The organism is Nitrospira sp., from assembly GCA_037045225.1.
GTDB lineage: Bacteria > Nitrospirota > Nitrospiria > Nitrospirales > Nitrospiraceae > Nitrospira_A.
Genome location: JBAOHZ010000009.1, coordinates 2,010,596 through 2,066,628, shown reverse-complemented (window position 1 = coordinate 2,066,628; position 56,033 = coordinate 2,010,596). Strand labels below are relative to the sequence as shown.

Sequence of the window (56,033 nt, the reverse complement as noted above, 5' to 3'; positions counted from 1 at the left end):
TTTCCCTGACCCTCTCAGTCAGCGATCTGTTGCTCCTCCTGCCCGAGCTCTTTCTGACGGCCTGGCTCTGCGTCATCCTGATCGTCGACTTTTCATTCAAACGAATCGTACAAGAGCAGCTGGCCTATCTCAGCATTCTAGGATTGATGATTACACTGGGCTGCCTCGCCTGGTTTGACATGACCGGTATAACCGGCACCCTGTTCGGCAAGATGTTCGTGCTGGATCGGATGGCGATCTTCTTCAAGGTCATGATTCTCCTTGCGACAATCCTGGTCATTCTGCTCTCGATCGATTACGTACACCGGTTTTCTTTCTTCCGAGGCGAATACTACTTCCTCGTCGTCATGTCGGCATTGGGCATGATGTTCATGACCTCAGCCAACGATCTGCTGTCGCTATTCGTCACCCTCGAGTTCGCGACATTCGGGTTTTATGTCCTCGTGTCCTATCTGCGCGACGATATGGCGTCCAACGAGGCGGGCCTCAAGTTTTTCATCCTCGGGGTCTTTGCCGCCGGCTTGCTCGCCTACGGCATCAGCCTGGTCTACGGCGAAACAGGCAAACTGGTCTTTTCGGATATGACCGGCGCCACGCCGACCACCGGTCTCATCATTGGCTTCCTGCTCATTTTTGCCGCCTTAGGCTTCAAGATCGGCGCCGTGCCGTTTCATTCCTGGATCCCGGACACCTACCATGGGGCACCGACGCCCGTGACGGCCTTCCTGTCGATCGCACCAAAAGTTGCCGCTTTTGCTATTCTGCTGCGCCTGTTCCTCGTGGCATTGGCGACCTTCAAGCCGGCCTGGACATTGCTGATTGTAGCCGCCTCCATCCTCTCCATGACCTATGGCAACATCGTGGCCATCGCGCAACGCAATGTGAAACGCCTGTTGGCCTATTCCGGTATTGCGCAGGTCGGCAACGTCCTGATTGGCCTCGCGGCCGGAACCAAGATGGGGACCGATTCCATTTTGTTCTACCTCCTGACCTACCTCTTTGCGAACCTCGGCGCCTTCGCCGTGATCATGGCGATCAGCAACGCCGTGGGCAGCGATGAAATCGACGACTATCGCGGCCTTAATCGGCGCTCTCCCTTTCTGGCTTTTGCGATGTTGATTTTCTTGTTGTCCCTGGCCGGTGTACCTCCACTCGCCGGCTTCATCGGCAAACTGTATATCTTTGTCGCAGCGATCAAGGAAGGCCTCTACGTCCTGATTACGGTAGGCCTGATCAACATCGTCGTGTCGATGTACTACTACCTGATTGTCGTCAAGAAGATGTACATCAACGAACCCCTCGATTCGTCTCCCATCAAGACCACGGGCCCCCTGCGAGCCGTGATTTATGTCGGCCTCGCGGGAACGCTTGTGATCGGCATCTATCCACAGCCGTTCCTCGACTGGGCCGTGGCAGCCACCTTGATGTTTTCGAATCTCCTCGGCCCTGCTGCCTCCCTGACGCCCCCCGTGACTCCATTCGGTGGATAGGAGCAGCGCCGGACCGGCTCCACGATTTTGATCAAAACCCTTCTCGTATCAATACCTTCTGCTACAATGCAGCGTGCAGTTCTTTGAGCAGCTACTCAAGGCACCGATACCCTGAGCAGCCCCGCTTCATTCATCCGCGTGGATTTCCTATGGGCATGGACGAACCGAAACCCCAACAGGTCGTCGACGCAGACGTCGAGTGCGTCCTTCCCGCCCCTCCTTGGAGCCAGCGCATACTCACCCGCCTCTCGTTTCTTCTCCCGTGGGTGCTGGCATTTCAGAAACGGTCCATTGAACAGCGCGTCCTGGCTGGCTTCGGACTCGTGTTTGCGGGCATCCTGGTGATTTCCGCCATATCGTATCGCAACATGACGGTGTTGATCCGCAACGGTCACCACGATCAACTGAGTCATGAGTTCATCCAGTCCTTAGCCGCAACGGGAGAATCCATCGACGACGCCGAGAACGGCCACCGGCGGTTTCTCGTCACCGGTGACGAGAGCTACCTGGCCGCCTACAATACGTTGCGGGAACGTGCACCGGAGTACATCGGGTACCTAAGGGACCTCACGGAGGCGGGCAGTATCCAGCGTGGACGCGTCGCGCAGCTCGAGCAGTTGATTGCACAGCAATTGCGGGAAGAACGCGCCGCCATCGACTTGAGAAACGACACGGGATTTGAATCGGTACGGACGATGGCCTTGGCCGGTGTCGCCAGAACCGCGCTCGACTCTGCGCGTCGGCTCCAGGCTCAGATGGAACAGGACGAGACCAAGGCCCTCGCACAACGGGTGATCGAATCCACCACGACCACGCGCTCCAGCATCATCCTTCTGATCATCGGCGCCCTCCTGCTCTTTGTGCTCCTGGCAGCGGTGTATTACCTGATTCGTCATGACATTACCGCCCGACGTCGAATCGCGGAGGAACTTCATCGACGGGGAGAACTCCTGGAGGCAGCTAACAAGGAACTCGAAGCGTTCAGTTACTCTGTGTCACACGATTTGCGCGCACCGCTGCGGCATATCGACGGCTACGCGTCACTGCTCACGAAAGCGGCGTCCATCTCCCTCGACGACAAGGCCAAACGGTATCTCCTGACGATTTCTGAATCAGCCACCAAAATGGGACAACTCATCGACGATCTGTTAGTGTTTTCCCGCATGGGCCGACAGGAAATGTTGCACGGGACGGTCAACCTCAATCAATTGATCACGTCCGTGCTGCACGATCTGCGACATGACTTGCAAGATCGGACAATCTCATGGACAATCGATCAACTCCCTGAAGTCACGGGCGACGCAGCCATGTTACGGCAGGTGTTTACGAATCTCGTGGCCAATGCAATAAAGTTTACCGGCACGCGTCCACAGGCCACCATTGAGATCGGAAGCCGGGAAAGCGGGCAGGAAGAAGCGGTGTTATTCGTGCGCGATAATGGGGTAGGATTTGATATGCGCTACGCCAACAAATTGTTCGGCGTCTTTCAGCGACTCCATCGAGCGGATGAGTTCGAGGGAACGGGCATCGGGCTAGCCAATGTCCGACGCATCATTCACCGACATGGCGGGAAAGCCTGGGCAGAAGGTGCGCTCGGCGAAGGCGCAACCTTTTACGTCAGCCTCCCGATGGCAAGGACATCGGCATGACTCTCACCAAACCCATTTTACTGGCGGAAGATAATCCACGCGACGCGGAACTGGCACTGGCGGCAATGGAGGAACATCACCTTGCCGACAAAGTCATTCTCTGTCATGACGGCGCGGAGGTGTTGGACTACCTCTACTGCCGCGGCCATTTCAAGACTCGTCTTCAAGGCAATCCAGCCGTCGTCCTGCTCGATTTGAAAATGCCGAAAGTCGACGGACTGGAGGTCTTGCGCACGATCAAGAACGACGCGGCCCTAAAACCGATCCCAGTCGTCATGCTCACCTCCTCCCGCGAAGAGCGGGACCTGGTGGAAAGTTATGCCTTGGGCGCAAACGCCTATGTGGTGAAACCGGTCGAGTTTCACCAGTTCCTCAAGGCCGTGAAGGAACTCGGTGTGTTCTGGGGGATGATCAACGAGCCCCCTCCCGAAGCGGCAAGCCGCGCAACCAGCCGATCAACGTAACCCTGACAGGCACCCTGTTCTCGGTACACACGATGTCTCAGCCACTGCGCATCATCCATCTCGAGACCAACTCCGCCGATGCGGAGCTCATCGCCACGACCCTCAAAGATGCCGACATTCCGTGCCAGTTGAAGCGCGTGCAGACGCGGGAGGAGTTTCTGGCAGCCCTCCGCCAGGAGGGGTTCAGTCTCATTCTCGCCGACACCGCGGTCCCTGGTTTCGACGGCGCCGCCGCCCTCTCGCACACGCGAACCCTGCATCCGGACATGCCGTTCCTCTTTGTCTCCAGCACCCAAGGGGAAGAATTCGCCATCGACATGATGCAGCGGGGAGCCACCGACTACATCTCCAAGCAGCGCCTTGGACGTCTGGGCCCCTCCATCAAGCGAACCCTGCGTGAACTCGACGAACGGCTGGAACGCAGACGGGCGCAAGACGCGCTGAGTGTGAGCGAAAAGCAGTTTCGTCAGGCCCAGAAGATGGAAGCCGTCGGGCGGCTCGCGGGAGGACTCGCCCATGATTTCAACAATCTGTTGACGGTCATCATGGGGCATAGCCAGGTCCTCCTGGGAGAATTGCATCCCGACAATCCCATGCGCACCAAGATCGAAGAGATGCAGAAAGCCGGCGGACGCGCCGCAAGCCTCATTCGCCAACTCATGGCCTTCAGCCGGAAGCAGGAGGTGGAACCAAAAACCCTGTCGTTCAACTCAGTCGTCGGCAATGTAGACGGCATGCTCCAGCGACTCATCGGTGAAGATATCCAACTGGTCATCCGCCCAGACCCCTATGACGGCCACGTGAACGCCGACCTCGGCCAACTGGAACAGGTCCTCATAAATCTGGTCGTAAATGCGCGGGATGCCATGCCGAACGGAGGCCTACTGGCGATTGAAACGTCGCAAACGGAACTCACACGGACCCCGGTGCATCATCTTCATCCACTCCCATTGGGACAATATGTGAAATTGACCGTCACCGATACCGGGTGCGGCATGGATGCCGACGTCCTCTCCCATTTATTCGAACCATTTTTTACCACCAAGGAAGAGCCCAACGGCACCGGACTGGGCCTGTCCACCGTCTTCGGTATCGTCACGACCTGCGGAGGCGGCATTGATGTGTGGAGCCAGGTCGGACATGGCACCACCTTTGACCTGTATTTCCCACGCGTGAACCCGCAAGCGGCGGCGACGGACACCACGGCCCCTCAGGGCCACCTGCGCCAGGGATCGGAAACCATTCTTCTCGTCGAGGACGATACCGGGGTGCGCGACCTGGTCCGTCACGAACTGCTTAAAACCGGCTATCAGGTGCTGGAGGCCAAGAATGGAGTCGAAGCCTGTCTCACGGCCACACAACAGAGTTACCATGTGGACCTCCTGCTCACCGACGTGGCGATGCCGGGGATGAACGGTCGCGAACTCGCGCAACACCTGTGCGTGATTAAGCCGAATCTTCGAGTGCTGTTCATGTCGGGGTACCTGGACGATATCTCCGTGAATAGGGGCATGAACCCCCACCGTACGACATTTCTCCAAAAGCCCTTCACCCCGGATGTGCTCCTGCGCACAGTTCGCGCCTTGCTCGACTCCTCTGCGCCCGGCACGGTCAATGCGCAACACCCCTCCACACCAGACCAGGCTCCACGCAACGCGCGAGCATCCTGACACATCTCGCCATACCACACCGGCAGAGAGCTCGACGAATTTGACCCCCTGGGCCCATCCTTTTTATACTGAGGTCCCATGATATAGCGCCTGCACGGCCCGACGTCGAGAAGGTACCGCGTACGGGGATATGATGAATGACAGCCGCACACAGAGCCCGCGACCCGTTTACCGGCTGGCGCTCTTATTCTGGAGCCTGATAGCCCTTTCCATCGGCAACGGACCCCAGACCGCCACCGCTGCCACCACCGGGGTCCCATGGGAACGATTGGTCACGGGCATGCACGTGGCGTTCTGGAGCCCCATCGACGCCTGCCCTCAGGTTCCGTCCCTTCTCATGCTGCAGATCGATCCTGAACGGTTTCGATTTACCATCTATCAGTATCGCGATGAAGGCCTCCGCGCCCCGCTCTCCATTCACGACTGGCAGCAACGCACCGATGCCTACGTGCTGTTTAACGCAGGCCTGTTTCGCGAAGATTATTCGTACCTGGGTGTCTTGCTGAAAAACGGGCGTTCACTCGGCAGCAAGAAACATCATTCGTGGCAAGGGCTGTTCGCGGCTGAACCGATCGACGGGAAACTCCGGAAAGCCCGCGTGCTGGACCTGGCCTTCGACGGGTTTGCAGAAGAGGCTCCGCTCTACCGGGAAGCGGCGCAATCCCTGATGCTGTTCGACAGGACAGGAAAGCTCCGGGTTCGGGACAGTGGGAAACGGGCGTTTCAAACCGTGGTGGCCGAAGATGGGGAGGGCGCCATTCTCGTCATCAAGACAGCGGATGTCGTCTCACTGCATCACCTGGCCGACTGTCTGCATCGGCAACTGCCGTCGATTCAGCAGGCAATGGCCATGGACGGGGGCGCTTCGTCCGATGTCATTGCGAGCCCAGATCTGCTCCACGCCGCCCAGGAAACCACCACACAAGCCACATGGCGATCACTTCTGGCGGGCAACATTGGTGTGCATATTCCACTACCAACCGTCATCGGCATCAGCCCACGGGCACCGACGCGCAGCCTCCCGTCCCCAAACACCGCCAGCTCATCACGCGACCGATGACCAGACCTAGCGAGCAGGCGAGACGGGAAACCCAGCCTCCATCCAGGCATTCATGCTGCCTACGACATTGTAGACGTGCGTGTAGCCCAAATCGGCCAACGTTTCAGCGGCAATGTTGCTGCGATGGCCGGACTGGCAATACACGACAATATGGTCGCCCAGGGCCGCGCCAAGTTCCCGATGCCGCGCCTGGATCTCACGGAAGTCGATGTTTCGATCGGTCCCCGGAATCATGCCGGAGGCATGCTCCTCAGGCGAGCGCACATCGACCAACAGGAATCCCTTCGCCTCCGTCGAAGAGGCCTTCAGCAAACCGGCTCGCAGTTGCTGCACCGTCAACGTATAGGAATGATGCGCGAAGGTGGCCTGAGGCCCCTCCAAGAGAAGGCCACACAGCACTCCCAGGCAGAGAAGACCGCTCAGATATCTCATGGTTACCGCTCCTTTAGTCATGCCAAGCAGGTTATCTGACGTACGGTCTATGATAGGAGCCCTATGAAAAGCTGGTCAAGAGTGAGTGTTCTGTCCCTCGTCCTGACGGCCTCCGGCTGCGGGGAAGGGGCCATCCTGGTCAAAGAGGTCGACAACGGCGGCGTGGTCGTCTACCCCTATCGCGCCGAACAGGGAAACCTCCTATCGTCGTTCCGAAAGGAAGCCGTACACCTCATGGAAGAGAAATGCCCGGGCGGCTGGACGAGTGTACGCGAAGGAGAAACCAAAGGACGACTGCGTCAAGCGAGTCCCATCGCAGGCGCGAACGACATCGTCGAAGAGCGTCGTTGGGGCATTCAATTTCAGTGTAAATGAACTAGGACGAGCGACGCTGCCCCTTCGTCAGATCGTCGATCGTCAGGAGGCTCAGCACTCTCACGCCGGTGGCTTCGATGCGGGCACGGCCATCCTGTTCTTTCCGATCGACGATGACCAACGCGTCGGTCACCTTCAACCCCGCGTCACGCGCGGCCGTGATGGCCTTAAGGACAGATCCTCCGCTGGTCAACACATCATCGACGATGAGGGCCCGGTCTCCCACCTGCACGACACCCTCCACCAACCTGCCCAACCCATGGTCCTTGGGCTGCTTCCTCACAAAAAAAGTCCGCCACTCACGGCGAGGCGTCGCGAGATAGGCAAAGTCCGAGATCGTCGTCGCAATCGAGATCGCCCCGATCTCCAAGCCCCCAAGGCAATCCACTTCGAGTTCCTTGGTCACCTCCCAGGCCCGTTGTGCGACCAGATGCCTGGCGTGGGGGAACGCCATCAGAGTGCGACAATCCACGTAAAATGGACTCATCAGCCCGGATGCGAGTTTGAATCCGCCTGTCGGATCCCACTTAAACGACTGGGTCTTCTGAAACGCGGCGACAAGGTCATCATGCAACATGGCACATCCTCTACTCCCTTGGAGCCCCAGCATCGTCAAGCCACTGCGGCTGTGTGGGTTCCTCCAGAATGGGAGCTGATTTTACACGGGTCACCGCCCAGATGAAATCGGTCATTCACTGATGCCCCCAGAGTCCGACCCACACCTAACCCACATTCCCTCCGTCCTCCCGAACAATGAGCCGTTTGGTGCGAACTAGGAAAATCGCCGCACCTGCTCGGCCAGCGTGCCTGCAACCAGGGCCAAATCAAACGGCCAGGCATAACGGAGTTCGACTCCGGGATACTGCGGTCGAAGATGCTCAAGAATTTCCGGAATCTCGATTTCCGAATGCGAGCCGCCCGGAGTGAACATCGTAGTCGCCACCGTAATGCGGGTCGCTCCCTGTTTGACGAGCTGATCAACCGATGCTTCCAGCGTGGGCGCGCAAAACTCGTTATAGGCCACGGCGAACAACACCTCGCCCAGATTCGCGCGCAATTGCGCAGCGACCGCTTCCAGCCCGGCCTGATACGGATCCGTGTCGGCATTCCTCGGCCACTGGCGGATCTTGGCATCCAATTCAAGCTCTTCGGCCGAGGCCGGCTGTTTCGCCGCGCGCCGCTGTCCCTCCAGCCGCTTTAATTTCGTCACCAAATCCTGCGGGCACCCTTTTGGGATGCCGCCATGCCCGACGAGAATCACACCTTGTCGCACTGTTGCCATATCATCGCTCCTCTGATTGAAATTCACACCTCTATGCACTCACATCGACACCGTGGAATCCAGATACTCCTGACGGCCTAGTCGCTCCCTGTCTAGACATGGTTGCGGAGCATCAACTCCTTCGGATGCGGAGTCAGATACACCTGGTCGCGAATGTATGCGACATCAAAGATCTGGACATAGTGTTTGATCAAGGTCAGCGGAACAATCAGCGGCGTGAGTCCCTGGTGATAGTCCCCGATGACGCTCAACAGCTCGGCCTTCTCCTGCGTATCGAGCCGTTCCTTGAAATGGCCCAGGATGTGCTGGAGCACATTCACATGTTTTCGCACCGTCGCCTTGGCCGCGAGGGCCTGCATGAACAGTTCGCCATACCGCACGGCGAGCTCCTTCGGCCGATACTCCGTGACCTGTGCCACCAACCGTCCAAGCTGACGATAGTGCGGAGCGCTATGGGCCAGGAGCAGATATTTGTGGATCGTATGAAACCGCACCAATGCTTGCCTAGTGACACCGCGTTGCCTCAGATCCTGCCAACGACGATAACAGAACACCCGCTCAATGAAGTTTTCCCGCAGCAGCGGATCACACAGACGCCCTTCTTCCTCCACCGGAATCAGGGGGAACTTCGCCAGAAAGGCCCGCGCGAACAATCCCACACCCTTTCTGCCCGGCATTCCATGCTCGTTGTACGTACGAACCCGCTCCACCCCGCAACTCGGCGAGTCTTTCTTCAACACAAACCCGGAGAGATCCATCCCGTCGAGATTCTCCAGGCGTCTCGCCGCCATTGCCTCCAAAGCTCGCGTGTGGTCCTGCCCGGTCTTGATGGTCACCAGCCGCGGCTGTTGCGGACTGCCGATAAGTCGCATCGCTTCGCGCGGCGTCCCGAGTCCGGCTTCGACTTCCGGACAAACCGGCACCCACTCAACATAACGGCCCAGCACATCGGTCAGAAACAGGTCTCGCTTGTGCCCCCCGTCGAAGCGGACCTCTTCGCCAAGCAGACACCGACTGATGCCCAGGCGAAGCGGAGTGGTCATCATGCCTTCACCGGCGCCTTTCCGAGATCCAGATATTCCTGGCGCGCTTGTCGATGGTCCACGATCGGCTCCGGATAATCCGATCCGATGCGGCATCCGGCCTGCACCTGTTCCAACGGCGGCATGAGATGCGGCTCATGAATCCATTTCGTGGGCACGTGCTTCAGCTCAGGAACGTAGCGACGAAGATATTCCCCCTCGGCGTCGAACTTTTCGCTTTGGATTCTCGGATTAAAAATCCTGTAGCCCTGCATCGCGTCCGTCCCCGTGGAGGCGCACCATTGCCAATTGCCATTGTTGGCGGCCAAGTCACCGTCCACGAGCCGCTCCATGAAATAGCGCTCTCCGCTCTGCCAATCGATCCGCAGGTCCTTCACCAGAAACGAGGCCACCACCATTCGCACGCGATTGTGCATCCAGCCCGTCTGGTTCAATTGGCGCATACCGGCATCCACAATCGGGTAGCCTGTCAGTCCCTGAGACCAGGCGGCAAAGAACCGATCGCGCTCGGGCCCTGCAGGCCTAGGCTCGGGCAGTCCCGGTTTGACCTTGAACGGCCCGTGAGCCACGTGGGGAAACGAGCTGAGGACGTGCTGAAAAAATTCCCGCCAGACCAGTTCATCAATCCAGGTGAAGACATCCGCGCGCGACACCGCGCCGCCTTTCGCAAGTGCGTTGAGGGCGGCATGCACCAAGGTGCGAGCGGAGATCGTCCCGAAGCGCAGATGAGGAGACAACTTCGACGTGCCGTCGATCGCCGGAAGATTTCTGCCGGTCACATAGTGATGAACCGGGCCTCGCAAGAACCACTGCAGTCTGGCATGCGCAGCCTGCTCACCCGGTTCGATCCACATCGGCACCGACTCATACCCGAGATCCGCCAGCGAAGGCAATTCCCGCGACTCAGGAGCGGTCGCCTTGTCGGCCCGCGGGAACGACGGAATGGCCAGCAGCGGCGGGGCAGCGGCCCGCCACTTCACCCACCACCGGTCGCGATAGGCACTGTAGCGCTGAAACGGATCTCCGGTCAGCCCGCGCACCTCTTCTGTCTCGAATACGACATGATCCTTGAACGTTCTGACCGTCCGGCCCTGCTGCGCCAATCGCTGCTGAACCCTGCGATCCCGCTCCAGCGCCGCCGGTTCATAGTCCCGATTCCAATACACCGCATCGACCTTGAGCTCTGCCGCCGCCTGCATCACCGAGTCGACCGGATCGCCTGACCGCCAAGCGAGGGCGATACCGTGCGCGACGAGAGACCGTCTTAACTCCTCCAGACACCCCAACATGAACCCGACAGAGGCGGAGCCGAACGCGTGCGAATGCAACAAGGGTGCGTCGAATACGAACAACGGTACGATCTCCTGACATTCCTTGCACGCCGCCGACAGCGCGGGGTTGTCACGGAGTCGCAGATCTCGACGCAACCACACCAACCCCTTCATGAGGGAACCTCGGGAGAGGAAGGAGCCAGTCGCTGTGCCGGAGGAACAGCATCGACGAACAGAGTCCGCCGCCAGGCCACATACCAGAGAAACAGAGCCGTGGTCGCCATGAAGCCCGCACGCAACGGATGGAAGCCGAATTGAACCTGATTCATCAATTCGCTGGTGAGGCCGAAGCCTCCATAGGCCATGGCCAACCCCCAGGCCCACGGACGTAGAAAGAGAAACCCATAGCCGATCAGGAGATGCACGGCCGGGGAATGTAGCTTGACCAGGTAGGCCAGCGGACCGGCGATCGTGACGCCGAACAGTTTGAGCGCATAAGCGGGGAACCATTCGATGATCAACAGATCGATCAACCCCACCAGCAGAAACAGCGCTCCGAAGAGTTTGATGTCGAGGCCTCGTGAAGTCGCGCGTCCGATCATGTGCTGACACTCCTTCCTTGCGGACAGACTCCGTGGAGTTCGTGTGTATTCATTGGATCCAGGTATCCGACATCGCCCGCCACCATTCGTTGGCAGGGGTGCGCCGCCACTGCGCCTGCTCCAGCCGGAGCCGATCGGGCGTGGCCTTGTTCAGCCACACACTGGTTTGATTCATGTCCCTCGCCAGAAGGCCGTCACATACCACCTATCGGCCCGAACCGCCGTGTGACCCCATTTGTCCCTTGTACAAACTCTGGCCCGATACGCGAGTCACGGAGACCTCGTGCGGGCCACCCTCGCTCTTGACCCCCAGCTTCACCACCGAGCCGGGCTCTCCTCGAACCATGAGGGCCACTTGCTCATAGGTTTTGCCGGTCACCGCCACACCATCTACGGTCATCACCTCGTCTCCCTGCTTAAGTCCGGCCTGCTGGGCTGGTCCATCCGGCAACACATGCGCGATATACAGCACGGCGGTCTCACCCACGCGCTCCGCCCCGACGTGCAGCGACACGCCGATCACGCCATCCGGAATCGTGGATTCCAAACTGAACGTGGGTGCCGGCGCCTCTGACTTCTCATGTCCGTCGGCAGCCCAGGCCGTGCCGGTGGCGGCAGGCGAGGGGATCAGGCAGAGGCTCAAAAACCCTGCGATCAGGTACGCGGAGGTATCGATGTGCTTCTTCATAGTCCATCTCCCTTTATGACAATCATAATTGACGAGCCACACCCACGAGACACAATCCCGCCAGCAACACCAGCGAGTTCAGATAGAGCGACCGTTGGTGCAGGCGGTCCCAGGCCTGCTTCAACGCCGCATCGACGGCCCCCTGCTGCTCCTGCGCCTTCAATCGATCACGCATCGCATTACTCTGCGGAGTCAGAGGCGACCGGCAATAGGATTCCGCCGCGAGAATGACCAGCCAGGTGCACAATACAATCAGCACCGGCACAGTCCATCCACCTGTGCTCCCGAGCACGGTGGCCGACAACAGTCCTACCACAGCGGCTCCCATGCCGAGCAGATAGTAGGCAGGAAAGAGCCGGCGAACGACTTTCCCGAAAGCGTCCTGATCCAGGTTCCTGGCCAGAATCGGCGCCACAACGAACGACAGCAGTACGACCTTGCCGACCAGAACAGCAACGGCCAGTGCCTGCAGATACTGCATCACCGAGTCGATGAGGGCAGACATGCCTGATCCTCCTCGTTGACGATCGCCCGCAAAGCCGGCTCCAGTGTTGGGTAGAGAAAGGGATATCCCCCGGCCCTCGCCTTGGCCGGATCGACACGTTGACCGGTGGTCATCAAGCTCCCCAACTCACCCAGTGCCAACTGTAACGCGAAACCGGGAACCGGAAGCCACGAGGGACGGTGGAGCACCTTGCCGACTGTGGCACAGAATGTCTTCATCATAACCGCCTCAGGCGCCACCGCATTCACAGGTCCTGAGAGCGTCGCCGTCGCGATGGCCCATTGAATGAGTCCGATAAGATCCGCCCGGTGAATCCATGACACCCACTGCGTGCCGGGCAGAATCGGCCCTCCGGCAAAAAGCTGAAACGGCAGCCACATCTTCGGCAGCGCCCCACCGTCCTGTTCGAGCACCATCCCGGTTCTCAACAGCACGACCCGCGTCCCGAACTGACTCGCGCGCAAGGCCTCCGCTTCCCATGCGGCAGACAGCTCAGCCAGGAATCCTTGCCCGACCGGGGAAGCCTCATCCAGAAGCCGGTCGTCGTTGGGACCGTAATATCCGATGCCAGAGGCGCTGACCAACAGGGGAAGGGGCGCGGACCGTCCGGCCAATGCGTCCACCATGAGTCTGGTCGACCGAACCCGGCTCTCCACCAGAATCCGTTTGCGGGCATCCGTCCATCGCCCCTCGGCGATCGGCGCACCGGCAAGATTGATCACGACCTCTGCCGTCACCACATCAGACTGCCAGGATCCGGCGGAGTGCGCATCCCATTCGACAAACCGGACGGAAGACTGCGGGGCGTGACCGGCCTTGCGGCTGAGCACCACCACCTCATGTCCCTTCCGCGCCAACACATCGACCAACGCATGGCCGATGAATCCTGTTCCGCCGGTGACGATGATCTTCATCCGTCCGCCCTCCCGTCTCTCACAGTCCACGGCTACGTTGCCCCATCCCCGTCAGCCTGATCAACTGACTCCTCGTCGCTCTCATCCGGGGCCCGATCATCTGATGACTGTTTCACAGGCCTGCTGTCCGACGCGGCCGTCACACGCTGGCTGAACTTCCGCTGCTTCGTGCCGTACAACAGATTCGGCGGCGGGCTCCGGCGATTCTTCAGAATGACCGGGTCGAGCACCTCGCCGCACATCGTGCAGTGCCATGCCGTAATATCGATCTGACCGGTATCATCAAGCAAATCGATATAGTGCTGCGTCAACAACAATCCTCCGCAACGCGGACAGATCTGATGCCCGGGCTGCGGAGTGGAGACGGATTCTGGTGTCCCATGTGTTTCCATTGGAACCCCCGACCGGAGTAAAAATGGACGCCCGCGAACGACATGGAGCCCACTGCATGCGACGGCTCCCATTCCAGTGTCTACCCATCGACCTACCGCACCCGTGGCCTTTCCGATCGAGCCGCCCGCACCACCACATAGGCAGCACGCCGCGGTCTGACCAACAGTGCCGCCCCGATACTCACCACAATCGCCGCGATGCCATATGCGATGACCTGAGTCATGAAGGCCTCCCTGTTATTCCGCCTGGCTGATCGTCATCCGCCATTCGATGGTTCGCTGAGGGGACGGATTCCTCCGAAGGAAGAACCCGCCCACCTCAACGGGAGGCCGCGTGCGGAGGCGCGGTACCTCCTCTCCCTCTGCTTCAAACCGACCTCACTCCCTCTCACATGTCCGTTGCTCACTTCGCCGACTCTCCACCCCGAACACACCGGAATCCGGTGCCGTGCGTCTGCAGCGCGAATCCTCCGCGTCCCCGTGCCGTCGCGGTGATATCCGACAAAGGGCTATGCCAGGAACCGCCACGGATCACCCGGACAATCCCCTTGTCGGGGCCCTGTGGGTTCTTGTCGGGAGCATTTGCGTAATAGTCGGGGGCGTACCAATCCTGCACCCATTCCCGTGCATTGCCGGACATATCCTGAATGCCGTAGGGCGAGGCTCCTCCGGACAACGAACCGACGGCGTACAATGTCTTGTCGTCGATCCATTCTCGGTCAAAGTTCGCTTGAGTCGGGTCTGGAGTTTTGTTCCCCCATGGAAACATCCTGCCATCGGTGCCGCGCGCAGCCTTCTCCCACTCCGCTTCGGTGGGCAGTCGTTTCTTGGCCCACGCACAGTAGGCCTTGGCGTCGTACCACGTCACCTGCACGACCGGTAGCTGCTCGATGCCCTTGGCCGACACCAAAACTCCCGTGCCATAGGGGTTCGGCGGGCTGCGATGGCCGGTGGTGGCGACGAACGCCATGTAGCGCTCATTGGTCACTTCCACGTGATCGATGGCGAACGTATCGACATGCACCGAACGCTGCGGCCACTCGTCGGCTCGCCCCGTGGGACTCTCACTGCCCATCAGAAACGGTCCGCCCGGAACGATCACCATCGGAACCGGATCAAGCTCCTTGAGAGTCGGCGCCGCGAGCGCAGGTGTCAGGGCGACCGCACAGGCTGCCGTCACGAACAGGCTCATGCATCTCCACCTGGTTCCTCTCCTGCTCAAACCTTGAGTCATTTCTTCTGCTCCTTGCTCCCCGCGATTGCCTGGACCGTATGAATCTTGATCTCACCGACCAGCCGTTCTACCTTGCCCCTGTCTCCCTGGTCGGCTGCTTCTTGCGCCTGTGTCAGCAGGGTTCGGGCTTCATGCAGATGCTGCTCGATGTTGGCCTGCAGGTCAGGTGATGCCACGGTGCCCCCCAAGGCCGCACGGTGATACACTTCCCACGCATGGTCCACGCTGTGTTCCGCCTCATGCACCAGCTGGAGTTTCTCCGGATGGGGGTGGCGGCTGACATCGATCGGACCGGCTTGGAGGTCCACCGTCATCAAGAGTGCGGTAAATCCGCCGATCAGGGTGATCATCGTGCTGTACGTCATACCTCTGCCTCCCTCGGGTATCGAGCGGGCCCGCCCTGTGCGCTCACCGTTGCGTCATCGATCGTTCAATAAACGGCCATGCCCAGGATGAAGCCCGGCTGACGACAGTCCCTGTTATCTTCATTCCACACCTTCTGCCCCTGAGGGCCGTGGAAGGAGACGGCCACCCGCCTCCTCCACGGTTCTGTACTACTTCTTCAGACTCTTCTTAATGAGCTCGCGAGTGGCCAGATACTCTTTGTTGTCGGGGTCCACCGCCAGGGCTTTCTCGATGGAGACGAGAGCATCGGCGTTCTTCTCCGCTCCCATGCCTACGAGGGCCTGGATAAACGCATCACGCCCGGCTTGAGCGGCTTCGTCGGACACCACGCTCGCCGACTTCGCGCAACGGAACCCCAGCCCGACACCGTAGGAATTGTTCTCGGGCTGATTCCAGAACCGATGGCTGGTATGTAACGACGTTTCCGGGGCCAGCCACGAACCACCGCGCAGGACTTTCACCGGGCCTTGATTCGCAAAGTTGTACCCCTTCTCAGCGCCACGGGGATTCAACGCGTTGCTGGTCCGGTAATATTTCGGATCGTACCAATCCTCGACCCACTCGAAGACATTGCCGGCCATGTTGTACAGGCCGTACCCGCTCACACCCTCTGGATAGGAATCGACCGCTGTGGTGTGACCCACATTCTGTCCATAGTTCGCTTTCTTGGGATCGAGGTGATGTCCCCACGGATAATGGTTGTCTCCCTCCGGCCCCTTGGCGGCCTTCTCCCATTCCGCCTCAGTGGGCAGTCGCTTGCCGTCCCACTTACAAAACGCATTGGCATCCGTCCAACTCACTCCGACCACCGGTTGCTCAGGCTTGCTGAGCCGGGGGTCGTCCCAGTAGGCTGGCGCCGGATGACCGGTGGCCCGCATGAACTCCTTGTACCGCGCATTCGACGCCTCAAACTTGTCGACCAGATACGCATCGATCACCACCTGATGCCTCACCTCATCGGAATGTTCGTGACTACCCATGGTGAACTCACCGCTCGGAATGAGGACCATGTCTTTGGAGTCACCGGCTGCCCTCGCCGACACCGCCATCGACATGGACCCGGCCACGAGCACCGCTCCTATTCCAATTTGTAGACCTGTGTGCCTCCGCATGAGAAACCTCCTTGGTTGAGAACCCCCGCACAAACCCGGTGGGGTCATGATGCTTGCTAAACAGCGACCTGGCCCGGCACAGCCGGCTGCGACCGCCCGATTTCTCACGCTGCACCGGCGGCTTGCTGCAGGTACCGGTTCCAGCGAATGACCGGATCCACGACATCACCGCATTGCACGCAACGCGACGTGGTGCAATTGAACCCGCTGGCCCCACTCAGCAGGTCCGTGCAGAAATCACGAACCATCAAGCCGCCGCATCGCATGCAATTCGCCTCTTGCCGGGAAGCCAGGATCTGGCTTCGGCCTTCACTCAATCCCGCAATTCCTTCCGTCGTCTTCGTGGTTGCCATGATCACCCCTCACATGCTCATGTCCAATGTTTGCAACTGCTATGTCCAATGTTTAACCATTTGTGTCCAACGTGTCAATGGTTAATTTAAATAAATATTTGACAAACATTGGACACATCCATATACTTGGACACACCAATGAATACCCATAGAATTCATAGAGTTGCGAAACTCACCGGCCTGAGTCGAGATGTGATTCGGGTCTGGGAACGTCGGTTTGACCTGCTAAAGCCGACGCGAGGGGCGAACCGTTATCGCAATTATTCGGATGAAGATGTTGCGCTGTTGCGCTATCTGAAGCATCAACTGGACGCGGGCGCTTCAATCGGCGATCTCGCCAAGCTGGGCCGTGAGGAATTGATCACCCGGCTGCGCGCGGAGACGCCGCGCACCGCCGTGGTAGACAATACGTTCGACCGGCTCTTACGGGAATTGCTCTCGGCACTGGAACCACTCGACCGCGTCACCTTCGAGAAACGCTTGAACGGCGCGGTCGCGGTCGTGCCATTCGAGGAGGCACTCCACGGAATTTTGCTTCCCCTGCAGGAACAAGTGGGGGATCTCTGGCACAGCGGGCGCATCAGTATCGCCGTCGAACATTACGTCACGGGTCAAATTCACCAAAAACTGTATGCCGCCATGAATCAATTGCCTGTGGCGGAATTCGGCGCGAAAGTCGTCGTGGCCTGCCCGCCCGGGGAGGAGCATGATATTGCCGCGTTAGCAGTCGCGTACCGATGCCGCGTGCGTGGCTGCCGCGTCTACTACTTAGGATCAAACGTGCCGATCGCCTCCCTCAGCAGACTCTGCCGAGAAGTCACCCCGGATCTGACCATACTTTCATTGACCCTCGTGCTCCAGGAAGACAGCGCAACCGAGTTGATTCGAGCACTCGCGGAAGAATTGACACCCATCACCACGGTCGTGGCCGGTGGCCACGGGGCCCGCGCGATGCGCAATCAGTTCGCGCAATCCCACATTGATGTTCTGGAACGCTTCAGTGGGCTGGACGAGATACTGGAGCGATTCACCAGGCGGTTTACGATTCCGGGCTGACGGGGAGACACCGTCATCATCGGACTCGAGGTCTTCCGTGCGATCCGGGAAGCGGTCGGCCTAAGACTTCTGTCTCACGTCAGTCGCCGCCCCTCGATCGCTCCCCCCCTAGAAGGCCTACGCGTGGCTGGCGAGGAACCGGCCCTGGCTAACCGGCCGCAACAGGACTGGTTCAGGAGGCGCCTGCCACCGCTCCATCCCACTCGATGCGAGTTTTCAAATCGTTCGACGCTCGCTTCCCCCTACGCCCAATCATGGGGCAGGCCGGTTAATCTGTCCCTTGTTCCTCAACGGCCTAGTTTCATGTATCGTAGGGGTATCACGCGCACATCAACACACGTCAAGGCTATGAGCTTCGACCATACCCACTACTACCGACTCACGACGCGCATCGCGGGAAGAGAACAGGCTCTGGACGTCTCCCCGGACGGGTCCGGTCACGTCACGCTCGCGGAGCCTGCCGAATCGAGCGGGCAATACTGGAAACTGACTCCGATCGCCGATAACCGTTACGCACTTCACACCGCCTACCTGGGCGACGGATTGAGCCTGACCCTGGACAACCAGGGCCTCGTATCCCTCAGCCCAACCACCCTCTCGGCCGGCCAGTCCTGGAACCTACACGCCAATACATCGGGAACCTACGCGCTTATGAACGATCTCTGCGGGTCACAAACCTGCCTCCGCCTACGGAAACAGGCCGTAGTCACCACACGGCAGGCCCGCGGTCGCCCGCGACATCCACAGTGGAGCCTCACCAAACTCACGCCCATTCCTGAGCAGGCAGCGATTCCTGACCTCACACCCGCGCCGGACGTCTATTGCCCTGAAGGCTGTACCGATTTTGCGTTCTACGCGCGCCCTGTCGGCCACTTGAAGGCCGTGATGCTCTTCGTGGACTTTCCGGATGCACCGGCTGGAGCTTGCGTTCCCGTCGACCAGGCAACCCATCTGCTGGGAAACGGCCAAGCACAGCGGCTGTTTCATGACCAGAGCCATGGCACCTTCGCACTGACGGTAGACATCTTGGATCACCTCGGGTGGCGACGGCTCGCGCAATCCTCCAGCAACTACAATTGGCACGACTTCACGTCTCATCGGCAATACATTGCGGACGCCGCCGCATTGTTCGCCGGGGAACTCGATTTTTCGACCTATCAGTTCGTGTTGATCGTGGCCCCGCCGAACGCAGGATTTCCAGATTCTCCGGCATTTAATGCAAGGCCCGGGCAGGGGGCGTCATCGGCCAGTGGAGAAATCCGCCTTGCCGTGACGTTCGGCCAGGATAGCTACCGCAACAGCTACATCAATCTCGTGCATGAGGTCAGCCATTTAATGGGCCTGCCCGACCTGTATCCATACGGCGCAGGCGTCGACACCTCTCGCGCGGGTTGCTGGGACATCATGTCGGACATTTTTCACTGCACCACCTTCTTGGGCTGGCATCGCCACAAGAACGGGTGGCTCGACACGTCGAGAACCATCTACCTCAGCGAGAGTCCGCAGGAGCGATACATCACCCTGAGCCCTCTATCAAGCCGGTACGGGATCTCGATGGTTGTCGTGCCCATCGACGACCCTCAGAGCCCGAGCAAAGTCTTCGTGGTGGAATTGGCGCAACCCAGGGAAGACGCCCCGAACGGACGCCCGCGTGAGGGAGTGCTGGTGTACAGCGTGAATTCGACAGTCCCAACCGGTCACTCACCGGTCGTGGTGCATCCGAAGATCGACAGTTCAAGCCTTGAGCAAGGCTATTTATTTGAAGCACCGTATGGTGTCGGCGATACGGCCTCGGTGGTCGACGGCAACAGTCGCCTCACCGCCACTGTTCTCCAACAATTCGGCGCCTTCTACCATCTCAAACTCAGCTACACACGCCAGTAACAAAGCTTGGGACCTACGAGGGCGGGCGGTGACGCGCGTTCAGTTAGAAGCGAGGTTCCCGGTGAAACGGCCGACCTCATGAAGGTGGAGTGCAACACCGTGATGGAACGCGAGAGGGTGACGGTCTCCCGCAGGATTCTTCCGACAGAAATCGCCCTGGGATCCGTTGCACACTCCCTTCTCATCCCCTTCCCGTCCTCGTAAATGCCACATAATAGCCATAGGATGCCCACGAACCTCTGTGAGTCTCGCCTAACCACACTAACCGGCAACAACCGGCAGCCCTAGGAATTTCCTGGTGCAAACCGATGATAACCACCTGGTGACAATCTCGAAAGAACTGCTACTGTTATTCAGGATGCCGTTGTAGCCCGGGTATACGCTGGGCAAGAACGCGGCGCGTTAAACACCGAGCCGTTTGACACCTACCTACGACACATGACCACTCGAATCAGCATTGTCTTGTTCCTCAGCATCTCCGGCATCCTGGTGCTCGTGGGCTATCTCGCGGGCATTTCCGCTACGGATCTGATGCCGCACACGTTTTCCTTGCAGACGGCTACACCGGACTCTTCACAGATGCAACCCGGTGTGACCCTCAATCTGCCGCCTGTTGTCGCACCCGTCGATGATGGCCAACGATACTATCAGGTGCAAGTGAATCTGTCCCTGGAACTCGACCGCTCGGGCACCGCTGGATTGATCCAGGCCCGTCACGACACCATCGATCGCCAGGTCATGGAAATCATTCACTCCTATGCCGCCAGCGACCTGCGCACAGCCGGGCAGCTGCCGGCCCTGCGAGCCGACATTCAACGCGCCATCAACAAGTTGCTTCCCGAAGGGCAGGTCCGGAACGTCTACATCACCAATTGGTTGATGATCCCGGTCAGCTACTGAACCGCTTCCGCAAGCAATACGACGGCTGCCGGATCGGCCTTCCATCCCTCACGCTTCTAAAAAACAGAGACAGCCTGGCCGGCTGAAAGTCCCGCTCGCTTTAGGCGGACTGGAGCGGCCGATGTCGTGGCTGGATGGTCATCCGGATGCCATGTTTCGGGCGTAGGGTCACCACGATCTCAGGCTCGACGTCTTCCTGCGCAAGCTGCAACTCGTAGCGGCGGCCGATCAGCGCCAGGAGCAGCGGCCCTTCCACCGTCGCGAAGTGCGTACCCACGCAGGCTCGCGCCCCTGCGCCGAACGGCAAATACGCGCCGCGGGCAGCCGGCCGTTCACCATCCACCCATCGCTCCGGCATGAATCGCTCAGGATCTCGCCAGAAGGCCGGGTGCCGATGCAGGTGATAAATTCCCACCAGAACAATCGCTCCGGCAGGCAGGGAGAACCCGCCGATACTCGTGCTGGTGGCGGCCTTGCGCTGGACCGCCGGCACCGGAGGAAATAAACGAACCGCTTCATCGAAGACCGCACGGGTATACGGGAGCTGGGAAAGATCGTCGGCGGTGGGCCTTCGCCCCTGCAGCACCCGGTCTATCTCGTCGTGAAAACGCGCCGCGACCTCCGGATGGGTGGCGAGCAGGTACCAGGTCCAGGCAAGGGCATTGGCGGTGGTCTCGTGTCCGGCCGCAAAGATGGTCAGCGCTTCATCTCGCAGTTCCTGATCGCTCAACCCAGCACCCGTGTCCTCGTCGCGGGCTCTGAGGAGTAGATCAAGGAGGTCGTCGTGCTGCGCGCCGGTACGGCGTCGCTCAGCGATCAATCCATAGATCAGCGTGTCCATGTACTGCAGAGCGAGACGAAACTGACGGTTGCGCGGCGTCGGCACCCACAGAGGCACCCGCACGAGACGGTGAAACGAATCGAACGCATACTTCAGGCTTACCCGCAGCGCATGACTGATGTGGTCGATCTGATCTGCCACGTCCGTGTGAAACATCGTGTGAGAAATGACCTCAAGAGCCAGCCGCATCATTTCATCGGCGATATCGACCGACCGTCCCGCGTGGGCCGTCCAGCCTGCGAGACGCTGCTCCCCCACCTGCGCCATACGCTCAGCTATCGCCGCCATGCGGGTGCGATGAAAGACCGGCTGGATGATACGTCGGTGCCGCTTCCAGACTTCGCCCGAACTGGTCACCAATCCGTTACCGAGGACCAACGCAAGGCCGGTGGGACGCTGCGGCTCATAGACCTTCACGAAACGATCGGCCTGATGGACGAGAATCTCTTCCGCGAGATCAGGATGACTGAAGAGATACAGCGTCTTGGGGCCGAGCCGAAAGCGCAGCGCATCGCCGTACCGGCGCCACCACTGTAACATCGCCGCCAGCGGTTGCCGCCTGAACGCACGCAGGTGGCCGAGGAGAAATTCGCCGCCGGGCACATCGATCAGCGCAGGAGATGACTTCACATCCACAGGCATTCAGTGAGGTGCGTGGGTTGATTGTTGGACGCGCCCAGAATGAAATCTCGCACGGACTGCGCGGCATCCTACAAACTTAACGTGAAAAGTGGTAGGGCCGAATCAACAGGGCTACATGGCCTGCGGCGGCACGGCATTCAAAGCCTTCCGCCGACTCAGCTGCGTCTGCCACAGCGTCAGCCTCTTACCGGCCACGACCATAGAGGTATGGTACGGGGAGCCCACCGCTACCGCTTATGCTTGTAGCCAAGAAGAACCTGGAGAGACTCAGGGGTGAGCAATCTTGTGTGATGGTGCCGAAGCCGGGAGTTGAACCCGGATACCCTTACGGGCGCTGGTACCTGAAACCAGTGCGTCTGCCAGTTCCGCCACTTCGGCTTGAAGAGAAGAATAGAGCGGGATTATCGCTGATCGGTTTCGACCCGTCAAGGTGAGGGACGTGAAATTATCGGGCGACCGGGATCGATCAACTTCAGCCTGCGGTCAGAACACCGTCGGTGAGATTCCAGGCGCCACCTGCCGTCACCTCGCGCAGGTCGCCGCTGAGCACAATCCGTTCGCGGACCAGCCCGGCCGACGCCAACAGGAAGGCGGCGCGAATACGCGGGGCCTCGTCCGCAATCAACACGTCGAACCGCACCTTGCGAAACAACGGATCGGCCGCCACCCGCGCCGCCGTCGTGACGATGACCCGCCGGTTCTGCACAAAGGCCTGCCGGTTTGTATCCTCCTGCGCCGCCAACAGCTCGCGAATCTTCTTCGTCCCTCCCAACCGGATCACTTCTTCCTTGAGTTCGGCAAACTCCGGCTTGAGCTCCTTCGGAACCGTCGCCTCGGGAATTAATTCGGCAATCCGCTCCTTGGCGATATCGACTTCATGACGGAGCCCGGCACAGTGCCGCTCGTAGATCACTTTGTACTCGCGCAAGGTTTCGACATTTTTCCCTACCGCCTGCATCGACAACCGCTTCCAGATGGGGAGCTGTTCATAGTCGATCAGGGTCTGGTCGATGTCCTTGATCTTGGCCAAAAAATCCGTCAACTGAGTCACGAGTCGCCATTCCAACAGCCGCACCTCGTCCAGATCCTTCTGCTTCTGAGCCTTGTAGGCCAGAATCGGCGTGAGTTCACGGAACCGATCGTATTTTTTACGCAAGACCGCCTTGTCGGATCGAGACTTGGCATAGAACTGATGCATCTGCGCCTCAAATCCCAAATCCGGAAGAGGAATGCCTCCGCTCTCCTTGCTGGTCGCCACTTCATACCGACTCAGCCAACTCCTGAACGTCAATCCGGCCGCTTTCATCGCCCGGGCCGTGAGCAGGGTGATCGTATCGGCGCTCTCGTGATCCGGGGCGATGAGCAGAATACGTTTGTTGCCTCGCAGCAGCTCAATAACGAGCGTAGCCAGCTTCTGCCGACGCGCCGTCAGATCGTCTTGCCACAAGGGCGTGAGCACGGAGGTAGGAACCAGAGCCTCTAACATCACCCGGTCTCCGGTTTGCCCCGCCTCGAACACGGGCAGAAGCCGCTCAGCCGGACCTAGTGTGTAGGAGGTCCCCGTCTTGCTCATCTCGGTCAAACGGCGGCTGGTAGTAAGGGCCAATCCGCCGGCATCTGGTACCAGAGTGCCGTGAGGCACCACCTCGCCGATGGCATCGAACAATTGCAACACGAGGCGTTCCCCGTCCTGAAACAGCACGATCCCCTCCGTCGGTTCGACCTCTTCGCCCAAGAGCAGAGTCGCTGACAGATCGGCACCGACCAGCACGTCGGCAGGCAGAAAAAACTCATACAAATGCAAATTGCCGACGGTCTGGAGCAGCCGGCCGCGCGTGAGCGGAATCGACTGGTCGAGCCCCTGCTCCGTGCTGCGCGCCGCCTCGCCGTCCAGCATCGCGGCCAACTGATCGAGGAGATCGGGTAAGGTGCCTGGTAGTGCGGTCATGGTCCGTTCTTTCCCCGCCTTTCATCGTGGCCCGTCCCATGGCGCCGGTCACACCGCCACGGCACCATGGCTCATCGAATAGGGAACGCATCTTAACGAGTTCTGAAAGATCCTGTCCATCTGCCTCGCGCTCACGCGGATCACCCGGACCAAGACACGGAAGATGTATGGGAAGAACCCTCCTGAACGCCTGTTGGACCATTTTGAGCCACACGAAGAAAACCGCCCGGTGGCTCCAGATCAATTGACTTTTGCACAGCCCGCCAGTATGCTTTTTCCCTTTCCAACAGAAGGAGTTGCAGTATGAAGGTGATTCTCCAAGAAACACTCGAAGGCGTGGGCGACCTCGGCGACCTTTTGGACGTCTCCAACGGGTTTGCCCGCAACTATCTCTTGCCCCGCAAGAAGGCTGTGGAAGCCAATAGCCGGAACATCAAAGAATTCGAACATGCCAAGCGGGCCGCCGCCGAGAAAGCCAAGAAGGAAAAACAGGACATCGAGGCGCACGGCAAGAAGATCTCGGCCGTGTCCCTGACGGTCTCCGCCCAGGTCGGAAAAGACGACAAGATGTTCGGGTCCGTCACGGCCAAGGATATCGCGGAAGGGTTGGCTGAACAGGGGTTCACTGTGGATCGCCGCAAGATCCAGCTGGCCCAGCCCATCAAAGAACTCGGCACCTTTGCCATCGCGATCAAGCTGCCACGCGAAGTCACCGCGACCATCGCGGTCCACGTGGTGAGGAAGCAGGACGAGCAGGCAGAACCGGAAGAAGCCGCACCAACCGCATAACCCGTTGCGGGATCATGCGCGGCCGCCAGACCGGAGGCCGCGCTCGGAGGAAGCATGCAGGATCTGATCGGTTCGTTGGACGCGTTGAAATCAACCGACCCCGAGACGTACGAGGCCATCGTCGCCGAGGAACAGCGGCAACGAGACAAGTTGCTGTTGATCGCTTCGGAGAATTTCGCCAGCCCCGCGGTCTTGGCCGCCCAGGGCAGCGTCATGACGAATAAGTATGCCGAAGGGTATCCCGGCAAACGCTATTACGGCGGATGCCAGCATGTCGATACGGTTGAAAGCCTCGCCATCGAACGCGCCAAAAAGATCTTTGGAGCCGAGCACGTGAACGTGCAGCCGCATTCGGGGTCGCAGGCCAACATGGCAGCCTATCTGTCTGTGCTCAAGCCTGGCGATACGATTCTGGGGCTAGACCTCGCCCAGGGCGGACACTTGACCCACGGCAGCAAAGTGAATTTCTCCGGCATCATTTTCCGGGCGTTTTCGTATGGCGTCGATCGCCAGACCGAAACCATCGATTATGCGGCGGTTCAGAAAATCGCCGAGGAATGCCGTCCTCGCATGTTGGTGGTGGGAGCCAGCGCCTACGCTCGCACCCTCGACTTCCCCAAGTTTCAGGAAATCGCCAAGTCGGTGGGCGCGTACCTGCTAGTCGATATCGCACACATTGCCGGATTGATCGCAGCCGGTTTACACCCTAATCCCGTTCCCTATGCGGATTTCGTCACGACCACGACACATAAGACCCTGCGCGGCCCGCGCGGCGGCGTCACCATGTGCAAGGCCGAATACGCGAAAGCCGTCGACAAGATTATTTTCCCGGGTCTGCAAGGCGGCCCCCTCATGCATGTGATTGCCGCCAAAGCGGTCGCTTTTAAAGAAGCGCTCTCTCCGGCATTCAAACGGTACCAGCAACAGGTGCTGGCCAACGCCCGCACCCTGGCGCAAGGGCTGGTCGACCGAGGATACAAGATCGTGTCCGGGGGTACCGATACCCATCTGATGCTGGTGAACCTGACCAACAAAGGCATCACGGGCAAAGAAGCCGATGCCGCCTTGGATGCCTCCGGCATCATCGTCAACAAGAACGCTGTCCCTTATGACGAAAAACCGCCGGCCACGGCCAGTGGCATCCGGATCGGCAGCCCCATCGTCTCGACGCGCGGCATGCGCGAAGCGGAGATGCGTGAGATCGTGGCGCTCGTCGATCGCGTGTTGCAACATCACCAGGACCCACAGGTGCACGCCGAGGTGCGGGCGCAAGCAAAGACGTTGTGTAATCGTTTTCCCATCTTTCATGCCTACGATTCGTCTCCCGCTTAGGCAGGACGTTCGCCAGTGAAGTGTCCTTTCTGCGACGATGTCGAGGACAAAGTTGTCGATTCGAGGATGGCCAAGGAAGGCGAGGTCATCCGGCGGCGGCGCGAATGTCTGTCGTGTAAACGACGCTACACCACCTACGAACGAGTCGAAGAAACCATGCCCGCCGTTGTGAAGAAAGACGGGCGACGGGAACCGTTCGATCGGAGCAAGATCGTCTCCGGGCTCAAGAAGGCGTGCGAAAAGCGGCCGATCAGCACCGCGACCATCGAAACCGTCACTGATCGCATCGAAAAGCGCATCCAGGACATGGGTGAGACCGAGATTGTGAGCACCGCCGTCGGGGAAGAAGTCATGAAAGAACTGTCCCAGCTCGATCAGGTCGCTTACGTACGATTCGCATCCGTGTATCGAGAGTTCAAAGATATCGACCAGTTCATGGAAGAGATCAAAGCCCTGGCCCAGCAGCGCCGGGAGCGTTAGCCTCTCCCCTCTCCTCGCTGTTTCGGATCAGTCCGCTCAGTTAAGGTCTAGGCAGGATGGGCACCAATTGAGGAGAGGCTTGCGCTCTCTCGACATGTTCTGAACCCATGGCGACAACCAGAATCACCCGCAACCGACGAACAGCCTCGCGGCCCAGCAAACGGCGATCGCCCGGGGCCACACATGTCGTCATCATCGGCGCAGGTCGCGGCGGCACCGCCTTGATGGAGATTTTCGCCAACGATCCATTGGTCCGTATCGTCGGCGTGGCAGACATCAGCGACCAGGCACCAGGCCTCGGCCTCGCCAAACGCCTGCACATCCGGGTGACCCGCAACTATCGCCAACTGCTCAAAATGGGACCGGTCGATCTGGTCATCGATGTGTCGGGCAACCCTGAGGTCGGCGAATACCTCCAGGACATTCGTCGCATGGGCGTGTCGGTCATCGGTGGTGCCAGCGCTAAATTCATGTGGCAGTTAATCGAAGCTCGGATCCGCGCCACCGCCGACATCGAGAAAGCACTGAACAAGTACCAGTCGCTGTACCGCTTATACGTGAAGGAGACCGGTGCGGCGGTGACGGAGGAACGAACACGCATTGCCTGCGAAATTCACGATGGGCTCGTACAGAGCCTGGCCGGCGTCAATTTCAAACTGGAACTGTCTCAAGAACTGCTGCGCAAAAATCCCAAGGCCAGTCTGGCCACGATCCGTGAATCCAAAGCCCAGCTGAAATTGGCCATCCAGGAAGCCAGACAGGTTATCTTCAATCTACGCCCGCTCCAATATGACAAGATGGAGCTCATCCCGGCGTTGACGAATTACCTCAAGTCGTACGAAACCCAGTACCATATCAAGACGGCTTTCTCCGTGACCGGAGACGAAACGATCTTATTCCCACGCACCAAGATCTTTTTGTTCCGGATCGTGCAAGAGGCCTTGAGTAACGTACAAAAGCATGCGAAAGCCAAGCGCGTGTCGGTGCAACTCGACATTCGACTTGACCTGTTACAAGTGACCATTTCCGACAACGGGATCGGATTCGACATGGATGCGGTCCTTCGCGATCCCGAAAAGTGGGATCACTTCGGCATTCGCGGCATCTTGGAACGCGCACGGCTGGTGGGCGGGGAAGCCACGATCGATTCGAAGAAAGGGCGCGGCACGCGCATCGTGCTGCGAATCCCACTAGCCGACAAGGAGACGATTCGTCATGGAAAAAATTAAAGTCCTGATCGCCGATGATCACCGCGTGGTGCGCGAAGGCCTGGCAGCCATCCTCAAAACCAAAGAAGACATCAACGTGGTGGGCGAAGCGCAGGACGGCGCGGATGCCGTGGAGAAAACCAAGACCCTCATGCCGGATGTCATCCTCATGGACGTCAGCATGCCCCGCATGGGCGGCATCGAGGCCACCCGACAGATCAAGCGGGAATTCCCTCACATGGGTATCGTGGCGCTGACGATGTACGAAGAACAGCAATACATCTTCGATCTAGTGCGCGCCGGTGCCACCGGCTATCTGCTGAAAGACTCGGAATCGTCACAAATCGTGGCTGCCATCCGGGCAATCTACCGCGGTGAGTCGCTGATTCATCCGTCGGTCGCTAGTAAGATCCTGGCCGAGTTCTCCCTCATGTCACAGAAAAAGGGCAAGAAGCCGACGTGGGTCGAGCACGATCTGACCGAACGGGAAATCACCGTGCTTCGTCTGGTTGCAGACGGCAAGACCAACAAAGAAATCGCCAACAGCCTGGACCTCAGCGAGAAGACGGTTAAGAACCACGTACGCAATATCTTTCACAAACTTCAGGTCTATGACCGGACTCAAGCCGCGATTCTGGCTATTCGGAAGGGACTCATCGAACTCGAACCGCGACCATAACAAAAGCTGACGACGAGCATCGGACACACCTACCGGTTCCGAAGCTGATGTAGAAAACACATGGTTTCCCCGAGGACCCAACTGAGCACGATGAGGTAACCCATTGAAAACCAATCACTTCGGATCATTGACTCCACAGCCAAAAGATACAATTGTGTTAATTTCACAACAGTGATTACTTCAAACAAATCAATATAATCTATTATTTATCAACAATATATGATCACAACCCTGAATGGCACAATCATTGCCTATATGGAAGTACACACTACGGAGGAGGCACCGTGCGGTTTCAGCAAACGATCGGATCACCAGTTTCCTGCTCAGGCGTCGGACTCCACTCCGGCCAACCGGTCACGCTGACACTTCGTCCTGCCCCCCCCAATACCGGTATCATCTTCATCTATCGGAACGGATCGGAGGAGACCCTCCTCCCTGCCGCTATTTCCAATAAGGTGCCAACCGAACTCTGCACCGCGATCAGCGTCAACGGCCATCAAGTCAAGACCATTGAACACCTTCTGTCGGCGCTGGTCGGCATGGAAGTCGATAATGTGTACGCGGAAGTCAACGCGGGCGAAGTTCCCGTATTGGATGGCAGCGCAAGCCCGTTCGTACGCCTGATTCGCGCGGCTGGCGTCATCCCGCAGACCCGTCGCCAATCCTACGTGAAAATCACACAACCCATTGAGGTCGTTGATGGAACGCGGCGCGTCCGGATCGAGCCATCGGCAACCCCGAAAATCACCTACTCCATTCACTATGATCATCCGTTGATCCAGACTCAGTCCTACACCTACACGTGCTCCGCCACGGCATTCGAGCAGGATATTGCCACGGCGCGCACCTTCGGATTTTTACACGAGGTGGAAGCGCTGTGGGCACGAGGTCTCGGAAAAGGCGGAACACTGGATAACACGGTGGTCCTGTCTAAAGACGGTGTCGTGAACGAAGCAGGCTTGCGCTTCCCAGACGAGTTCGTCCGGCATAAAGTCCTGGACCTGATCGGCGATATCGCGCTGCTTGGCTTCCCGTTCATCGGTCATGTCGTCGCCGAACGCTCAGGCCATGCGATGCACACTCGACTCGTCGAGCAAATCCTCGCTCAGCGCGACAAGTGGGCGCTCATCACCGGAGAGCATGCCGTTACTGCACCTGAACCCCGCACGTCACTGGGGCTCCTTCGCCCTGCACCGTCCCTTGCGATCTAATCACTCCGCCTAGTATCCGCAACACGTGTACCCCCCTCAGGCCTAGACCCGCAAGGCTATGGTTGCTTTTAGGCATAAAAAAACGCCGGAGGTAAGTGGCCTTACCCCCGGCGTGTAAATCCTGGCAGGACTTACTTCTTCTTCGCTGCCTTCTTCGCTGGTTTCTTCGCTGCCTTCTTCGTTGCCAAGATTCTCACCTCCCTTCACACATTTAGAGTTGACGTGAACTTCTCTTCCACCCACTCATACAACCGCTGTCAGTTCCTGAGTCATTACCGCAAACGTGTTCGGCCCGACTTTCTGGAATCGTTTATCTCGCTTTAACGACGTCGCCACGGACGTCAACGGCGTCTTCCCCTTTATCTGTAACCCACCTTCCAACAACCGCTGCAGGAGCTCCTTCGCGTGCATCGGCCGGCTGGCTTCGCGGAGAATTTGATAGGCGGCCTCAGGCACACTCTTCCCGACATACTTGCTTTTTCCAAGCAAGATCTCACGCGACTGATCCGTGACATCCGTCACCGGCAGCGGGCGAATACCTTTTTCGTCGGTGATGATCTGACTGGAGAGACTCGCCAGCTTGGCCTTATCGGCTTCGACGCGATACAGGGTCTCCGCCAGCTCCAGGTATTTCTTGATCATCGCGATTTCGTCGTCGAGACGCCGCCGCTTCTTCTCAAGCTCCTGGTAGCGATTCCGGTAGGCACTGATGCGCTGCTCAAGCCCCACCAGAATGTCGGTTAATTCTTCCACAAGCAAGTCCTCAACAAAGCATACTTGCTTTATAGCAAGTGATTCATTTTCTGTCAAGTCACTCAAAACAACTATTTGATCGCATCATACGCACATGTATTCAGAATGCATACAATGCCTAATCAAGCCTTGCCATACAAGAACAAGCGTTTTCACTCCTGTTATTTATCATGCACTTACAATGATTTAGCAGAAAAATGCGCCCTCCATTCGTCGCTTGAATGCGACTCGTGCTAGGATAGGGCGCCTATGCATACATCAAAGCCTCTCTCCCCAGAAGAGCATAACTTGTATCTGACGACCGCGATTCGAGCAGCCGAAGCAGCCGGAACCGTGCTACTGGACCATGCCAAAACCGGTTTTCGGATCGACTATAAGGCGGCGACCAACCTGGTGACCGACGCAGATCGACGCGCCGAGGAGCGTATCGTGCACACGATTCTGTCCGCCCACCCCTCCCACCGAATCCTTGCTGAAGAGCGCGGGAAGGATGGGGCCACGGACTCCCCGTATTGCTGGATTATCGATCCTCTGGACGGCACAACCAACTTCGCACACGGCTTTCCGTTCTACTCAGTCTCGATCGGGCTGGAATATGAGGGGGAATGTATCGTGGGAGTGGTTTTCGACCCCATGCGCCGGGAACTGTTCACAGGGGCCCTGGGACAGGGCGCATACCTGAACGGCGAGCGCCTTCGCGTGTCGACGATTGAGACGCTCGACCAATCACTGCTGGTGACTGGCTTCGCCTACGACATCCGGGACACAACGAACAATAATCTCGACCACTTCGCTCGCCTCTCACTCCGCGCACAGGGTATACGCCGAACCGGGTCGGCCGCTCTCGATCTGAGCTATGTGGCTGCCGGCCGGTTCGACGGATATTGGGAAGTCAAACTGAGCCCGTGGGATATGGCTGCGGGCATTGTCATTCTTCGAGAAGCGGGTGGAACGGTCTCCGGATTCAGCAAGGGCCGCTTCTCGCTGTACGAGCAAGAACTCGTCGCCACCAACGGACGCATTCACGACCACTTACTCCGCGCCATCAATCAGCAACCTGATCCTCACTAATCAGGAGCGTGTTCAGCCGCCGACCCGCGGCGATTCATTGCCGGCCACGAACAGAGCACACCGCGACACTCCCCATGTACAGTGCGATATTTGATACGGTATTATGCCGACCTCACCCGTCAGACCGAAGGAGTGCACGCACCATGGCAAGCCAAGTCCCCCCACAAAAACCAGTCGCCGCACCCGCCGCCCCGCAGGACGTCTGGGATGTCGAATTGTTACACGTACACGTGTCACGTAAAGGACAACTCGTCAATGCCGAATGGGCGCTGCACCCTCAAATCAAGGCAGATTTGAGTGCGGAAGAATGGAAAGAGCTCGGGGAACTCATGAGCAAGGTCACGACCATCGTCGGACATCGGTTTTCACAAGCCCTCGGCGAAACAGACCCTTCCACGCCGGGGAATGCCTAACAGGCCGGCCCCCCGACACGCCGCACCGTCACCGTGCTCACCGATCCGTCTCATGGACGGACCACGCCTATTCACCCTAAGAGGTTATCCATGGACTGCTATTACCACTCGAAGGATCTCGGCAAATTCGGAGACATGGGAAAGGGCAACCCGGTCTTGTGGGAGAAGTTCATGAGTTATTACAGCGCCGTCTTTGCCGACGGTGCGCTGACCGAGCGGGAAAAGGCGCTGATCGCGCTCGGCGTAGCCCACGCCGTGCAATGCCCCTACTGCATCGATGCCTATACTCAAGCCTGTCTTGAAAAGGGATCCAACATCGAAGAAATGACCGAAGCGGCACACGTGGCCTGCGCCATTCGGGGAGGGGCCTCCCTCGTGCACGGGGTGCAAATGCGAAACGTCGCTGAGAAGCTGTCGATGTAGGGGAGGGGATACACCCGACGCGACCGCAGAATCCGCTTAATAATAGGGATGCTCGGGAATGGCCAGCGTGAAATACTTTCCCCGCTCTTCATAGAGAATTCGCTTCGCCGTCAATCGCTCCAACGACTCTTGGATGACGCCATCCGCCGCGCTCCCCACGTCACCACGCTCCCGAACCGCGCTTCGCAAGTGCTCCAATGACTTCGGTGCTTCGCTGCACAGATCAATGAATAATGACGCCGGCCAGTCGAACCGTTCACGCGTCGGAGTCATCGTCCGCCCATCGTACACCGTCACATAGTCGAACGCCTTCGAATAGTACAGGAACGGCTTGTCTGCAGAGGCGGCTCGCCGTTGCCATTCTTCCACGACACTCATCAACTCCTGAAACACCTCCGGATCCACGGACCATTGGTCGAGCTCGTATTCGAAGTCATACGCGATTTTCGCAAGATCGACCTGCCGCGAATCATAGACATGCGAATAGGCCATGCCCGGGCCAGCGATGCGGATGCCGTATTCGTGCGGACGCGTGTAGTAGGGGCTGAACCGCTCCAGCCAGAACTTCCCAGCTCCTTCCGGCGGCTGCAGGTGAAAGAGAGAGGGGAGGAGAGCAATCTGCCGACGATAGTCATCGTTGGTCTCGCCCGGAAATCCGAGCAGGATATTCCACGACACCGCCACGCGATAGTAGAAGCACCATTTCAGGCAGACTAGATTCTGCATGGGCGTCACGCCCTTATCCATCGCCTTCAACTGAGTCAGGCTGAGGCTTTCCAAACCGGGCTGCATGCACTTCACGCCCCCTACGGCCAGCGTTCGGATCTGACTCTTCTGCAGATTGCTCTTGGTTTCAATGAACACATCCAGGTCGCGGCGCTCCTGGGCGAAGCTGCCGAACAGGTGCTCGACATATTTCATATCGATGATGTTGTCCACAAGCCGGAACCGTGTCGTATCGTACCGACTCGACAAAAACGCCATCTCACGAGCGACTTGTTCGGACGACTTGGCGCGGAACTTCATGCTCTGCGCATTCAGTCCGCAGAAAGTGCAATGGTGTTTTTCTCCCCACCAACAACCGCGTGAGCCTTCGTACAAGAGAATGCGATCCAGTCCACGCGACGCTTCGGTACCGAGCTCAGCCAGGAGATGATAATAGTCGTCGTAGTCCGGCGGACCGGTGTGCGCAAATTCCGTAAAAAGTGCCGTATTCGGCTCATAACGAATCTCGCCATTCTCCCGGTACGTCACGCCTTTGGGGCAGGGGCCAATCGATCCGCTCAGCACATGGTCGACTAACGCGGGAAACGTCACCTCGCCTTCACCAACCACCACATGGTCGATGAACGGGAACGCCCGAAAATACTCCAAGCCCATCTCACCATCGTAGTTGGCGCCACCGAATACGATTGTCACATCCGGATACAAATCCTTGATCAGCTTCGCCATGGTCAGGCTGGCGACGTTTTGATCAAAGGTGGATGTAAACCCCACGATTTTGTACTGACCCCAGTCGATGCCGGTCATCGCCCCCGTCAGGAATTGCGGCGCCGTCCGCGTGGCCATCTCCTCGAAGAACGAGACCGGTTGGCCGCTCTCCCGGGCAATCTGCTCAAACACCGGTTTGAACACTCGCGGATAGTCGGCCCGTTGGGGGTTATCGCGAAACAGGAGATAGGAGAACAGCCACTCACCGAACAGGGCGCGTTTCTCACAAATCGATTCGTAGAGCGGAATTCCGATCTTATGCGCGAATCGCACATTCAAGTGGTGGCAATCGACCGCCACACCTCTCGACTTCAGCAACGCCGAGAGTGTCCCCAATTGAATCGAGGGATACTTCGAAAAACTGAAGGGCATATTGACGAGCGCCACCTGGACCTGAACATTACTCATACGCACCCCAGTCTGGTCGGCACAGGGCAGGGCATACAGCAGGATATGCGATGAACCTCCTCACGAAACGATCGACCACGAGACGCGCCACGAGCGCCTGCGGAGAGGGCGACGCAGGGGAAAATACCGCGAGCCATCGAGGAGGACGAGCGAAAACGTTCGCGCCGGGCGAGGAGATCGGTTGTCGCAGTACATGCGCCATGACTGGTCCGGGTTAGGCTCCAGCCCGGAACGGGTCAAATTCACGATCCGCTTTGGCGGCCAGATAAAAATCACTCTCCGTGAGTCCATTGATTTTGTGCGTCCAGATCTCGACCTTACATTTACCCCACGCCACATATAGATCCGGATGATGGCCCTCGGCTTCAGCCACGACCCCGACCTTATTTGCAAAATCCAGCGACTGTGCGAAATCCTTAAACGTATACAACCGCTCCAGATGGCCCTGGGTATTGAGTGACCACCCGCGTCCCAATTCCTGCAGCAACGATTCCGTACGCTCTGCAGGGAGGGGAGGGACCCCGCCCCGGCAGGGAATACATTTCTTGTCGGCCAGACTCATGACATCTCCTTCGCAGACGGTGACAATCGTCAGTGGTTTCGAGAAGGCGCTATTCTACGAGCTGCCCGTTCTGTCCCGCAACCGCCCTAGTACCCTGAGGGCTGCGCCGCACGTTGGTGCTCCAATGCAGCATGTCCGCGCTCAAAGAACAACCCTCGATTAATATCCCCCACACTGACCATCCCGACCAATGTGCCTTTCTCGACCACCGGAATGCGTCGAAAATTCTTCACGCCCATATACGATGCCGCTTCCAGCACGGGAGTCCGTGGCGTCACCGTCAATGGATTCACACTCATGACCTCCTCGACCCGCTGGGTCAGGACATCCGCATACGCATCCTCCATCTCAATAAAATCCCGACTGTGCACATTGTCATGAATATATTCGCCGTAATTGGGATAGAGGGGGATCAAGACATCGCGCAACGTCACCAGGCCGATCAACAACTCGCCGTCCTCCACGACCGGAATCGCGCCGCAATGACGACTGAGCATCTTGGTGACCACGGAACGCACGGATTCGTTTCGTCTGGCTGTGACCACACCGGTGGACATCACATCTTGGACAAGCATGGCAGCCTCCTTTCACGCACGGCGACTCGCTAAGAAATCACCCGTAGGGGAACGTGTTCTGCCTCATCATTCGCTCTCGTCGACGCCTCCGTCACCAACGACTTGCCCTCTGACTGCGGAGATGCTTTGCAGACTGACGCGAAATATGGTAGGGAAATGGGGTTCGAAAAGAAAGCCCCTCCCCCCGCAAACCGTCTGTAGGAAATCGGGGAGGATTCTCCCAGGCCATCTTACGCGAGGTCGCTATCGCCACCGTCCTTCGCATCGGTCATCGGGGAGCCGCCGGCCACGCCCCTGAGAATACGCTCGCCGCGATTTGGAAAGCCCGATCCTTTCACGCAGATTTCGTCGAAATCGACCTGCGCGCAACCAACGACGGTCATCTCGTGCTGTTACACGACGAGACCATCGATCGCACCACCAATAAACCCGGTCACGTGGCCGAGTTGTCACTCGAGCAGATCCAACGACTGGACGCGGGCAATTGGCAACGCGTACCGACGTTGGAGGAAGCGTTGGACATCGCCGGGGGAGCCATCGGGATGATTCTCGAACTGAAAGTAGAAGGAATTGGAAACGAGGCCTGCGCGATCGTGAAACGCACCGGCTTCCCCGGCACGTTGATCTATGCGTCCTTTCTCATCTCAGAACTCCGTCGCCTTCGGCAAGTCGATCCCGAGGCGAAGTTGATGGTCTTGCACCCTCGCCACCTTCCTCAGGACCCCGTCGCAGATGTCGTTGCCGTAGCGGCAACTCACGTCGGACTCCACTATTCGACCGTCACACCCCTGTTGCTCCAGACCTACCACAACCTCGGAACGCAGGTCTTCACCTACACCGTGAACGAACGGCACGACATCCAACGTATGCGTGAGATGGGCGTGGACGGAATCGTCTCCGACTTTCCCGACCGCATCTGAGCACGCCACGAGGCAGATGGCTCATGGCCTATGGCTCGGAAAGAGAACGGTCCGGTCACTGATCTGGGCGATACGCCATTCGCCAGAAGCGCTTCTTCTACGAAGCCAGCTTCACCACGATCTGCACCGCCGCAACGCTATTGGGCACCACGATGTCGCGGCCGTCGCCCGTCTTCACCAGGATATACCCCATCGTCATGGCATCAATCACCCCCGTCTCAAGGCCGGTCGGCGCCGAGAGCTGCACACGATCGCCCACCTCGAACGGATGATAGAACAGCAACGCGAAGCCTGACACCAGATTACTGAGCGTCGTCTGCGCGGCAAACCCGAAGAGAATCGACGTCACTCCGGCACTGGCCAGCAAGGCCGTGCCCACGGAATGCAGTTGCGGAATCGTATGAAAATAGAAAATGACCGCCAAGGTGTAGACCACGATCTGCCCTAGCCTGATCAACAGCGTCGACGCGGCCTGATGTTTCAAGAGAACTCCGGCCCGGCGCACCCCCAGCTTGATCGTACGAGCCAAAAACCAGGCGACCAGAATGAAGAAGCATGCGTAAAACACAGCCCCGACCCATGTCGCAGGGTTGATGAAATCTCCACGGACGAACACATCCAGAAAAGACATAGGCACCTCCATGGCTCAACGCGTGATCTGCGCTGAACAGTTCGGACGACTGTATGCCATGGAAGAAGGTCTGAACAAGATGGGAGGGCCAGGACGATAAAATGCCACGGGCGACCCTACACTGCGGTGGGAGGTCGCCCGTGGATGGCGCTTGGGACGCCGAAAAAATCGATGATGTGATCGGAGACTCGGGACCCGTTCGAGAAGACGGGGTGTCAGGATATCCGTCGGGGGGTAATCTACCCCGGGAACTTGTGTGCCTCGTGTTTAGATCGAATCCTTCTCTTTTTTTGTGGCTGTTATCCGATTATCGGATAGTGCCGAGAGGCACAAGCCCGCGAAGGATCCGTCAACCACGACCGACGATCAGGTCACCCGCGACTCTGCGGGCCGTTCTAATCCGGTGGCGTAAGTTCTTCCATGTGTGACCCTCCCCGGTTGAGGAGTGGCGAGGTCTCCCGAACAGGCGCGCACTGTCCATCGCCTCGTCACGGTTAACACAGCCCTTGGAATACACTCTCCCCTCTTACGCTCCTTAGAAAATCCTGTCAATAGGGAAATTGGCCCTGGTCATCTATCCTGAACTGGCGGACTGCTTGAGATCTCTCACCGACAAGGGCCCCTGCGTGGACAGGAGCCCCCGGGTGGCGCTTAGGACGCCGAGTGCTGTTCGTCATGTCGCGGCCCGTAAAGACCTGCCGAATCGAACGTGAGGCAGGAACATCTCGCCAGAGAAACACAGCCTGTCATCCACAGGCAAGATAGAGAAACCACGACCAGTCCTCCGCTGAGAGGCATGACGCAATGAGGGACCTCCGTGCGCCTTCAATGCCATGAGGCATAGCCAAGAGAGAACCGACCGGCAGAACCGACGAGACACCTGCCTTCAATTCGGCAGGCCACACGGGCCAGGTGGAGTCATATCGTTCATCGTCCACCCTCCTCTCTGTTGCGGGAATCAGTGGGAGATCTAGACGGCAGCCGCGCGGTCTGTCCGGTCTCCCAGCTACCACGATGCAATCGGGCCGCAAATCCTCTCTACGCTCCTCGAAAAATTCTGTCAATACGGGGGTGGGGTGGCGGCCGGCAACCAGCAGCCTTACCGGTCCGCCGGAGAACGCCCCTCTTTCATCGCACCATCGAATGGCTGCCTGATCACCGCCATATCCTGTTTCTTATAGTCGGCGGGAGGGAGGAACAACCTATCGTCGAGACTTTTCTTTTCGATTTTTATCACTTCCCAGCGAGCCTCCTCATTCCCCTTGGCATCACGATCCACGCCCTTGATCGGAAACCCGCCGTCCTTGAAGAGCTCACGCATCCACCCCGGCAGCAACGAGGCGCCTCCCGCTTGTGCGCTCATCATTCCCAACATGGCCGCATTCCCGATCCCCCTCGCGATGCAGAGCTCGCCGGTGCTGCCGTCCGACTTGTCTTTCGTGTGATAGATGTCGCAGGAATACCCTGCGGCCTGATCGCGCTTTCCGGTCTTGACGATCACGACGTCCTCCGACCTCTCCGGCGGAACCTGAGACGTCTCCCCCGTGGGAATTTCCACATACATCCTCTCGTCATGCTGAAGACTGTACATGATCTTCTTCTTTGCATCGAAGATCAGAGCGCCCTTATCCGCATCCGGGCCTGTTTCCTCAAACCGCAATTTGTCGCCCTTCAGAAACCACTGCTGCTGCATCGTCGCCCCGTCGCTTGTCTCATTCAGGAGCATGAGGCCCTCAAAATCACTCGCCGACACGACCGCTGCAACAGCCGTCAGGAGGATGCCTCCTGCTAGACCCAGCATGACCATGCGCATGTTACGCTCCTTCCATCATGGACGCGCGCTGCGACCGCGCGTCCTGCGGTTGCACCCGTTGTGACCGCCTCATCTCACTGGACCATCCTATCATCTCGCTCAGGTTCGACGACTATTCATCCTGCAGGGCATAGAGTCGACAGCACCGGCCGGAGCGTAAGCGAAGGTGGAGGCCGCCCGCTGACTCCCCCCTGCATGCCGACGGCCCCGCGCTACACAATCTTCAACGTGTTGAAGTTCACTCCCTTGGGAGCCGGAGGGGTCGAGAGCTTCATCGCCGTCAGCGCCTGGACCACCAATTCGGCCACCACGAAATTGCGATACCATTTGCGATTGGCCGGCACGATATACCAAGGCGCCCGGTCGCTGCTGGTCGCCGCAAGAACCTCCTCGAAGGCCGTCATATATTCGCCCCAGAGCTTGCGCTCTTCCAGATCTCCCGAATTCCATTTCCAACGCTTCTCTGGATCATGAATGCGGTCTTCCAGCCGAGCCTTCTGTTCATCCTTTGAAATATGGAGAAAGCACTTCAGAATGGCCGTCCCGTTCTCGGCAAGGAGTTCCTCAAATTCCTTGATCTGATTGAACCGGCGCTTCACCTCCTTGCCCGAAACCCAGCCGTGCACCCGTGTAATCAACACGTCTTCATAGTGCGAGCGGTTGAAAATTCCGATTTGCCCCCTGGCGGGCGCTTTCTGATGCACACGCCACAGGAAGTCGTGGGAGAGCTCTTCGGCGGAAGGCGTTTTAAAAGACACCACCTTGCAGCCTTGCGGATTGACCCCGGACATCACACTGCGAATTGTGCCGTCCTTGCCGCTGGTGTCCATTCCCTGTAAGACAATCAACAACGCACGCGTGCCGTTGGCATAGAGACGCTCCTGCAATTGATCGAGTGTTGCAATGAGTTCGGCCGTGGCCGCTTTGGCTTTGGTTTTCCCATCTTCATTCTTTTTATACGCCCCGGTGTCGTCGGGATCGAATCGTTTTAATGCCGGCCGGCAGCCGGGTTCGATGCGATAGGCGTTCATCCTATCCTTCTTCACGAGAGTCCCTCCCTTCACTGATCAAGACACGCGTCTCCTCATACGAGTCCTTCATGCAAGAAGAGACCTGTACGCCGTCATGGCGAGCGACTCTATCGGCGATGAAACGAGTCGCATTCCTGGTTGCAAATTAAATTTATTCCCCCGCTCCATTGATTGAACCGGACGCAGCCTTATGTGATAAGAAGTGACCTTATTCCTAACTCAAGGAGGCGTCAGTCATGCTCAAGGAAGTGAACGGAGACATCCTCTTATCCACCGCCGGCGCCATTGCACACGGCGTTGCTCCCCACGACAATTTTAAGCAGGGCTTAGCCTTGTCGCTCCGCGAGCAGTGGCCGGGGATGTACAAAGATTTCCGCCACTATTGCCAAACCTACAATCCCAAACCGGGCGGCGCCTGGTCCTGGAAAGGTCCGAATTCGCCGGTCATCATCAATCTGTTTACGCAAGAACCGCCGGCCAGCGATCAGGATCATCCCGGAAAGGCCACCTTGCCCAACGTGAATCATGCGCTCCAAGCACTGAAGAAGGAACTGCAGGAGCATCAGGTAACGAGCGTCGCACTGCCTCGTCTAGCAACGGGAGTCGGTGGTCTAGGATGGGAGAAGGTCTATCCCTTGCTCCAGCAGGTCCTGAAAGAGCTGAATATTCCTGTGTACATCTACGGTCAGTACAAAAAAGGGGTGGCGGCGCAGGAAGCCTAGGACGGCGTCAGCCGGCGGCGCGCCAGGGTAAGGTATTGCAGCAAGAGTCCGATCTGCGACTGCCGCGCAAGATACCATTGTGCGGCGGTCGCAACTTTCTTTCCAATGCGCACCGTCACAATGCGCTCATCCGGCAACGAAAACACATCTTCGTCGGTATCGTCGTCGCCGACGTAGAGCGCACCGGAACTCTTCAGCTGGTGCATCAATTCCAACATCGCGGATCCCTTATGGAGATTGCCGGACGGGATGGCGTTCACCACCGCTTTCCCCAAGACGAGCCTCGGCGAAGGGGTCAACATCGAAACCGTATGAAAGATCGCCTCACGCGCGAGCTGAGGAGAACAGGCCTGCCGATAGTGGAACGTCAGGGAATAGGTCTTATCCTCCACGATCACCCCGACCCGCGTCAGATTCCGCTCATCTTTTGAAACCGTCTTGAGCCACGCGCGACAGCACTCTTGAGCTTGGTGCATGACCCGCTCCGACGTATGCAGCCCTTCAAGCCCGTGATTGCCGATGAGGTGCGCGGAGATGCCCTCTATGCGCGGGCGAAGATCGTCGAGTGACCGCCCCGAAATGACCGCTGTCGGTGCGGCGACCGCCACAGCATGCAGGGCCGCACGAATAGGTTCGGTGAGGGCAGCGGCATGCCGATCCTGAACGATTCGCGCGAGTGTCCCGTCGAAATCAAAGGCAAACAACGCCTCGGCCTGGCCGGCCAGCCGATCGAGAGCACGCTTACCTGGAGCGCTGAGCACGTCCTGCATCGGTGCGATTACCGCCCTCGTCCTGAAGCTTGCCCCACCTGCTTCATCACGCGAATACGACGGCGCATCCGTGCCGCATCCATGAGCATGCGACCGGCCCAACGATACACATTAAATTCCTGAATCAGCCCGCGCATGCTTCGCATGCGGGCGCGTTGCTCCTTTGGAGTCATAGACAGCGCCATATGTAACGCCGCCGCGCACTGATCGATATCGTACGGATTGACCACCAAGGCCTCGGGGAGCTCCTGTGCCGCGCCGGTGAACTGGCTGAGGATCAATACGCCTTGTTCGTCATCGCGGGCCGCGATGAATTCTTTGGCGACCAGGTTCATGCCGTCATGCAAGCTCGTGACGAAGCAGAGATCGGAAGCCCGGTAGTACTCATACACATCCGGCGGCTCGTGGTGCTTCACTTTCAACACAATCGGCTCATACCCCTCGCGGCCGAATCGCTTATTGATGCGCTCAGCTAGCGCATAAACTTGGTCGTGGAAATGTTGGTACTGATCGATGATCGTCCGACTCGGCGCGGCGATTTGCACGAAGGAGAACTTGCCGATCCACTCTGGCTGCAGCTCGAACAACCGTTCGACGGCGAGGAATCGTTCGATGATGCCTTTGGTGTAATCCAAACGGTCCACACCGATCCCGACCAGCCGATCGGGTCCCATCGCATGGCGCTCGCGGATGTGCACCCGGCAATCCGGCACCGGCCGTTGATTCTCCAACCAGCGCGACGGCCATTCGATGGAAATCGGGTAGGGGTTCACCGCAGTCAAGCGTCCGCCGTAGGACACCGTGGAGCTGTCGCGGTCGATACGTGCTTCCAGGATGCGATCGATGCAGGAGAGGAAATGGTTGCCATGCTCACGGGTGTGGAAGCCGACAATACTGCTGCCGAGCAAGCCTTCCAGAATCTCCTGCCGCCACGGACAGATGCCGTAGCTCTCAGAATTGGGCCAGGGAATATGCCAGAACATGATGATGGTCGCGTTCGGCAGCTTCTCCCGCACCATCTTCGGCAACAGTGCAAAGTGGTAATCCTGCACGAGGACCACCGGATCATCCGTCTTGGCCTCTTCCACCACCGCCTGCGCGAACCGTGCGTTCACGGCCACGTATTGCTCCCAGTCGGAAGTCCGGAACGTCGGACGGACATGCGCGTTGTGGCACAGCGGCCAGAGGCCCTCATTGGAAAACCCATAATAAAACCCGGATTCTTCGTCGGGCGACAACCACAAGCGACGAATATCGTACGAGGGATGATCCGGCGGCACCCGTACGTGATCGCGGCTGTCCACCACTTCCCGGTCGGCTGAGCCGTTGCCATGGGCGATCCACACACCCGAGCAAGCCCGCATCACCGGTTCAAGGGCGGACACCAGCCCGCTGGCCGGCAGTTGCACCTCGATCTTCTGCCCCCGTCGATTGTGGATGTAGGGCTGCCGATTCGACACAATCAGAATTTCATCGCCCGACAGATGTTCATGCAGAATGGTTTTGAGGCTGGCGGGACTCCAGGTGATTTGGCTTTCATCGCGCATCCGGCGATCAGCTTCCAATTCCCGCACCAGCGCATGAAGATCCTGCGCCACCGGATGCAGTTCCGGCGAATGGATTCCGGCGGATTCAGCCGGCAACCCTTTGCTGGTCAACATGGCCCGCACGCCGGCCACCCAGCCCCTCCAGCTCAGCTGCGCGACCAGCACCGTCACCGCTGATATCAACCCGGCCAACCCAACAAACAGATAAAAAATGTACCACTTCGTATCGGTGCTGCGCTGGTGCACAAAACTCATGTCATGCACCAGCATCAATCGACCCTGTACTTTGCCCCCCGACTGAATAATCGCCACCACCACGTGCAGCGGGCCCTGCGCAAACTCCACCACTTCCGACGAGCCCGGCGCCAGGTGCGCCAGACTTTCGCAGGACAATTGGTCGGGGTAGGTCAGGGTCTGGTACAGCAGGCGCTGCTGGGTATCGCAGAAACCCAGTGCATACAACCGCTCATCCTGAATGACTTTGTGAAAATACGCGAAGATCTTCGTCCGCGAGCGGGAGATGACCAAGTCCGCCAACGGTACTTCCATCGTGCTGGCCAGCAATTTAGAGCGGCTTTCGAGATCGCGCGTGAACCACTTCAGCGTAAGCGAGTCCACCAGGGGCACCACGCTATAGGCCACAACGCCCAACACCAGCAGGAGAGGAAGAATAAACCGAAGGGACAGACGCATGTGTACTCCTACAGTTTACTTTGGAATCAAAATCTTTTATGGTCGAGGGTATGTACCCCTACGGCCTCATCGGCAATTGCCACATCTCCGCCCATATTCATGAAAGCGGGTCTGTGGACTGGCTCTGCCTGCCGCGACCGGATAGCGAACCGGTCTTCGGCCGCATCCTCGATCCCGAGGGCGGACACTTCTCCATATCAAGCCCTACCAGTTCCGCTCAAGTCAAGACGACGCAGCGTTACCTCCCTAATACAAATATCTTGGTGACCGAGGTATCCACGTCAAAGGGTGACACCTTCAGAATCACGGACTTCTGCCCGCGCTTCGAACAATACGGCCGTGTGTACCGGCCAGCCGCCCTCTTTCGCATCGTCGAACCGCTGGCCGGCACTCCGTCGATCCGCGTGAGTTGTCGCCCGGTCACAGGATGGGGAAAAGAATATGCCCGGGGCATGCGTGGGAACAGTCATGTTCGGTATGACATCCGGGGTGAGTATCTCCGATTATTGACCAACATGCCCCTGACCTACCTGTACGAGGAACGCCCCTTCGCCCTCACCGAGAAAACATACTTCGCCCTCACCTGGGGCCTGGGGATCGAGGATGACCTCGCCAAGGTCAGTCACGAATTCCTCGACCAGACCACTCGCTACTGGCGCATGTGGGTCAAACATTGTTCGATCCCGGTGCTGCACCAGGAAGAAGTCATTCGGTCCGCGCTCGCGCTCAAGCTCCATTGTTATGAAGACACCGGCGCCATCCTCGCCGCATTGACCACCAGCCTTCCGGAAGAGCCGGGCGGCCCCAGGAATTGGGACTATCGGTACTGCTGGCTGCGCGACGCGTATTTTTCCCTGACCGCCTTCCACAATCTCGGCCACTTCGAAGAGATGGAAGGATTTCTCAAATTCCTGCTGAACATCGCCTACACGCATGAACATTCTCGGGAACGACTCGCACCGGTGTATACCCTCAGCCAGGATCTCCCGCTGCCGGAAACCGAACACCGGAACTGGGCCGGCTTTTGCGGGAGCGCTCCGGTGCGCAACAACAATCAGGCCGCCGAACATATCCAAAACGATGTCTACGGCGAACTGGTCCTCGCGCTGACCCCAATTTTCTCCGACAATCGATTCTACGATCTGCGGACCAAAGACCAGGAACAACTCGTCGCCAACCTCGCCCGGTTATGCGACCGGACCATCGCCCAGCCCGACGCCGGACTGTGGGAGATTCGTAATGGCTGGCAGGAACATTCGTTTTCCAATTTGATGTGTTGGGCCGGGCTCGACCGGGCCCACCGCATGCACAAGGCCGGATTTCTGCCCTCGTTGACGTTCGACCTCGACGCGGCGCGCGCACGCGCCGCACAGGCACTCCTGAACGCCATGAAAGACGGCTCGCTTCGAAACGGCCCCAAAGACGACACCTACGATGCCTCGCTGGCTCAGGCGGCGATTCTCGGCTTTCCCAACCGGGACGTCTGTGAATCCACGATGCAGAGCATTGCACGAACCCTGGCCGTGCAAGCAGGAGGGAAGGAAACCGGTTTCTATTTTCGCTATCTCCGCACAGACGATTTCGGACGGCCGCAATCCAGCTTTGTCATCTGTTCCTTCTGGGTCGTCCAAGGGCTCGCGCGACTCGGGCGGATGGCGGAAGCGCAGCAGATCATGGCCCAGGTCCTCACCGGCGCAAACCACCTCGGGCTCTTCTCCGAACATTTCGTACCCGAAACCCGCACCCAGCTCGGCAACTTTCCTCAAGCCTACTCCCACGTCGGCTTGATCAACGCCGCCTTCGCCGTCAGTCCGTCCTGGACGACGGTACTGTAGCCCGCGCACATCAATCCCACCGTACAGGCTCATGGCAGGGGCCTACGGATATTGAAGTAGAACCTGCAGGACAAGAGGGGTTGGTCGTCGGCGCCACGACATCATGTGATCATGGCAAGAATGATCATCTCGACACGGAAGTGAAGGCAGGGGAGAGTCCGACCTCGCCCCCGGAGCCCCTCTGGTCGGCTCCGGGGTGAGCAGAATTGGCGAAGAGCTGCCAATGGCACAATCTAAGGCGCAGCCAGCCCTCAACGTTACTGGGTGGGACCGACGACTCGAATCGTCCCCGGCTCAATCACCATGCCGCCCGGGACTGCTGATTTCATACGCGCATTGTAACTAATCACCATCCCCTTACTGAAGCAGAGGCTCGTGCTCTTGCTCGGTGACAATTCAGCTGTTTCCCCAACCTGGCCTATAAAGTTGGAAAAGTCGCGCTCACAGCTCAACATGTCCTTATTCAAGCCGGGAATATCGATCCGTACCGGAAGTGTGCGGTGGTTCACCCAGCGTACTTCGTCACCGACCCGCACCGTCAAATCAGCGGGATTCAAATGCTCCTCAAACTTGACCTCGTGAATCACCGCCGTCCTGGTCGTTTCCGCCAATCCCGCACAGCCTGTCATCAAAAGCAACCCGGTCAATGCAATCACTGATCCTCTCATCCGTATCCTCCTTCCTAAAAAACGATTGTACTTCCAGGCTCTCGGAATCTAAAAGGTCTGTTCATACTCTTCCGAGCCCACCGTCTTTACTTTACCATGTTCCACAAGCTCACTTCCAAGCTCGGGACTCAGTATTTTCGCGTGGAAGCCGATCTGCGTTATTTGACGCGGGTCACTTGATTGGCATCGGTATGGTGAAACAGGTCGCTCCGGCCCTTCATCTTCAGCTGCGTGTCTTCCTTGTAACTAAAACTGTCGCGTCCATGCAGGGTCACGGTCAGTTCATAGTGAACCGTCTTGAATTCCCGATCGAGAAACTTGTTCGAGCAGATACCGTAGGTATCCGATCCGGCATCCGCTGCAATCTGAAACGACGAGGCGTCCGGCTCCACGGTGCCACCGGCCAAGATCGTAATGCCGCGCGGGACCACAAAACATCGCAGCACCTGTTTCGCCGCCGCATCCCAGAGCCAATATCCGGTATCCTGGTGAAACGGGGCCTCTTCGCCCAATCGCCATGCTATCCTCAAATATCTCAGGCCGTAGAACTCTTGTTCATGATTCTTGACCGATCCGATCGGCTCAAACGTGAACCGTTCGCGAAAGGCATTGTGTTCTGTCCCTCGGTCATCGTCAGGCGCCACATCGGCGCCCTTGTCTCCCTCCCACACCCCAGCCAACACCGCCAACGGACCGAGATTCTTCAGCAGCTCGTCACCCATATCATCGTTCCTTTCATTCTGTTGTATTGACCAGCACCAGGCAAATCTACTCGCATCGCGTCGCGCCCAGCAACCACGAAAAAGCCCCTGAGTCTTGCAACTCAGGGGCTTGATTTGGTGGAGGCGAGGGGAGTTGAACCCCTGTCCGAAGATCGTCGGCTCATCGCGTCTACATGTGTAGCCGATTCTTTAAGCTTCGCAGCGACCCACGCCTATCGGCCGGCTTAGAATCGCCGCTAGCCCAGTATTGTCTCGCCCCCCGCCGCTGAGCACCGGCGTGGGACCAGCCCGCTGCATCGCGCCATTCCACCCCCGCGGGCCTCAGATGGAACGACGTCTCAGCTTAAATAATTAAGCTGCGAGTGCCAGTTCTTGGTTGGCAGTTGCGTTTTTCCCGGAATTTTACGAGTTCCCGAGATCTCGACATGCGACGATGGCGTCAATATCCCCGTCGAAACCGGTCGCCCCCTTTCTTGAAGATCGTGATTTGTCTCTCGTCTTTCGTGAAGCGCCGGACAAACCTTGGATGCTTTGGTTTACGAGATACCTTTCACGCTTCACGAGCGACCTGTCTTCTAGATGTTCATCATACCGCAGTGGTCAAGGGGATGCCAGGAGAGAAACGATAAGGCGGGAAACCCCGGCACGGACTCTCGCCGAACCGGCGTGAAGGTCCAGGTCCATCCCTGATCCTGTTGCGTAAAGATCTGCCCCTTGGGCAACTGTCCAGCAAAAAACTCCGGCGGGAGTGTCACCAGCACCTGTTCCTCACGCACCTGCCCCGGAACCGGGTGTGTGCCCTTACAGCCGCCCCCGCCGACTGGAGTCATCCCACCGGCAGCCCGTCACAACCCCGTACAGCGGGATGCCGTCAGCCACCCACATTGGTATTCACCCGTCGCTCCACGGGATACTGCCGTTCTCGCCAGGCGTCGAGACCGCCTTCGAGCGGGCGCACACGGTGGATGCCTTTCTTTTTCAAGAGAAACGCCGTCCTGGCGCTGGAGACTTCATTCGGGCAGGTGCAATAAAGCACAATGTCTCGGTCACGCGGAATTTCGTGATGACGATAGTCAATCTCTTCCATCGTGAAGTTGATCGCGCCGGGAATCGTCTCAGGATCGAGATCAAGGGCGAGCGGATGCCTGACATCGACCACGCTGATCGCCTCACCGGCATCCAACCGCGCCTTGAGCTCCTCTACGGATATCTTCGCCATCCGCAAGTAACGCAAAAACTTCTGCCGGTGATAGATCTTGTACCCGATGAATCCGGCCAGACCGATGAGCACCACCACGAGCATCAACCCGCCGGCTTGATCGAGCAATGTGGCGAGCTGTTCCAGTTGATTGCTGAATAAGGCGCCGACTCCGGCGCTGACCGCCGCCCAGATCAGCGTGCCCGCGATATCGTACAGTGCGAATGTCGTCACGGCCATGCCGACAATCCCGGCCAGCGGCGGCGCCACCGTGTTGAAACCGGGGATGAACTTGGCCAGCAACAGTCCACGTGGCCCGTACCGCTGAAACAGATTTTCCGTATCCCTCACGCAGGAGTCCGGCTCAAGCGACAAGCGACAGAGGAAACCCAGCACCTTGCCGCCCTTGATCCTACCAAGGTAGTACCAGGCAAGGTCCGGCGGGAGCGCAGCGGCAATCGGCACCAGCAGCGCCGTGGCGAGGCTCATTTTCCCGGCCCCGACGAGCGCACCTGCCGCGATGAGAAGAGGAATCGCCGGAATCGGAAATCCGACCTGCTCGACAAAGATCACCCAAAACAGCACCGAGGCGCCGTGATCGGTGAGAAACTGGAAGGTGTTCATCGTGGTCTCCTTCCAGCCACTCAGGCGCTGCGATACCGCGAGTATCGCGTAAACAGAATCGCGGCAAAGGGGAGGGCGAGGCCAAGCACCGCCTGGACAATCAACAAGATTCCCAGCTGACTATAATCGTCGGGCGTCTGGAGTACGTTGGTTGCAGGATCACGCACCTCCCGGGTGACGACAAACAGCTCGTTGAGATATTTCGTCCCCAGTTGGCCGAGCGACAGCGCGAGGTTCGTGAAGGACGCCATCACGGCAAAATAGGTCGCCTTGAGATTGGCCGGCGCAGAGTTCGCGATCCAGGCCAACATGGGGATCATGGAAATCTGACCGAGCGGCGATTCCAGCGCGGTATTCACCAACGCAATGAATCGCGCATCAACCAGGCCGCCGGTCAACGCGGCAGTCCACTGATGAAGTCCGTAATACATACTGACGATGGGCACTCCTAAGAAAAAGGCCGCCACGGTGAGGAAGCCGACCACATAGGCGATGGACCGTTCCGCCATAAACCGGCGAAACAGAAACATGCCCGCGAGCGTGAGGGCACTGCCGATGAGCGAGAGCACCGACAGAAACTGTTGGTCGAATCCGAGCTTGTCGATCATCCACCAGGTTGCGCCTTCACCGGGACCGGGGACCGCGCGAAAGACGAACACCACCAGCGCCGTGCCCACAAGGACATACCTTGCGTCGGGAGCCAGTTCCCTCGTGAGGCGCACCATCAAGACCGAGACAATGGCCATCGACCCGGCGAACACGATTTCTTCACTGTAGGCAAAATCTGCGACTCCGACCGTGAGGGTGAAGAGCACGAAGGCCAGGCTGCCTCCGAGAATCCACCAATTGGGCTTAGTCGATTCAGCGGCGCGGTCCATCAGCCCCTCAACCTGGTCAACTGTCATGCCCTGGCGCAGGAACCGGCGCCTCTCGCGCACTCGCAGCAACGACGCTGCGATCACACCCAGCACCGAGACGGCCGGAATCACCAGGGCCATCAGATAGACCTGCTGATAGATCCCGGCGATCTGTTCCTTCGGCAGATTCTCCACTCCAGTGAACAGGTACAGATTGATGAGGGCAACCAGGATGCCCCCACTGATAATGGCGACGCGTCCAAGTGTCTGCATCGTGGTGTGCATGAGTTTCAGCCTGGCTTCATCGATGGGCACCCCTCGTTCATCGACTCTGGGTACAGCCTCAACCGTCATCGCATCCGCCACCGTGTCCTGAATCACATAACCGATCGGTGACAACAACACGCTGAGCACATACCACACCTCGGCCGGCATCACGGCGACCATCGCCTCGCGGTGGCCGATCAGGCCGACCATGATCAACAGACTCACCGCAATCACCCCGGCACCGAAATACACAAGGAGACTTTTCCATCGCCACATCAAATCGACCAGATGTCCGAACGGCATTTTGAGCGCCCAGGGAATGCCCGCCCAGAACCCCAGCGCCGCCAGAAAGGCCGCCGACAGACCCAGATAGTCTTTGACGAAAAACGTGCCGACAATGCCGGTGAGACCCGAAATCCCGGCGGCCATGTAGACCATGAGCGGTGGTAGATAAGAAAGCTGGAAGTCGCGTGCGAGTTCCAGAATATTGCGGTCGATCCAGCGGGAGGCAGCAGCAATCACGAATGCGTATCCAGTGGCGGCAGTGAACTCATCTTCTTCTCCCTCTCTGTTACCCGTACGGGACCACCATTTGCAAGCAGGCCGCAGAACCAGCGGGAAGGGCCGGGGCCTGAGACCCCGGCCCTTCCGCCTTACCGGAACAGAAGCGTTGAGCCCGGCTCCTTCTGCCGCTCCACGTATTCGCGCACCTGCTCGTCACTGATCTCCACCTGAGCACGGTCCGCCGTGCCCTCATGCATACGTTCCTGAATCACATCGGATCGGTCGACCCGGGCCTGATCGGATACCGGCTTGGCCGACGTCGCACACCCCTGTATCAATGCTGATGCTGCCGCGATCATGATGACCATTTCAACGCTGCGCATAGGAACCTCCTTTCAATGCTGTCGTGCCTGCTCTGTCCCCATGTCATGTACGATATCGATTGCCGATGAATCAGTCCAATTGATAGTCTATGACCAGATGATTAACTAATCTTATCGATGAAGGAGGGACGCCGTGACCCTGACGGAACTGCAGTACATCGTGGCGGTCTCGCGCGAACATCATTTCGGACGGGCGGCGGACCGGATGTTTGTCACCCAACCTGCGCTCAGCCTGGCGATCAAAAAGCTGGAGGATGAACTGGGAGTGCCCATCTTCGAGCGACGAAAAAATCACGTCGAGCTCACGCCGCTGGGGGAGCAGATCGTCCATCAGGCGCAACGTGTGCTGGAGGAAGCGGAGCAGATCAAACTGCTCGCCGCGCGGGGAAAGAATCAGCTCGTCGGGGCGCTACGATTCGGGGTGATCGCCACGGTGGGGCCGTATCTCTTGCCGGACCTGATCCCGCAGCTGCACAAACGCGCACCAGGCATGCCGCTCGAAATCGAAGAGAATCTGACCGTCAATCTGACCGCCATGCTGAAAAGTGGCAGATTGGACGTGATCATGATTGCGCTGCCGTTCGAAGAAGCGGGCATTCTCACCCACACGCTCTACGATGAACCATTTAAGGCCGTCGTGCCGGCTGACCACCGGCTTGCCAAACGATCAAAAATCGATTCGATCGTCTTGAGTCACGAGCGCGTACTGCTCCCGCATGCCGGACATTGCTTCCGGCAACAAGTGCTGGACACGTGTCCGGAACTCAGCCGGTCGGACACGGAAAGTTTGCAGGGGAACTCGCTGGAGACGATCCGCCAGATGGTGGCCTCCGGGCTGGGCATCACCGTCATGCCATGCAGCGCCGTCACGGCCAAACACCACAACAAACGACTGGCGGTGCTGGAATTCATGAAGCCGGTGCCGGAACGCAGGATTGCGCTGGCCTGGCGGAAGGGATTCACGAGGCCGTCGGTGATTCCGGTGATCCAGGATGCGGTCGGTGCGTTGAAAATTCCCGGGCTGATGCCCATCACCTCACGATCATAAGCCTCACACAATGACAGGAGGAAGAATGGCCGGGTCACGAATCAGCACGCATGTGTTGGACATTGCGCAAGGCCGGCCGGCGCAGGGCATACCCGTCACGTTGGAAGGCCAGGGGTTGGCAGGAATCTGGACCGTGCTGGGCAGGAGCAGGACGGATACGGACGGCCGTACCGACGACGTGTACCCTGCGAACCTGCGCCTTCAGGCCGGGATCTACCGCCTCACGTTTGAGGTCTCATCTTATTTTCGATCACAGAACATGACGACCTTTTACCCCGAGATCGTCGTGATCTTCAGCCTGCGCGATGTCACACAGCCGTATCACATTCCGCTGCTCCTGAGCCCCTTCGGCTACAGCACTTATCGAGGGAGTTGAGGGAAGATCGGCGGCACGCCCTGCCGGTTACTCCCGTGCCCCCGCCGACAGGAGAAGGTCGGCGATGACTCGATAGCCCTTCTGTCTAGCATGCCGGAGGGGCGTCACTCCATCTCCGTCGGCAAGGTTCAGATCGGCCCCGGCAGCCACAAGCAACCCGACGATGGTTTGATGCGCCGGTCCGCCGTCACCGAGAATGATGGCCTCCAGCAACGCCGTCCAGCCCAGCCGGTTGACGTGATTCACCTCGATCTTCGTCTTCAACAGTTCTTTCACCACTTCCACGTGCCCCCGCTCGCAGGCCGGGATCAAGGCGGTGCCTCCGTAGCGATTGTAGATCCTGAAGTCTGGATTGGCGGCCAACGTCATTCGCAGAATGTCGAGATACCCGCTAGCCCCGGCCAACAACAGGGGACTGTTTTGTATGGCATCCTGCGCATTCACATCGGAACCGGCCTGAATCAACAATGTGGCGACCTCGACATGGTTCCCATACGTTGCAGCCATCAGGGCCGTGCGTCCCTGCGAATCACGAGCACGGACGCCGGCGCCTTCTTTCAACAGCCGCCGCACAACCTCGACATCGTTGCGTTCTGCCGCCCCAATCAAGGCCTGGTCACCGCTCCGATAAGTCGGCTCAGCGGAGGCCAGGCTGACGCTCACCATGAAGAGCAGCCCGGTCCATGACAGAGCACACGTCCAACCCATCTGATTCCAGCTCATCGCCGTCGCTCCACCAGATCGCGCAACGCGACCTGCATGTCCGATTGTGGCAGGGAGACACGCCCGCCATGACCGGCCAACACCCATTCGAACGGATATTCCGTCAGTTGCTCGATGGAACGGTGTAAGGCTGCTGCATTCCACACCAACTGCCGTGGCGAGGCGAGTTCCCTCATCTCCGGGTCCCACCAGAGGTGATCGCCGGTGAAGAGGAACCGGTCCCGATACAGCAGACAGAGACTGCCCGCCGTATGGCCTGGTACGGGGATGATGCGGAAGTCGTTCCCGTACAAACGGGGCGCGGCCTCTTCGACAATTACCTCCGCATCGGGCATGGCATGGACATCCGCACGGTGGATAATCCGTTCTGCCCCGAACCGGCGCGCATACCTGGCGGCGTCCGCCACATCATCTTCATGGGTGAGAAAAATATGGGCGATACCTCCCAGCCGGTCGAAGGCATCGACCAGTGGTTTGAGATACCGCGGCGAATCAATCAGCCAATTGCCGTCCGGATGCTGCACGAAGAAACTGTTCGCCCCGAACGACTGTTCCGCATTAAACCCGCAGTAATAGACGTTCCCTTCAATCAGGAGCGGGAAGTCGGCTTTCGCGGCACTCAAGAGGGTGTGGTTCGTATGCTCGGCCCCGATCGACCCGGTCGGACAGGCGAGTAAGGCGCGATAGGCCTGCCTCTGTTCCAGTTCGGTGATCGGTTGATGCGTCACCGCAGAATAGTCGCCGACCTCAGCGAAACTCGCCGGCGCCAGTTGGCGGCAGGCATCACAATCGATGCAGGTGGAATCGACGTAGAAGTTCCCGGCTCGATTCGCATCCAGGCGCTTCCGTGGGTCAGCCATTTCAAGCTCGCTTCCTTGCAGCCGTCACCGCCGGTAGAGACGGGCGCACCACCTTCGCACGATCCGCCGCGCGCCAGAGATACCAAGCTGCGGCCGTGCGATAGGGTCTCCAGCGTTCCCCATACCGCATCAATTCTTTCGGGGTCGGCATCGCACGTCGTTTGTACGCGATCCGGAATCCATTCCGCACACCGAAGTCATCCACCGGCAGGACATCGGGACGACCAAGCTGAAAAATCAGCAGCATCTCCACGGTCCATCGGCCGATACCTCGCACCGCAATCAACCGTTCAACAATGGCGTCATCATCGAGCCGCTGGATCACCGCGGTGGTCGGCACGGTTCCATCCATCGCCTTGGCCGCCAAATCATGCAGCGCGGCAATTTTGGCGCGAGAAAATCCAGTGCTGCGAATGATCTCCGGCGCCACCGCCAGCAGGTCGGCCGGACGAGGAAACCGCCGACCAGGGAACAGCGCGATGAACCGTTTGAGAATACTCTCCGCCGCCTTGTCATGCAGTTGCTGATAGGCAATGGCGCGGGCCAGCGACTCAAACGGGGAGCGCTTCACTCGAGGCAGCAACGCATAGGGCCCGACTTCGCCGATGACCCGCTTCATCACCGGATCGATCCTGCACAGGTGGGTCATTTCCGGTGATTGCCTGCTCATCCACCCCTCCGTGCGCCGCCGGCGGACATCCTGCACCTTCGGCTAGGCTGCTATTGCGGTGAAATCGCGTCCGCTTCGATCTCAACCAACATATCCGGGTCGATGAGCCGCTTCACTTCGACCATCGTCGTCGCAGGCCTGATATTGCCGAACACTTCTCCGTGCGCCCGGCCGACTTCCTGCCACTGATCGATGTTGGCCATATAGATTCTGGTCCGCACCACATCGGCCAGCGAAACCCCGGCTTGCTGTAACGCCGCCTCGATCGTCTTCAGAGCCTGAACGGTTTGCGCATAGGGATCGTCCTTGCCGACCAAACCGGATGGCGTCATCGCCGTGGAACCCGATACCTGCACATGCGCACCAACACGCACGGCGCGCGAATAGCCAATCTTGGCTTCCCAGGGTCCACCGGTGGAAACATTCTGCCGTGCCATGCTCACTCCTTTTGTCAGATCGTCATTACGTCAGGGGAATTCGGGTCTTGTTCTGCGCCAGCCAGGCATCGAAGGTCAGCAACGCGGGATTCAGACCGCGCGCCACCGCCGGATCACGCGGCCCACAGAAGGCCTCGGCAAAATCATGATTGAATTGAAACATATTGCCCAGATCGTCGGCACCGGGAAACCCGAATCCCCGATACTGCTCAGGGCTCACCTTGTTGTACCGAACCGGTTGACCGAACGCCTTGGTCATGGCCGCAGCCATCTCGGTTCCGGTCAAGTGTTCGCCGGCAATGGCCACCCTCTTGCCGATACACTCACGGCCTTTCTTGAAGATCCCCAATGCGCACTTGCCGATATCCTCTGCGGCGATGCCAGGCAACTTCTTATCGCCCATGGGAAGCGTAAAGCCCAGCGTGCCATCCGGTCCTTTTTTGGGACCCATCCCGAACGAAATCATGTTGTCCCAATAGAACGATGTGAGGAGAAACGTGGTCGGCACGCCGAGCTTCGTGAACTCTTGATCGGCTTCTCCCTTCGCATCGAAATGCGGGACCTTATACTTGCCCATCAGCGTGGGCATCCGGTTGTCCGAGAGCGGCACCCACTGGCGCGTGTCCTCCAGCGTCGACCAGATGACATGCTGCACACCGACCTGCTTGGCCGCCGTCGCCTGCGCCTTTACCTGGGCATACTCCTTTTCCGGCGAGAAATGTTCCCAGAAATTCGTCAGGCAGAACAGGCCATAGGCTCCGGTAAAGGCGCGCGCCAGGCTGTCCACGTCGTCGAGATTTGCCGCCACGACTTCGGCCCCGAGCTTCGCCAACGCCTTGGCCTTCTCAGAATTCACATCACGCGTGATGGCACGCGCAACAAATCCACTGCCGGGATCGTTCACGATCGCCCGCACGAGCCCGCCGCCCTGCGCCCCGGTCGCCCCAACTACCGCGATGATTTTCTTCTCCGCCATACATGCCTCCTTCTACCTCAAACTGTTCAAACAGGTCGCTCTTCTCACCCGCCTAGCCTCGGAACGCCGTGAGCAACCTGTTTCAACATTCTGTCACATGACGATGCCGCCGCCGGCCTGTATCGTCTGGCCCGTCAACCAGCGCGCCTGC

Annotated in this window: 63 protein-coding genes, 1 tRNA gene and 1 other RNA gene (2 of these 65 running past the window's edge); 23 read left to right on the top strand and 42 right to left on the bottom strand. The window is 58.7% G+C overall.

From position 1 onward, the window contains the following. The 5 genes from V9G17_10490 to V9G17_10470 form a co-directional block, all read left to right on the top strand. Positions 1-1,490, top strand: the 3' portion of a protein-coding gene (locus tag V9G17_10490; GenBank protein MEI2753023.1) for an NADH-quinone oxidoreductase subunit N. Its footprint begins 7 nt before the window's first position; the window shows 1,490 of its 1,497 coding nt (coding positions 8-1,497); its start codon lies beyond the left edge, outside the window; it ends in the stop codon at positions 1,488-1,490. A 155-nt stretch (positions 1,491-1,645) separates the two neighbouring features. Next, positions 1,646-3,139, top strand: a complete 1,494-nt coding sequence (locus V9G17_10485) for an ATP-binding protein (GenBank protein ID MEI2753022.1) — start codon at positions 1,646-1,648, stop codon at positions 3,137-3,139. Continuing rightward, on the top strand, positions 3,136-3,603 hold the full coding sequence (locus V9G17_10480) for a response regulator (GenBank protein ID MEI2753021.1): 468 nt from the start codon (positions 3,136-3,138) through the stop codon (positions 3,601-3,603). The genes V9G17_10485 and V9G17_10480 overlap by 4 nt, the downstream gene beginning before the upstream one ends. Before the next feature lie 32 nt (positions 3,604-3,635). Next, positions 3,636-5,273, top strand: coding sequence for a response regulator (locus V9G17_10475; GenBank protein ID MEI2753020.1), 1,638 nt, complete (start codon positions 3,636-3,638; stop codon positions 5,271-5,273). A 130-nt stretch (positions 5,274-5,403) separates the two neighbouring features. After that, on the top strand, positions 5,404-6,333 hold the full coding sequence (locus tag V9G17_10470) for a phosphodiester glycosidase family protein (GenBank protein ID MEI2753019.1): 930 nt from the start codon (positions 5,404-5,406) through the stop codon (positions 6,331-6,333). Positions 6,334-6,339: 6 nt separating this feature from the next. On the opposite strand, the gene V9G17_10465 is transcribed toward V9G17_10470, so the two are convergent. After that, entirely contained in the window at positions 6,340-6,765 is a 426-nt protein-coding gene (locus V9G17_10465; protein ID MEI2753018.1) for a rhodanese-like domain-containing protein, read from the bottom strand. A gap of 63 nt (positions 6,766-6,828) precedes the next feature. Here V9G17_10465 and V9G17_10460 point away from each other — a divergent pair, with 63 nt between their 5' ends. After that, positions 6,829-7,140: a hypothetical protein gene (locus tag V9G17_10460; GenBank protein MEI2753017.1), complete on the top strand. Its 312-nt coding sequence runs from the start codon at positions 6,829-6,831 to the stop codon at positions 7,138-7,140. 1 nt (position 7,141) lies between these two features. Here V9G17_10460 and pyrE read toward each other — a convergent pair whose 3' ends face one another. From pyrE to V9G17_10385, 15 genes are all read right to left on the bottom strand, one after another. Further along, the gene (pyrE, locus tag V9G17_10455; protein MEI2753016.1) at positions 7,142-7,717 is read right to left on the bottom strand and encodes an orotate phosphoribosyltransferase; all 576 of its coding nucleotides are present in this window, start codon (positions 7,715-7,717) and stop codon (positions 7,142-7,144) included. A gap of 195 nt (positions 7,718-7,912) precedes the next feature. Then, positions 7,913-8,422, bottom strand: coding sequence for a CbiX/SirB N-terminal domain-containing protein (locus V9G17_10450; GenBank protein ID MEI2753015.1), 510 nt, complete (start codon positions 8,420-8,422; stop codon positions 7,913-7,915). A 92-nt stretch (positions 8,423-8,514) separates the two neighbouring features. Further along, positions 8,515-9,468, bottom strand: a complete 954-nt coding sequence (locus tag V9G17_10445; GenBank protein ID MEI2753014.1) for a DUF523 and DUF1722 domain-containing protein — start codon at positions 9,466-9,468, stop codon at positions 8,515-8,517. Further along, positions 9,465-10,910 (bottom strand): deoxyribodipyrimidine photo-lyase, encoded by a 1,446-nt coding sequence (locus V9G17_10440; GenBank protein ID MEI2753013.1) that lies wholly within the window; start codon positions 10,908-10,910, stop codon positions 9,465-9,467. The genes V9G17_10445 and V9G17_10440 overlap by 4 nt, the downstream gene beginning before the upstream one ends. After that, positions 10,907-11,338, bottom strand: a complete 432-nt coding sequence (locus tag V9G17_10435; protein ID MEI2753012.1) for a hypothetical protein — start codon at positions 11,336-11,338, stop codon at positions 10,907-10,909. The genes V9G17_10440 and V9G17_10435 overlap by 4 nt, the downstream gene beginning before the upstream one ends. A 49-nt stretch (positions 11,339-11,387) precedes the next feature. Beyond that, positions 11,388-11,513 (bottom strand): hypothetical protein, encoded by a 126-nt coding sequence (locus V9G17_10430; GenBank protein MEI2753011.1) that lies wholly within the window; start codon positions 11,511-11,513, stop codon positions 11,388-11,390. A gap of 30 nt (positions 11,514-11,543) precedes the next feature. Next, entirely contained in the window at positions 11,544-12,026 is a 483-nt protein-coding gene (locus V9G17_10425) for a PDZ domain-containing protein (GenBank protein ID MEI2753010.1), read from the bottom strand. A 22-nt stretch (positions 12,027-12,048) separates the two neighbouring features. Continuing rightward, entirely contained in the window at positions 12,049-12,531 is a 483-nt protein-coding gene (locus V9G17_10420; GenBank protein ID MEI2753009.1) for a DUF4149 domain-containing protein, read from the bottom strand. Further along, a complete protein-coding gene (locus tag V9G17_10415) occupies positions 12,507-13,445 on the bottom strand; it encodes a TIGR01777 family oxidoreductase (GenBank protein ID MEI2753008.1) in 939 nt (312 codons plus the stop codon). The genes V9G17_10420 and V9G17_10415 overlap by 25 nt, the downstream gene beginning before the upstream one ends. 32 nt (positions 13,446-13,477) lie before the next feature. Next, complete coding sequence (locus V9G17_10410) at positions 13,478-13,837, bottom strand: hypothetical protein (protein ID MEI2753007.1); 360 nt, start codon at positions 13,835-13,837, stop codon at positions 13,478-13,480. A gap of 92 nt (positions 13,838-13,929) precedes the next feature. Continuing rightward, positions 13,930-14,061 (bottom strand): hypothetical protein, encoded by a 132-nt coding sequence (locus tag V9G17_10405; GenBank protein MEI2753006.1) that lies wholly within the window; start codon positions 14,059-14,061, stop codon positions 13,930-13,932. Positions 14,062-14,240: 179 nt separating this feature from the next. Beyond that, the gene (locus tag V9G17_10400) at positions 14,241-15,029 is read right to left on the bottom strand and encodes a formylglycine-generating enzyme family protein (protein ID MEI2753005.1); all 789 of its coding nucleotides are present in this window, start codon (positions 15,027-15,029) and stop codon (positions 14,241-14,243) included. Positions 15,030-15,067: 38 nt separating this feature from the next. Further along, positions 15,068-15,436, bottom strand: a complete 369-nt coding sequence (locus V9G17_10395; GenBank protein ID MEI2753004.1) for a hypothetical protein — start codon at positions 15,434-15,436, stop codon at positions 15,068-15,070. 189 nt (positions 15,437-15,625) lie between these two features. After that, positions 15,626-16,588: an SUMF1/EgtB/PvdO family nonheme iron enzyme gene (locus tag V9G17_10390; protein MEI2753003.1), complete on the bottom strand. Its 963-nt coding sequence runs from the start codon at positions 16,586-16,588 to the stop codon at positions 15,626-15,628. Between the two features lie 104 nt (positions 16,589-16,692). Next, entirely contained in the window at positions 16,693-16,941 is a 249-nt protein-coding gene (locus V9G17_10385) for a hypothetical protein (protein ID MEI2753002.1), read from the bottom strand. 138 nt (positions 16,942-17,079) lie between these two features. On the opposite strand from V9G17_10385, the gene V9G17_10380 reads away from it, so the two are divergent. The 3 genes from V9G17_10380 (at position 17,080) to V9G17_10370 (ending at position 20,781) form a co-directional block, all read left to right on the top strand. Beyond that, positions 17,080-17,997, top strand: a complete 918-nt coding sequence (locus tag V9G17_10380) for a cobalamin B12-binding domain-containing protein (GenBank protein ID MEI2753001.1) — start codon at positions 17,080-17,082, stop codon at positions 17,995-17,997. Between the two features lie 348 nt (positions 17,998-18,345). After that, positions 18,346-19,881 (top strand): hypothetical protein, encoded by a 1,536-nt coding sequence (locus V9G17_10375; protein ID MEI2753000.1) that lies wholly within the window; start codon positions 18,346-18,348, stop codon positions 19,879-19,881. Between the two features lie 438 nt (positions 19,882-20,319). Beyond that, positions 20,320-20,781 carry a flagellar basal body-associated FliL family protein gene (locus tag V9G17_10370; GenBank protein ID MEI2752999.1) on the top strand — a complete coding sequence of 154 codons (462 nt, stop codon included), beginning with the start codon at positions 20,320-20,322 and terminating at the stop codon, positions 20,779-20,781. 100 nt (positions 20,782-20,881) lie between these two features. Here the strand turns inward: V9G17_10370 and V9G17_10365 are convergent, their stop codons facing one another. The 3 genes from V9G17_10365 to V9G17_10355 all read right to left on the bottom strand — a co-directional run bounded on the left by V9G17_10365 (position 20,882) and on the right by V9G17_10355 (position 24,212). Beyond that, positions 20,882-22,258: a cytochrome P450 gene (locus tag V9G17_10365; protein ID MEI2752998.1), complete on the bottom strand. Its 1,377-nt coding sequence runs from the start codon at positions 22,256-22,258 to the stop codon at positions 20,882-20,884. Positions 22,259-22,555: 297 nt separating this feature from the next. Continuing rightward, positions 22,556-22,642, bottom strand: a tRNA-Leu gene (locus V9G17_10360). A 94-nt stretch (positions 22,643-22,736) separates the two neighbouring features. Beyond that, complete coding sequence (locus V9G17_10355) at positions 22,737-24,212, bottom strand: hypothetical protein (protein ID MEI2752997.1); 1,476 nt, start codon at positions 24,210-24,212, stop codon at positions 22,737-22,739. Positions 24,213-24,515: 303 nt separating this feature from the next. Between V9G17_10355 and rplI the strand changes: the two genes are divergently transcribed. From rplI to lpxC, 6 genes are all read left to right on the top strand, one after another. After that, on the top strand, positions 24,516-25,001 hold the full coding sequence (rplI, locus tag V9G17_10350; protein ID MEI2752996.1) for a 50S ribosomal protein L9: 486 nt from the start codon (positions 24,516-24,518) through the stop codon (positions 24,999-25,001). Between the two features lie 54 nt (positions 25,002-25,055). After that, positions 25,056-26,333, top strand: a complete 1,278-nt coding sequence (glyA, locus tag V9G17_10345; GenBank protein MEI2752995.1) for a serine hydroxymethyltransferase — start codon at positions 25,056-25,058, stop codon at positions 26,331-26,333. A 15-nt stretch (positions 26,334-26,348) separates the two neighbouring features. Beyond that, positions 26,349-26,813 (top strand): transcriptional regulator NrdR, encoded by a 465-nt coding sequence (gene nrdR / locus V9G17_10340; GenBank protein ID MEI2752994.1) that lies wholly within the window; start codon positions 26,349-26,351, stop codon positions 26,811-26,813. Positions 26,814-26,920: 107 nt separating this feature from the next. Further along, positions 26,921-28,042: a sensor histidine kinase gene (locus V9G17_10335; protein ID MEI2752993.1), complete on the top strand. Its 1,122-nt coding sequence runs from the start codon at positions 26,921-26,923 to the stop codon at positions 28,040-28,042. After that, the gene (locus V9G17_10330; protein ID MEI2752992.1) at positions 28,029-28,700 is read left to right on the top strand and encodes a response regulator transcription factor; all 672 of its coding nucleotides are present in this window, start codon (positions 28,029-28,031) and stop codon (positions 28,698-28,700) included. The genes V9G17_10335 and V9G17_10330 overlap by 14 nt, the downstream gene beginning before the upstream one ends. A gap of 284 nt (positions 28,701-28,984) precedes the next feature. Then, on the top strand, positions 28,985-29,911 hold the full coding sequence (gene lpxC, locus V9G17_10325; protein MEI2752991.1) for a UDP-3-O-acyl-N-acetylglucosamine deacetylase: 927 nt from the start codon (positions 28,985-28,987) through the stop codon (positions 29,909-29,911). Positions 29,912-30,154: 243 nt separating this feature from the next. On the opposite strand, the gene V9G17_10320 is transcribed toward lpxC, so the two are convergent. Further along, positions 30,155-30,664 carry a winged helix-turn-helix domain-containing protein gene (locus V9G17_10320; GenBank protein MEI2752990.1) on the bottom strand — a complete coding sequence of 170 codons (510 nt, stop codon included), beginning with the start codon at positions 30,662-30,664 and terminating at the stop codon, positions 30,155-30,157. Positions 30,665-30,913: 249 nt separating this feature from the next. Here V9G17_10320 and V9G17_10315 point away from each other — a divergent pair, with 249 nt between their 5' ends. The 3 genes from V9G17_10315 to V9G17_10305 all read left to right on the top strand — a co-directional run bounded on the left by V9G17_10315 (position 30,914) and on the right by V9G17_10305 (position 32,571). Next, entirely contained in the window at positions 30,914-31,735 is an 822-nt protein-coding gene (locus V9G17_10315; GenBank protein ID MEI2752989.1) for an inositol monophosphatase family protein, read from the top strand. A 143-nt stretch (positions 31,736-31,878) separates the two neighbouring features. Then, the gene (locus tag V9G17_10310) at positions 31,879-32,148 is read left to right on the top strand and encodes a hypothetical protein (GenBank protein ID MEI2752988.1); all 270 of its coding nucleotides are present in this window, start codon (positions 31,879-31,881) and stop codon (positions 32,146-32,148) included. Between the two features lie 90 nt (positions 32,149-32,238). After that, complete coding sequence (locus tag V9G17_10305) at positions 32,239-32,571, top strand: arsenosugar biosynthesis-associated peroxidase-like protein (protein ID MEI2752987.1); 333 nt, start codon at positions 32,239-32,241, stop codon at positions 32,569-32,571. A 36-nt stretch (positions 32,572-32,607) separates the two neighbouring features. On the opposite strand, the gene V9G17_10300 is transcribed toward V9G17_10305, so the two are convergent. The 4 genes from V9G17_10300 to V9G17_10285 form a co-directional block, all read right to left on the bottom strand. Beyond that, positions 32,608-34,470, bottom strand: a complete 1,863-nt coding sequence (locus V9G17_10300; GenBank protein MEI2752986.1) for a RiPP maturation radical SAM C-methyltransferase — start codon at positions 34,468-34,470, stop codon at positions 32,608-32,610. A 214-nt stretch (positions 34,471-34,684) separates the two neighbouring features. Beyond that, entirely contained in the window at positions 34,685-35,032 is a 348-nt protein-coding gene (locus V9G17_10295) for a 4a-hydroxytetrahydrobiopterin dehydratase (GenBank protein MEI2752985.1), read from the bottom strand. A gap of 86 nt (positions 35,033-35,118) precedes the next feature. Then, a complete protein-coding gene (locus V9G17_10290; protein MEI2752984.1) occupies positions 35,119-35,607 on the bottom strand; it encodes a CBS domain-containing protein in 489 nt (162 codons plus the stop codon). A 230-nt stretch (positions 35,608-35,837) separates the two neighbouring features. Next, entirely contained in the window at positions 35,838-35,990 is a 153-nt protein-coding gene (locus V9G17_10285; GenBank protein ID MEI2752983.1) for a hypothetical protein, read from the bottom strand. Between V9G17_10285 and V9G17_10280 the strand changes: the two genes are divergently transcribed. After that, on the top strand, positions 35,922-36,527 hold the full coding sequence (locus V9G17_10280; protein MEI2752982.1) for a glycerophosphodiester phosphodiesterase family protein: 606 nt from the start codon (positions 35,922-35,924) through the stop codon (positions 36,525-36,527). The genes V9G17_10285 and V9G17_10280 overlap by 69 nt on opposite strands. A 97-nt stretch (positions 36,528-36,624) precedes the next feature. Here the strand turns inward: V9G17_10280 and V9G17_10275 are convergent, their stop codons facing one another. From V9G17_10275 to V9G17_10265, 3 genes are all read right to left on the bottom strand, one after another. Further along, positions 36,625-37,158 (bottom strand): mechanosensitive ion channel domain-containing protein, encoded by a 534-nt coding sequence (locus V9G17_10275; GenBank protein ID MEI2752981.1) that lies wholly within the window; start codon positions 37,156-37,158, stop codon positions 36,625-36,627. Between the two features lie 1,099 nt (positions 37,159-38,257). Further along, positions 38,258-38,971, bottom strand: coding sequence for a DUF4412 domain-containing protein (locus V9G17_10270; protein MEI2752980.1), 714 nt, complete (start codon positions 38,969-38,971; stop codon positions 38,258-38,260). Between the two features lie 212 nt (positions 38,972-39,183). Beyond that, positions 39,184-40,017 carry a polyphosphate kinase 2 family protein gene (locus V9G17_10265; GenBank protein MEI2752979.1) on the bottom strand — a complete coding sequence of 278 codons (834 nt, stop codon included), beginning with the start codon at positions 40,015-40,017 and terminating at the stop codon, positions 39,184-39,186. A 221-nt stretch (positions 40,018-40,238) separates the two neighbouring features. Here V9G17_10265 and V9G17_10260 point away from each other — a divergent pair, with 221 nt between their 5' ends. After that, positions 40,239-40,724, top strand: coding sequence for a macro domain-containing protein (locus tag V9G17_10260; protein MEI2752978.1), 486 nt, complete (start codon positions 40,239-40,241; stop codon positions 40,722-40,724). On the opposite strand, the gene otsB is transcribed toward V9G17_10260, so the two are convergent. Further along, entirely contained in the window at positions 40,721-41,485 is a 765-nt protein-coding gene (gene otsB / locus V9G17_10255) for a trehalose-phosphatase (protein ID MEI2752977.1), read from the bottom strand. The two genes, V9G17_10260 and otsB, sit on opposite strands and share 4 nt — an antisense overlap. A 17-nt stretch (positions 41,486-41,502) precedes the next feature. Continuing rightward, positions 41,503-43,734, bottom strand: a complete 2,232-nt coding sequence (locus tag V9G17_10250) for a trehalose-6-phosphate synthase (protein MEI2752976.1) — start codon at positions 43,732-43,734, stop codon at positions 41,503-41,505. A 38-nt stretch (positions 43,735-43,772) separates the two neighbouring features. Here V9G17_10250 and V9G17_10245 point away from each other — a divergent pair, with 38 nt between their 5' ends. Further along, positions 43,773-45,569, top strand: a complete 1,797-nt coding sequence (locus tag V9G17_10245; GenBank protein ID MEI2752975.1) for a glycoside hydrolase family 15 protein — start codon at positions 43,773-43,775, stop codon at positions 45,567-45,569. Positions 45,570-45,826: 257 nt separating this feature from the next. Here V9G17_10245 and V9G17_10240 read toward each other — a convergent pair whose 3' ends face one another. The 7 genes from V9G17_10240 to V9G17_10210 form a co-directional block, all read right to left on the bottom strand. Next, positions 45,827-46,237 carry a hypothetical protein gene (locus tag V9G17_10240; protein ID MEI2752974.1) on the bottom strand — a complete coding sequence of 137 codons (411 nt, stop codon included), beginning with the start codon at positions 46,235-46,237 and terminating at the stop codon, positions 45,827-45,829. 158 nt (positions 46,238-46,395) lie between these two features. After that, a complete protein-coding gene (locus V9G17_10235) occupies positions 46,396-46,959 on the bottom strand; it encodes a heme-binding beta-barrel domain-containing protein (protein ID MEI2752973.1) in 564 nt (187 codons plus the stop codon). 115 nt (positions 46,960-47,074) lie between these two features. After that, positions 47,075-47,428: a transfer-messenger RNA gene (gene ssrA / locus V9G17_10230) on the bottom strand. Positions 47,429-47,534: 106 nt separating this feature from the next. Continuing rightward, complete coding sequence (locus V9G17_10225; protein ID MEI2752972.1) at positions 47,535-47,789, bottom strand: hypothetical protein; 255 nt, start codon at positions 47,787-47,789, stop codon at positions 47,535-47,537. Positions 47,790-47,830: 41 nt separating this feature from the next. Continuing rightward, positions 47,831-48,781, bottom strand: a complete 951-nt coding sequence (locus V9G17_10220; protein ID MEI2752971.1) for a DedA family protein/thiosulfate sulfurtransferase GlpE — start codon at positions 48,779-48,781, stop codon at positions 47,831-47,833. A 20-nt stretch (positions 48,782-48,801) separates the two neighbouring features. Then, positions 48,802-50,427, bottom strand: a complete 1,626-nt coding sequence (locus V9G17_10215) for a hypothetical protein (GenBank protein ID MEI2752970.1) — start codon at positions 50,425-50,427, stop codon at positions 48,802-48,804. A 131-nt stretch (positions 50,428-50,558) separates the two neighbouring features. Continuing rightward, positions 50,559-50,792, bottom strand: a complete 234-nt coding sequence (locus V9G17_10210) for a hypothetical protein (protein ID MEI2752969.1) — start codon at positions 50,790-50,792, stop codon at positions 50,559-50,561. A 133-nt stretch (positions 50,793-50,925) separates the two neighbouring features. Between V9G17_10210 and V9G17_10205 the strand changes: the two genes are divergently transcribed. Together V9G17_10205 and uraH are read left to right on the top strand one after the other, a co-directional pair. Further along, the gene (locus tag V9G17_10205; GenBank protein ID MEI2752968.1) at positions 50,926-51,840 is read left to right on the top strand and encodes a hydrogen peroxide-inducible genes activator; all 915 of its coding nucleotides are present in this window, start codon (positions 50,926-50,928) and stop codon (positions 51,838-51,840) included. A 25-nt stretch (positions 51,841-51,865) separates the two neighbouring features. After that, complete coding sequence (gene uraH / locus V9G17_10200; GenBank protein MEI2752967.1) at positions 51,866-52,216, top strand: hydroxyisourate hydrolase; 351 nt, start codon at positions 51,866-51,868, stop codon at positions 52,214-52,216. 27 nt (positions 52,217-52,243) lie between these two features. Here the strand turns inward: uraH and V9G17_10195 are convergent, their stop codons facing one another. From V9G17_10195 to V9G17_10170, 6 genes are all read right to left on the bottom strand, one after another. Continuing rightward, positions 52,244-52,939 carry an ankyrin repeat domain-containing protein gene (locus V9G17_10195; GenBank protein MEI2752966.1) on the bottom strand — a complete coding sequence of 232 codons (696 nt, stop codon included), beginning with the start codon at positions 52,937-52,939 and terminating at the stop codon, positions 52,244-52,246. After that, positions 52,936-53,799, bottom strand: coding sequence for an MBL fold metallo-hydrolase (locus V9G17_10190; GenBank protein ID MEI2752965.1), 864 nt, complete (start codon positions 53,797-53,799; stop codon positions 52,936-52,938). Before V9G17_10190 ends, V9G17_10195 begins: the two co-directional genes overlap by 4 nt. A gap of 1 nt (position 53,800) precedes the next feature. Next, positions 53,801-54,469 carry a DNA-3-methyladenine glycosylase 2 family protein gene (locus V9G17_10185; GenBank protein ID MEI2752964.1) on the bottom strand — a complete coding sequence of 223 codons (669 nt, stop codon included), beginning with the start codon at positions 54,467-54,469 and terminating at the stop codon, positions 53,801-53,803. Positions 54,470-54,519: 50 nt separating this feature from the next. Then, the gene (locus V9G17_10180; GenBank protein MEI2752963.1) at positions 54,520-54,906 is read right to left on the bottom strand and encodes a RidA family protein; all 387 of its coding nucleotides are present in this window, start codon (positions 54,904-54,906) and stop codon (positions 54,520-54,522) included. A gap of 25 nt (positions 54,907-54,931) precedes the next feature. Continuing rightward, positions 54,932-55,882 (bottom strand): NmrA/HSCARG family protein, encoded by a 951-nt coding sequence (locus tag V9G17_10175; protein ID MEI2752962.1) that lies wholly within the window; start codon positions 55,880-55,882, stop codon positions 54,932-54,934. Positions 55,883-55,975: 93 nt separating this feature from the next. Continuing rightward, positions 55,976-56,033 carry the end of a glucose 1-dehydrogenase gene (locus V9G17_10170; protein MEI2752961.1) on the bottom strand. Its footprint extends 674 nt past the window's final position, so the window shows 58 of its 732 coding nt (coding positions 675-732); its start codon lies off the right edge, out of view — the gene reads right to left on this strand; it ends in the stop codon at positions 55,976-55,978.

What these genes read in the sequence shown, in the direction of transcription:
- V9G17_10245 (MEI2752975.1), top strand. Translation starts at nt 43,773, where the DNA reads ATGGTCGAGGGTATGTACCCCTACGGCCTCATCGGCAATTGCCACATC.
- V9G17_10435 (MEI2753012.1), bottom strand. Translation starts at nt 11,338, where the DNA reads ATGATCGGACGCGCGACTTCACGAGGCCTCGACATCAAACTCTTCGGA.
- V9G17_10410 (MEI2753007.1), bottom strand. Translation starts at nt 13,837, where the DNA reads ATGGAAACACATGGGACACCAGAATCCGTCTCCACTCCGCAGCCCGGG.
- V9G17_10380 (MEI2753001.1), top strand. Translation starts at nt 17,080, where the DNA reads ATGAATACCCATAGAATTCATAGAGTTGCGAAACTCACCGGCCTGAGT.
- V9G17_10250 (MEI2752976.1), bottom strand. Translation starts at nt 43,734, where the DNA reads ATGCGTCTGTCCCTTCGGTTTATTCTTCCTCTCCTGCTGGTGTTGGGC.
- V9G17_10370 (MEI2752999.1), top strand. Translation starts at nt 20,320, where the DNA reads ATGACCACTCGAATCAGCATTGTCTTGTTCCTCAGCATCTCCGGCATC.
- V9G17_10290 (MEI2752984.1), bottom strand. Translation starts at nt 35,607, where the DNA reads ATGCTTGTCCAAGATGTGATGTCCACCGGTGTGGTCACAGCCAGACGA.
- V9G17_10395 (MEI2753004.1), bottom strand. Translation starts at nt 15,436, where the DNA reads ATGACGTACAGCACGATGATCACCCTGATCGGCGGATTTACCGCACTC.
- V9G17_10375 (MEI2753000.1), top strand. Translation starts at nt 18,346, where the DNA reads ATGAGCTTCGACCATACCCACTACTACCGACTCACGACGCGCATCGCG.
- V9G17_10400 (MEI2753005.1), bottom strand. Translation starts at nt 15,029, where the DNA reads ATGAGCCTGTTCGTGACGGCAGCCTGTGCGGTCGCCCTGACACCTGCG.
- V9G17_10465 (MEI2753018.1), bottom strand. Translation starts at nt 6,765, where the DNA reads ATGAGATATCTGAGCGGTCTTCTCTGCCTGGGAGTGCTGTGTGGCCTT.
- rplI (MEI2752996.1), top strand. Translation starts at nt 24,516, where the DNA reads ATGAAGGTGATTCTCCAAGAAACACTCGAAGGCGTGGGCGACCTCGGC.
- V9G17_10405 (MEI2753006.1), bottom strand. Translation starts at nt 14,061, where the DNA reads ATGACTCAGGTCATCGCATATGGCATCGCGGCGATTGTGGTGAGTATC.
- V9G17_10175 (MEI2752962.1), bottom strand. Translation starts at nt 55,882, where the DNA reads ATGGCGGAGAAGAAAATCATCGCGGTAGTTGGGGCGACCGGGGCGCAG.
- V9G17_10235 (MEI2752973.1), bottom strand. Translation starts at nt 46,959, where the DNA reads ATGGGTGACGAGCTGCTGAAGAATCTCGGTCCGTTGGCGGTGTTGGCT.
- V9G17_10270 (MEI2752980.1), bottom strand. Translation starts at nt 38,971, where the DNA reads ATGCGCATGGTCATGCTGGGTCTAGCAGGAGGCATCCTCCTGACGGCT.
- V9G17_10425 (MEI2753010.1), bottom strand. Translation starts at nt 12,026, where the DNA reads ATGAAGAAGCACATCGATACCTCCGCGTACCTGATCGCAGGGTTTTTG.
- V9G17_10300 (MEI2752986.1), bottom strand. Translation starts at nt 34,470, where the DNA reads ATGAGTAATGTTCAGGTCCAGGTGGCGCTCGTCAATATGCCCTTCAGT.
- V9G17_10225 (MEI2752972.1), bottom strand. Translation starts at nt 47,789, where the DNA reads ATGACTCCAGTCGGCGGGGGCGGCTGTAAGGGCACACACCCGGTTCCG.
- V9G17_10315 (MEI2752989.1), top strand. Translation starts at nt 30,914, where the DNA reads ATGCATACATCAAAGCCTCTCTCCCCAGAAGAGCATAACTTGTATCTG.
- V9G17_10390 (MEI2753003.1), bottom strand. Translation starts at nt 16,588, where the DNA reads ATGCGGAGGCACACAGGTCTACAAATTGGAATAGGAGCGGTGCTCGTG.
- V9G17_10415 (MEI2753008.1), bottom strand. Translation starts at nt 13,445, where the DNA reads ATGAAGATCATCGTCACCGGCGGAACAGGATTCATCGGCCATGCGTTG.
- V9G17_10275 (MEI2752981.1), bottom strand. Translation starts at nt 37,158, where the DNA reads ATGTCTTTTCTGGATGTGTTCGTCCGTGGAGATTTCATCAACCCTGCG.
- V9G17_10475 (MEI2753020.1), top strand. Translation starts at nt 3,636, where the DNA reads ATGTCTCAGCCACTGCGCATCATCCATCTCGAGACCAACTCCGCCGAT.
- V9G17_10305 (MEI2752987.1), top strand. Translation starts at nt 32,239, where the DNA reads ATGGACTGCTATTACCACTCGAAGGATCTCGGCAAATTCGGAGACATG.
- V9G17_10450 (MEI2753015.1), bottom strand. Translation starts at nt 8,422, where the DNA reads ATGGCAACAGTGCGACAAGGTGTGATTCTCGTCGGGCATGGCGGCATC.
- V9G17_10190 (MEI2752965.1), bottom strand. Translation starts at nt 53,799, where the DNA reads ATGGCTGACCCACGGAAGCGCCTGGATGCGAATCGAGCCGGGAACTTC.
- V9G17_10420 (MEI2753009.1), bottom strand. Translation starts at nt 12,531, where the DNA reads ATGTCTGCCCTCATCGACTCGGTGATGCAGTATCTGCAGGCACTGGCC.
- V9G17_10445 (MEI2753014.1), bottom strand. Translation starts at nt 9,468, where the DNA reads ATGATGACCACTCCGCTTCGCCTGGGCATCAGTCGGTGTCTGCTTGGC.
- V9G17_10385 (MEI2753002.1), bottom strand. Translation starts at nt 16,941, where the DNA reads ATGGCAACCACGAAGACGACGGAAGGAATTGCGGGATTGAGTGAAGGC.
- V9G17_10485 (MEI2753022.1), top strand. Translation starts at nt 1,646, where the DNA reads ATGGACGAACCGAAACCCCAACAGGTCGTCGACGCAGACGTCGAGTGC.
- V9G17_10220 (MEI2752971.1), bottom strand. Translation starts at nt 48,781, where the DNA reads ATGAACACCTTCCAGTTTCTCACCGATCACGGCGCCTCGGTGCTGTTT.
- V9G17_10195 (MEI2752966.1), bottom strand. Translation starts at nt 52,939, where the DNA reads ATGAGCTGGAATCAGATGGGTTGGACGTGTGCTCTGTCATGGACCGGG.
- V9G17_10480 (MEI2753021.1), top strand. Translation starts at nt 3,136, where the DNA reads ATGACTCTCACCAAACCCATTTTACTGGCGGAAGATAATCCACGCGAC.
- uraH (MEI2752967.1), top strand. Translation starts at nt 51,866, where the DNA reads ATGGCCGGGTCACGAATCAGCACGCATGTGTTGGACATTGCGCAAGGC.
- pyrE (MEI2753016.1), bottom strand. Translation starts at nt 7,717, where the DNA reads ATGTTGCATGATGACCTTGTCGCCGCGTTTCAGAAGACCCAGTCGTTT.
- V9G17_10335 (MEI2752993.1), top strand. Translation starts at nt 26,921, where the DNA reads ATGGCGACAACCAGAATCACCCGCAACCGACGAACAGCCTCGCGGCCC.
- V9G17_10180 (MEI2752963.1), bottom strand. Translation starts at nt 54,906, where the DNA reads ATGGCACGGCAGAATGTTTCCACCGGTGGACCCTGGGAAGCCAAGATT.
- V9G17_10210 (MEI2752969.1), bottom strand. Translation starts at nt 50,792, where the DNA reads ATGCGCAGCGTTGAAATGGTCATCATGATCGCGGCAGCATCAGCATTG.
- V9G17_10310 (MEI2752988.1), top strand. Translation starts at nt 31,879, where the DNA reads ATGGCAAGCCAAGTCCCCCCACAAAAACCAGTCGCCGCACCCGCCGCC.
- V9G17_10185 (MEI2752964.1), bottom strand. Translation starts at nt 54,469, where the DNA reads ATGAGCAGGCAATCACCGGAAATGACCCACCTGTGCAGGATCGATCCG.
- V9G17_10440 (MEI2753013.1), bottom strand. Translation starts at nt 10,910, where the DNA reads ATGAAGGGGTTGGTGTGGTTGCGTCGAGATCTGCGACTCCGTGACAAC.
- V9G17_10330 (MEI2752992.1), top strand. Translation starts at nt 28,029, where the DNA reads ATGGAAAAAATTAAAGTCCTGATCGCCGATGATCACCGCGTGGTGCGC.
- V9G17_10460 (MEI2753017.1), top strand. Translation starts at nt 6,829, where the DNA reads ATGAAAAGCTGGTCAAGAGTGAGTGTTCTGTCCCTCGTCCTGACGGCC.
- V9G17_10285 (MEI2752983.1), bottom strand. Translation starts at nt 35,990, where the DNA reads ATGACCGTCGTTGGTTGCGCGCAGGTCGATTTCGACGAAATCTGCGTG.
- V9G17_10355 (MEI2752997.1), bottom strand. Translation starts at nt 24,212, where the DNA reads ATGACCGCACTACCAGGCACCTTACCCGATCTCCTCGATCAGTTGGCC.
- V9G17_10470 (MEI2753019.1), top strand. Translation starts at nt 5,404, where the DNA reads ATGATGAATGACAGCCGCACACAGAGCCCGCGACCCGTTTACCGGCTG.
- V9G17_10295 (MEI2752985.1), bottom strand. Translation starts at nt 35,032, where the DNA reads ATGAGTCTGGCCGACAAGAAATGTATTCCCTGCCGGGGCGGGGTCCCT.
- V9G17_10260 (MEI2752978.1), top strand. Translation starts at nt 40,239, where the DNA reads ATGCTCAAGGAAGTGAACGGAGACATCCTCTTATCCACCGCCGGCGCC.
- glyA (MEI2752995.1), top strand. Translation starts at nt 25,056, where the DNA reads ATGCAGGATCTGATCGGTTCGTTGGACGCGTTGAAATCAACCGACCCC.
- V9G17_10430 (MEI2753011.1), bottom strand. Translation starts at nt 11,513, where the DNA reads ATGAATCAAACCAGTGTGTGGCTGAACAAGGCCACGCCCGATCGGCTC.
- V9G17_10240 (MEI2752974.1), bottom strand. Translation starts at nt 46,237, where the DNA reads ATGAGAGGATCAGTGATTGCATTGACCGGGTTGCTTTTGATGACAGGC.